This window comes from Bartonella taylorii 8TBB, assembly GCF_902825155.1.
Lineage (GTDB): Bacteria > Pseudomonadota > Alphaproteobacteria > Rhizobiales > Rhizobiaceae > Bartonella > Bartonella taylorii_A.
This window is the reverse complement of record NZ_CADEAG010000003.1, coordinates 115,344-173,014: the sequence shown is the minus strand read 5'-3', so window position 1 is coordinate 173,014 and position 57,671 is coordinate 115,344. Positions and strand designations below refer to the sequence as shown.

At 38.0% G+C, this 57,671-nt stretch carries 48 protein-coding genes and 3 pseudogenes (2 of these 51 cut by a window edge); 25 read left to right on the top strand and 26 right to left on the bottom strand.

All coding sequences use genetic code 11. The features are described from left to right. From J7R13_RS09835 to J7R13_RS03945, 5 genes and pseudogenes are all read left to right on the top strand, one after another. Positions 1-1,524, top strand: partial view of a glycine-rich domain-containing protein gene (locus tag J7R13_RS09835; protein WP_208437575.1) — the 3' portion only. Its footprint begins 201 nt before the window's first position; 1,524 of the gene's 1,725 nt are visible here — the last part of the coding sequence; the start codon falls outside the window, past its left edge; it ends in the stop codon at positions 1,522-1,524. Positions 1,525-1,537: 13 nt separating this feature from the next. Further along, a pseudogene (locus J7R13_RS03955) lies at positions 1,538-2,203 on the top strand (lysozyme). Continuing rightward, positions 2,200-2,427 (top strand): hypothetical protein, encoded by a 228-nt coding sequence (locus J7R13_RS03950; RefSeq protein WP_208437574.1) that lies wholly within the window; start codon positions 2,200-2,202, stop codon positions 2,425-2,427. Before J7R13_RS03955 ends, J7R13_RS03950 begins: the two are co-directional and overlap by 4 nt. Continuing rightward, the gene (locus J7R13_RS09570) at positions 2,360-2,578 is read left to right on the top strand and encodes a hypothetical protein (protein ID WP_246786277.1); all 219 of its coding nucleotides are present in this window, start codon (positions 2,360-2,362) and stop codon (positions 2,576-2,578) included. The genes J7R13_RS03950 and J7R13_RS09570 overlap by 68 nt, the downstream gene beginning before the upstream one ends. Beyond that, positions 2,559-2,777 (top strand): hypothetical protein, encoded by a 219-nt coding sequence (locus J7R13_RS03945; protein WP_208437573.1) that lies wholly within the window; start codon positions 2,559-2,561, stop codon positions 2,775-2,777. Before J7R13_RS09570 ends, J7R13_RS03945 begins: the two co-directional genes overlap by 20 nt. 60 nt (positions 2,778-2,837) lie before the next feature. Here the strand turns inward: J7R13_RS03945 and J7R13_RS03940 are convergent, their stop codons facing one another. Both J7R13_RS03940 and J7R13_RS03935 read right to left on the bottom strand, forming a co-directional pair. Beyond that, positions 2,838-3,119, bottom strand: a complete 282-nt coding sequence (locus tag J7R13_RS03940) for a type II toxin-antitoxin system YafQ family toxin (protein ID WP_208437572.1) — start codon at positions 3,117-3,119, stop codon at positions 2,838-2,840. A gap of 7 nt (positions 3,120-3,126) precedes the next feature. Next, positions 3,127-3,408, bottom strand: coding sequence for a type II toxin-antitoxin system RelB/DinJ family antitoxin (locus J7R13_RS03935; protein ID WP_208437571.1), 282 nt, complete (start codon positions 3,406-3,408; stop codon positions 3,127-3,129). Positions 3,409-3,596: 188 nt separating this feature from the next. Here J7R13_RS03935 and J7R13_RS03930 point away from each other — a divergent pair. Further along, positions 3,597-4,027, top strand: a pseudogene (locus J7R13_RS03930) (helix-turn-helix domain-containing protein). Positions 4,028-4,321: 294 nt separating this feature from the next. Here the strand turns inward: J7R13_RS03930 and J7R13_RS03925 are convergent. From J7R13_RS03925 to J7R13_RS03915, 3 genes are read right to left on the bottom strand one after another with little or no spacing between them, the layout of a single operon-like run. Beyond that, the gene (locus tag J7R13_RS03925) at positions 4,322-4,786 is read right to left on the bottom strand and encodes a toxin-activating lysine-acyltransferase (protein WP_208437570.1); all 465 of its coding nucleotides are present in this window, start codon (positions 4,784-4,786) and stop codon (positions 4,322-4,324) included. Further along, a complete protein-coding gene (locus J7R13_RS03920; protein WP_208437569.1) occupies positions 4,786-6,111 on the bottom strand; it encodes an HlyD family type I secretion periplasmic adaptor subunit in 1,326 nt (441 codons plus the stop codon). Before J7R13_RS03920 ends, J7R13_RS03925 begins: the two co-directional genes overlap by 1 nt. Further along, the gene (locus J7R13_RS03915; protein WP_208437568.1) at positions 6,101-7,768 is read right to left on the bottom strand and encodes a peptidase domain-containing ABC transporter; all 1,668 of its coding nucleotides are present in this window, start codon (positions 7,766-7,768) and stop codon (positions 6,101-6,103) included. The genes J7R13_RS03920 and J7R13_RS03915 overlap by 11 nt, the downstream gene beginning before the upstream one ends. A gap of 260 nt (positions 7,769-8,028) precedes the next feature. On the opposite strand from J7R13_RS03915, the gene J7R13_RS09565 reads away from it, so the two are divergent. Then, complete coding sequence (locus J7R13_RS09565; RefSeq protein ID WP_246786272.1) at positions 8,029-8,805, top strand: hypothetical protein; 777 nt, start codon at positions 8,029-8,031, stop codon at positions 8,803-8,805. Positions 8,806-10,002: 1,197 nt separating this feature from the next. On the opposite strand, the gene J7R13_RS03905 is transcribed toward J7R13_RS09565, so the two are convergent. Continuing rightward, complete coding sequence (locus J7R13_RS03905) at positions 10,003-10,173, bottom strand: hypothetical protein (RefSeq protein ID WP_208437567.1); 171 nt, start codon at positions 10,171-10,173, stop codon at positions 10,003-10,005. Between J7R13_RS03905 and J7R13_RS03900 the strand changes: the two genes are divergently transcribed. Continuing rightward, positions 10,157-10,507, top strand: coding sequence for a hypothetical protein (locus J7R13_RS03900; protein ID WP_208437566.1), 351 nt, complete (start codon positions 10,157-10,159; stop codon positions 10,505-10,507). The genes J7R13_RS03905 and J7R13_RS03900 overlap by 17 nt on opposite strands. Positions 10,508-11,403: 896 nt before the next feature. Here the strand turns inward: J7R13_RS03900 and J7R13_RS03895 are convergent. The 4 genes from J7R13_RS03895 to J7R13_RS03880 all read right to left on the bottom strand — a co-directional run bounded on the left by J7R13_RS03895 (position 11,404) and on the right by J7R13_RS03880 (position 16,100). Beyond that, entirely contained in the window at positions 11,404-12,189 is a 786-nt protein-coding gene (locus tag J7R13_RS03895; protein ID WP_208437565.1) for a DUF1499 domain-containing protein, read from the bottom strand. 617 nt (positions 12,190-12,806) lie between these two features. After that, positions 12,807-13,346 carry a DUF1254 domain-containing protein gene (locus J7R13_RS03890; RefSeq protein ID WP_208437564.1) on the bottom strand — a complete coding sequence of 180 codons (540 nt, stop codon included), beginning with the start codon at positions 13,344-13,346 and terminating at the stop codon, positions 12,807-12,809. Then, the gene (locus tag J7R13_RS03885; protein WP_208437600.1) at positions 13,339-13,935 is read right to left on the bottom strand and encodes a DUF1214 domain-containing protein; all 597 of its coding nucleotides are present in this window, start codon (positions 13,933-13,935) and stop codon (positions 13,339-13,341) included. Before J7R13_RS03885 ends, J7R13_RS03890 begins: the two co-directional genes overlap by 8 nt. A gap of 17 nt (positions 13,936-13,952) precedes the next feature. Continuing rightward, on the bottom strand, positions 13,953-16,100 hold the full coding sequence (locus J7R13_RS03880; protein WP_208437563.1) for a transglycosylase domain-containing protein: 2,148 nt from the start codon (positions 16,098-16,100) through the stop codon (positions 13,953-13,955). Between the two features lie 344 nt (positions 16,101-16,444). Between J7R13_RS03880 and J7R13_RS03875 the strand changes: the two genes are divergently transcribed. From J7R13_RS03875 to J7R13_RS03815, 13 genes are all read left to right on the top strand, one after another. Beyond that, entirely contained in the window at positions 16,445-16,681 is a 237-nt protein-coding gene (locus J7R13_RS03875) for a hypothetical protein (protein WP_208437562.1), read from the top strand. An 18-nt stretch (positions 16,682-16,699) separates the two neighbouring features. Further along, entirely contained in the window at positions 16,700-17,368 is a 669-nt protein-coding gene (locus tag J7R13_RS03870; protein WP_208437599.1) for a response regulator transcription factor, read from the top strand. Beyond that, positions 17,369-18,781: a sensor histidine kinase gene (locus J7R13_RS03865; RefSeq protein WP_208437561.1), complete on the top strand. Its 1,413-nt coding sequence runs from the start codon at positions 17,369-17,371 to the stop codon at positions 18,779-18,781. 113 nt (positions 18,782-18,894) lie between these two features. Continuing rightward, complete coding sequence (locus J7R13_RS03860) at positions 18,895-19,629, top strand: tetratricopeptide repeat protein (RefSeq protein WP_208437560.1); 735 nt, start codon at positions 18,895-18,897, stop codon at positions 19,627-19,629. A gap of 184 nt (positions 19,630-19,813) precedes the next feature. Next, the gene (ccmE, locus tag J7R13_RS03855; RefSeq protein ID WP_208437559.1) at positions 19,814-20,293 is read left to right on the top strand and encodes a cytochrome c maturation protein CcmE; all 480 of its coding nucleotides are present in this window, start codon (positions 19,814-19,816) and stop codon (positions 20,291-20,293) included. Between the two features lie 7 nt (positions 20,294-20,300). After that, on the top strand, positions 20,301-22,283 hold the full coding sequence (locus J7R13_RS03850; RefSeq protein ID WP_208437558.1) for a heme lyase CcmF/NrfE family subunit: 1,983 nt from the start codon (positions 20,301-20,303) through the stop codon (positions 22,281-22,283). Then, positions 22,280-22,672, top strand: coding sequence for a cytochrome c-type biogenesis protein (locus J7R13_RS03845; RefSeq protein WP_208437557.1), 393 nt, complete (start codon positions 22,280-22,282; stop codon positions 22,670-22,672). The genes J7R13_RS03850 and J7R13_RS03845 overlap by 4 nt, the downstream gene beginning before the upstream one ends. Positions 22,673-22,925: 253 nt before the next feature. After that, positions 22,926-24,437, top strand: coding sequence for a Do family serine endopeptidase (locus tag J7R13_RS03840; RefSeq protein WP_208437556.1), 1,512 nt, complete (start codon positions 22,926-22,928; stop codon positions 24,435-24,437). A 78-nt stretch (positions 24,438-24,515) separates the two neighbouring features. Continuing rightward, positions 24,516-25,202 carry a response regulator transcription factor gene (locus tag J7R13_RS03835; RefSeq protein WP_208437555.1) on the top strand — a complete coding sequence of 229 codons (687 nt, stop codon included), beginning with the start codon at positions 24,516-24,518 and terminating at the stop codon, positions 25,200-25,202. After that, the gene (locus J7R13_RS03830; RefSeq protein WP_208437554.1) at positions 25,199-26,581 is read left to right on the top strand and encodes a sensor histidine kinase; all 1,383 of its coding nucleotides are present in this window, start codon (positions 25,199-25,201) and stop codon (positions 26,579-26,581) included. The genes J7R13_RS03835 and J7R13_RS03830 overlap by 4 nt, the downstream gene beginning before the upstream one ends. A gap of 97 nt (positions 26,582-26,678) precedes the next feature. Continuing rightward, positions 26,679-29,603, top strand: a complete 2,925-nt coding sequence (locus J7R13_RS03825) for a bifunctional [glutamine synthetase] adenylyltransferase/[glutamine synthetase]-adenylyl-L-tyrosine phosphorylase (RefSeq protein WP_208437553.1) — start codon at positions 26,679-26,681, stop codon at positions 29,601-29,603. A gap of 238 nt (positions 29,604-29,841) precedes the next feature. Next, positions 29,842-30,672 carry an outer membrane protein gene (locus J7R13_RS03820; RefSeq protein WP_208437552.1) on the top strand — a complete coding sequence of 277 codons (831 nt, stop codon included), beginning with the start codon at positions 29,842-29,844 and terminating at the stop codon, positions 30,670-30,672. A 492-nt stretch (positions 30,673-31,164) separates the two neighbouring features. Next, on the top strand, positions 31,165-31,710 hold the full coding sequence (locus J7R13_RS03815; RefSeq protein ID WP_208437551.1) for a methylated-DNA--[protein]-cysteine S-methyltransferase: 546 nt from the start codon (positions 31,165-31,167) through the stop codon (positions 31,708-31,710). Here J7R13_RS03815 and J7R13_RS03810 read toward each other — a convergent pair. From J7R13_RS03810 to thiC, 9 genes are all read right to left on the bottom strand, one after another. After that, on the bottom strand, positions 31,697-34,018 hold the full coding sequence (locus J7R13_RS03810; protein WP_208437550.1) for an ATP-binding protein: 2,322 nt from the start codon (positions 34,016-34,018) through the stop codon (positions 31,697-31,699). The two genes, J7R13_RS03815 and J7R13_RS03810, sit on opposite strands and share 14 nt — an antisense overlap. A 287-nt stretch (positions 34,019-34,305) precedes the next feature. Further along, on the bottom strand, positions 34,306-36,933 hold the full coding sequence (gene pepN / locus J7R13_RS03805; protein WP_208437549.1) for an aminopeptidase N: 2,628 nt from the start codon (positions 36,931-36,933) through the stop codon (positions 34,306-34,308). A gap of 80 nt (positions 36,934-37,013) precedes the next feature. After that, a complete protein-coding gene (locus tag J7R13_RS03800; RefSeq protein WP_208437548.1) occupies positions 37,014-37,841 on the bottom strand; it encodes a uracil-DNA glycosylase in 828 nt (275 codons plus the stop codon). Between the two features lie 367 nt (positions 37,842-38,208). Next, positions 38,209-38,967, bottom strand: coding sequence for a hydroxymethylpyrimidine/phosphomethylpyrimidine kinase (locus J7R13_RS03795; RefSeq protein WP_208437547.1), 759 nt, complete (start codon positions 38,965-38,967; stop codon positions 38,209-38,211). Beyond that, the gene (locus J7R13_RS03790; protein ID WP_208437546.1) at positions 38,958-39,563 is read right to left on the bottom strand and encodes a thiamine phosphate synthase; all 606 of its coding nucleotides are present in this window, start codon (positions 39,561-39,563) and stop codon (positions 38,958-38,960) included. Before J7R13_RS03790 ends, J7R13_RS03795 begins: the two co-directional genes overlap by 10 nt. Continuing rightward, entirely contained in the window at positions 39,560-40,333 is a 774-nt protein-coding gene (locus tag J7R13_RS03785) for a thiazole synthase (protein WP_208437545.1), read from the bottom strand. Before J7R13_RS03785 ends, J7R13_RS03790 begins: the two co-directional genes overlap by 4 nt. Positions 40,334-40,337: 4 nt before the next feature. After that, a complete protein-coding gene (gene thiS / locus J7R13_RS03780) occupies positions 40,338-40,535 on the bottom strand; it encodes a sulfur carrier protein ThiS (RefSeq protein ID WP_004860371.1) in 198 nt (65 codons plus the stop codon). A 3-nt stretch (positions 40,536-40,538) separates the two neighbouring features. Then, positions 40,539-41,489 carry an FAD-dependent oxidoreductase gene (locus tag J7R13_RS03775; protein WP_208437544.1) on the bottom strand — a complete coding sequence of 317 codons (951 nt, stop codon included), beginning with the start codon at positions 41,487-41,489 and terminating at the stop codon, positions 40,539-40,541. Then, entirely contained in the window at positions 41,486-43,318 is a 1,833-nt protein-coding gene (gene thiC / locus J7R13_RS03770) for a phosphomethylpyrimidine synthase ThiC (RefSeq protein WP_208437543.1), read from the bottom strand. Before thiC ends, J7R13_RS03775 begins: the two co-directional genes overlap by 4 nt. A gap of 1,960 nt (positions 43,319-45,278) precedes the next feature. On the opposite strand from thiC, the pseudogene J7R13_RS03765 reads away from it, so the two are divergent. Next, positions 45,279-46,165 (top strand): annotated as a pseudogene (locus J7R13_RS03765) (phage tail protein); the annotation flags it as partial. Between the two features lie 127 nt (positions 46,166-46,292). On the opposite strand, the gene J7R13_RS03760 reads toward J7R13_RS03765, so the two are convergent. From J7R13_RS03760 to J7R13_RS03740, 5 genes are all read right to left on the bottom strand, one after another. Beyond that, entirely contained in the window at positions 46,293-47,087 is a 795-nt protein-coding gene (locus J7R13_RS03760; protein WP_208437542.1) for a heme ABC transporter ATP-binding protein, read from the bottom strand. Next, positions 47,084-48,181: a FecCD family ABC transporter permease gene (locus J7R13_RS03755; protein ID WP_208437541.1), complete on the bottom strand. Its 1,098-nt coding sequence runs from the start codon at positions 48,179-48,181 to the stop codon at positions 47,084-47,086. The genes J7R13_RS03760 and J7R13_RS03755 overlap by 4 nt, the downstream gene beginning before the upstream one ends. A 5-nt stretch (positions 48,182-48,186) precedes the next feature. Continuing rightward, entirely contained in the window at positions 48,187-49,089 is a 903-nt protein-coding gene (locus J7R13_RS03750; protein ID WP_208437540.1) for a heme/hemin ABC transporter substrate-binding protein, read from the bottom strand. Between the two features lie 16 nt (positions 49,090-49,105). Beyond that, positions 49,106-50,149, bottom strand: coding sequence for a hemin-degrading factor (locus J7R13_RS03745; RefSeq protein WP_208437539.1), 1,044 nt, complete (start codon positions 50,147-50,149; stop codon positions 49,106-49,108). A gap of 267 nt (positions 50,150-50,416) precedes the next feature. Further along, entirely contained in the window at positions 50,417-52,588 is a 2,172-nt protein-coding gene (locus J7R13_RS03740) for a TonB-dependent hemoglobin/transferrin/lactoferrin family receptor (RefSeq protein ID WP_208437538.1), read from the bottom strand. Between the two features lie 241 nt (positions 52,589-52,829). Here J7R13_RS03740 and J7R13_RS03735 point away from each other — a divergent pair, with 241 nt between their 5' ends. Then, a complete protein-coding gene (locus J7R13_RS03735; protein WP_208437537.1) occupies positions 52,830-53,612 on the top strand; it encodes a TonB family protein in 783 nt (260 codons plus the stop codon). 121 nt (positions 53,613-53,733) lie between these two features. Here J7R13_RS03735 and J7R13_RS03730 read toward each other — a convergent pair whose 3' ends face one another. Continuing rightward, entirely contained in the window at positions 53,734-55,839 is a 2,106-nt protein-coding gene (locus tag J7R13_RS03730) for a lytic transglycosylase domain-containing protein (protein WP_208437536.1), read from the bottom strand. Between the two features lie 249 nt (positions 55,840-56,088). Between J7R13_RS03730 and dapA the strand changes: the two genes are divergently transcribed. Together dapA and smpB are read left to right on the top strand one after the other, a co-directional pair. Next, positions 56,089-56,973, top strand: a complete 885-nt coding sequence (gene dapA / locus J7R13_RS03725; protein ID WP_208437535.1) for a 4-hydroxy-tetrahydrodipicolinate synthase — start codon at positions 56,089-56,091, stop codon at positions 56,971-56,973. A gap of 19 nt (positions 56,974-56,992) precedes the next feature. Further along, positions 56,993-57,469, top strand: coding sequence for an SsrA-binding protein SmpB (gene smpB / locus J7R13_RS03720; protein ID WP_208437534.1), 477 nt, complete (start codon positions 56,993-56,995; stop codon positions 57,467-57,469). A gap of 46 nt (positions 57,470-57,515) precedes the next feature. Here the strand turns inward: smpB and J7R13_RS03715 are convergent, their stop codons facing one another. Then, a protein-coding gene (locus J7R13_RS03715) for a uracil-DNA glycosylase (protein ID WP_208437533.1) crosses the window boundary here: on the bottom strand, positions 57,516-57,671 show its 3' end. Its footprint extends 513 nt past the window's final position; the window shows 156 of its 669 coding nt (coding positions 514-669); its start codon lies beyond the right edge, outside the window; its stop codon occupies positions 57,516-57,518.

Sequence of the window (57,671 nt, the reverse complement as noted above, 5' to 3'; positions counted from 1 at the left end):
GCTTACAAAGATAAGGTCACAATCCACGATATTGAAGCAAGTGGTGAAGCGCATGAGAATGCGATTTTATCAGGTGCTGGCTGGGTAAAAATATCGCCTTTAGGGATTGGCGATATGAAGGCTGCTATATATGATCCCGACAATGTGGGTTCAAATGCATTTTCTATGGAAAATATGCACGAGGGTCCTACCAAAAAGATTTTAACCACAGAAGAAAGATCAAAGCTACGATGGTTGAGTGCTACCCAACCAACAATAGAAAAGTGGCATAAGGGAAGTGAAGGTGTTTATTATCCCATATCTCCGGTAGATCTCAAAAATACCATTAGTTATTTTATAGGCTCAAAGTCTTTTGGTATGTCAAAATCAGTCTATGATCCAGATAAAATAGAAAAAGATGCCTTTGATATGGAGAATATGAAAGAGGGGAACACGCATCTTATTTTAACCCCTCAAGAGCGTGCACAGATTACAAAAATTAATAAAGTTGAAGACGATGTAGAACAAGGGATTCATGTTGCAAGTGAAGCAAAAAATGTTGCAGATGTTGCATTAAATACAGCGAAAGATGCAAAAACAACGGCTGATGTAGCACAAAAAACAGCAGATCAGGCACAAGCTGAGGCAAGTGTTGCACAAAAAAGTGCTACGGACGCAAAAACCATTGCTACTAAGGCACAAACAACAGCCGATAAAGCCCAAGATACAGCACGCAATGTGCAGAAAAAAGTTGATCTCATTCAACCTCTTGAAAAACAAGACTGGATTGATGGCACAAAAACAATAGATGCACTTATCTCACCAGCCGACCTCATGGCTTCAATTAAAGCAAATAGTAGCAATAGCAGCGGCGGTGGCAACAATGGTGGCGGGGTAAGCAAACCTGTTGAAATTCTGATGACGGAAAGTGGAGATATTCCACTGCCTGCTGGTATTACTTCTGACACCGATATCGAAGTATGGGCTTGGGGTGGTGGAGGTGGTGGCGTTAAGGATGGCGGCGGCGGCGGCGGTCAATGCGTGCATGTTAAAATGAAAGGTTCTGATTTAGATAAATTAAAAACAGCTTACATTGGTCGTGGTGGTCAAGGCAACGACAGTAACATTTTGTGCAATGGTGGTAGAACAATGATCAAAGGGCTTGTTACAGCAGAAGGAGGATATTCCGTCTCCATGGCTCTCGTTAACTTTGGAGGGAAAGGCGGTGATGGAGGAGGAAACAGGGAGGGCAGCAGTGGGGAGAGTTTTATTTTTTCTGGTGGGAATGGTGGAGGAAGTGGAAGTGACGGCAAGAGAGCTGGTACCGGTGGAAGTTCTTTTCTTGGCGGCGGCGGTGGAGGTGGTGGTCAATGCAAGGGTTCTATCATGGGGCAGGGTGGTGAGAGTTACAAAGGTGGTAACGGTGGTCGAGGTGGTAAAGAATGTGGTGGTGGTGGCGGCGGATATTTTGATGGGAAACACGGAGGCGACAAAATTGGCGGCGACGGCGGTGACGGAGCAGTACTCATAAAGGTATATTTATAAGGTGAATTGAACAATGGCACGGAAAATAAGTAAAGACTGTTTATACTGTTTAAAAAAGTGGGAAGGTTTGCGCTTGCAGGCTTATCAAGATGCTTCTGGCGTGTGGACCATTGGTTATGGTCATACGCAAAAATCTGGTAAACCAACAGTTGTTGAGGGTATGGTGATTACAGAAAAAAAAGCTGAAACCATGCTTTTAGCAGATTTGCAGCAATATGAGGGAGCGGTAGAAGAAGCGACTTGTGTGAATTTAAGCGATGAACAGTTTGGTGCTCTTGTTTCCTTTTGTTATAATGTGGGTATAACAGCTTTCTAAAACTCTACATTGCTTAAAAAACTTAATCAGGGTGATTATGAGGCTGTTCCCTTTGAATTGCAGAAATGGACCAAAGCGGGTGGAAAACGTTTGCAAGGTCTCGTACACCGGCGTGTCGCAGAGGCAGGGCTATGGGCTAAAGGGGCTTATGTTTCCTCCAATTATCAAACAGTAGAAACGAAACAACCAACAGGGTTTCTCAAAGCAGAAGCATTGGCACCGATTATTGGTTCTTTCTCAGGTCTTGGTGGGTTTTTAGCGGGCAATGGACCAATCCAATGGGCTTTGGCAACCATTATGGTTTTAGCGGCATGTACTGGCATTTTCTTTGTTGCTAAACGCTTTCAGGAGCACCGCCTATGATCTTATGGATGAAAAGAAACTTGATGGTAACAGGTGCGGCTTTAGCCGCTTTTTTTATTGCCTTAGCAAAAGCTTTTACTCTTGGGAAAAAAGCAGAGCAACAAAAGCAAACAGAAAAAGCTTTAAAAGCAGCCACAACACGGCTTGAGGTGGAAAGTGAAGTTAATCAAAAAAGTGATGCTGATGTGCGTGCTGCTCTCTCTGATTGGTTGCGCGACAAATAAATATAGCTCTTCTTGTGTTGGTTGGTTACCTATTTATTTAAGCCGACAAGATCTGAACACCATTAGCTCAAACTTAGCAAGAGAGATCTTGAAGCATAACAAGCAGGGTGAGTACTTGTGTGGGTGGCAACATGTCCAGAAAAAAAACTGAAAAACACATAGAGCTTTCGGATACAGAAAAAGAGATGCTTCAGGAAATGATCATCACCTACCAAAGCGTGAAAATGATGTCTCGCTTGATGAAGTGGGGTGCATTTTTTCTTTTTTTGTTGATCCTTGATTTTGCACGCCTCATGGATGCGCTAGACAATGTTTTCGCCCATTTAAAACAATGGTTCTCAAAGAACTGAACAACTGTCATAAAAGAAAAAATTTCGTAAAATTCCTTTCACTATGAATTGGAAATCCAATTATAAACGCAGTTCAGAATGGGAACCAAGTCGTAAAAGCTCTAGTGTTTTTGCATCTGGCTTTCGATAGATCAAAACTAAATCCGGTTTTATGTGACAATCACGACAATTGCGCCACTGACCTGTTAGTGCATGATCTCTCCAATGCGCCTTTAGCGGTTCATTCTCCGCTAACGCTTTGATCACAAGCAGCAAATCCTCCTCTAGTGCATTAGCATATCTGCCTTTGCTTTCACGTTTAAGGTCGCGGCGGAATGAATGCGTATAGACAATTTCTCTCATAACAAGCTTAGGTTTGCTTTTCAGATTTACGCACTTCAGTTCTATCTGCGCGTATCATGGTCCTTAAGCCGTCTAATGATGTACGTTCAACGCGTCCCATTTCGGCATCATCGATAGCTTGTAATGTTTCCGGATTTGGCTGGAATAGATCAAGCGGTAATGCTCTATCTCTAGCAATGCGGGTCATAAACATGCGCACTGCATCCGATACAGTCAATCCTGTGGACTTAATAACTGCACTTGCAATTTCTTGAACTTCATCAGGTATGCGGGCTTGAATTTTCCCCATTACTAAATCTCCTATTTAATTGTACTACAATGTACTACATTGCAAGCTTATGTCAAGAGATTTATCCGTCATGCCATACAACCTTGTGTATTAAGGAGGGAGGAAGTCAATTTTTAAAAGGAGCTAACCAAAACCTAAGAATTTCTGCTAGAATCACGTGAGAGCTTCTTTTTTAATAGGATTTTTAGATGCCAACACCATTTGGTAAAACCTTACGCAACTTCGCATTGATCATTCAGAACGCCTTTTAGATATGGCTAAAAAATTAGATATATCTGTAGCATTTTTATCTTCTGTCGAGATTGGCAAAAAGTCTGTTCCTGTAGGACTGGAGGAAAAGATAATTGAACTCTATGCTTTAGATCAAGAGGTAGCAGAAATTTTGAGAAGAGAGTCGGATGCTTGTCGCAAAAGTTTCAGTATAAAGCCTTCTGATACTTTCAGATGTGAAGCTGTTGGTATGTTTTCTAGACTGATAAACATTATTTCACAAGAAGATTTAGAACTATTAAAAAAATTATTAGAGAAAGCTGGCAAAAAGAATGCGCTTTGTAAAGGAAAGTGTGAAAATCCTATTCCCGAACCTAATTATATGGTCCCTAACTTTAAAAAAATATAAATAAAATCAATATCTTATTGCAATTAAATTTAGATTCGAATTCAGGTACCCCAGCCAATTCTAGTGAAATTAGTTAATTAAAGTTTAGCTTGAGTGTGGATTAACCCCTTTAACAATCTGTTGCTATTCATAGCAAGTCTGGTAAGCTGAAAAATACCCATTTGTAGCGGGTTATCTCTAAATATGGTAAGGTTCTCTTTTACTATAGCTATCGCTTAAAGAGCTCTTTTAAAAGATTCTTTTCTATAAGAGATCGGGCTTAAATGATTTATGCGCACTTGCTTTAGAAAAAAACTATTTGGCTGGATTTTGTGCGCTGTAACAACACCAGCGTGCAATTTTTCGTATTCCACCCTCTTTATTACGCCGGACAGCATAACAATAACGCTGATTAGGAAATATATTTCGTTGCATATCGCGTACAATATGAGCAGTATGGCCATAGGGTGCTACACAATCAATAAACCATACGTATTTTCCATTCTGCCAATTGGCATCGGGTAAAAATTCTCCCTTTTCAAGCATAGATTGATGATTTTTTTCATCTAAAAAAGCCCAAGTGATAAAGGCGCAAAATTCTCCACGTTCATTTTTATAGAGCTTGTATTGCCCAGTCTGTAAAGCTGGACCTAAATTTCGGTCTATATCCCAGATTCGCCAGCGGCGGTATAAGGGAGATGTAAGCATTAAAACAACCATAGCTCCTAATGCTGTAAGAGGATCTATGAGTGATGGTGAAGGATTTTCATTTACAGACATTATCTTTCCTTTAGGGACTGTTCTAAAACTTTGGTAATAGGTTCAAAGAAATAAGAAATGAGACGTCGTTTTGAGGTAATGACATCCGTTGTCACAGTCATACCAGGGATAAATTTAAGTTGTTTGTTATTCAAAGTGATGTGATCTTGGTCAATTTTGATTAAAACAGCGTAGACACCATTAATTTCTTTATTATAGCGCGCTGTCGCGCCTACATTAACGACTGTACCGTGGATAACACCGAAACGTTCAGGCGGAAAGGCAGAAAACTTGATGTAAGCACGTTGGCCCTTTTCTAAAAAACCAATATCTCGATTATCAAAAAACGCTTCAACAATGAGACCGCCTGTACCAGGGACAATACGCATGAGCGTTTTACCAGCTTCTACAAAGCCGCCCAAAGTATGGATACTTAAATCATCGATACGTCCATCAACAGGTGCATAAAGTGATAAGTGGTCAAGATGGTATTGAGTGCTATCAAGCTTTGCTTTTAATCTTTGAAGATTCAGTTCTGTTTCACGCGAGAGTTGGCGATAGCGGGCGATTTCATCGGAGATGAGACTTTGCCGTTGTTGGCGTAAGGTGTTTATTTCGGCGGCATTTTCTTCCAAACGTCTTTGATTGGTTAAAATTTCATGCTCGACATTTTTAAAGTCATGTAAACGCTCTAAATAAACGGCTTGGCTAATGACTTTTGTTTCCATCAGGCTTTTTGCAGCTTTTAATTTTCCTTGGCTTAATTGACGATCATCTTCTAACCTATCTAATTGCGCATGTTGTGTTGCACCGCTGCGCTCGACGCGGTCTGCTTGTGCTTTTAGCGCTCTTAATTTATCTTGGAGAGATTGAAGGGTAGCGCTAATGAGTTTTTCCCCTTCTATTTTTGCAGTCTTATTGCCAGAAGGAGGAACTGGCAGATAGGCAAGCCCTTTGGTCACAAAATCTTTATCCAAAGGATCACTTTCATGCAAAGCTGTTAAAATAGCTTTTGCAATTTGTGCTTGAAGAGTTTGTTGCGCGATATCGGCTTGAACCCGTGCGCGCTCATTGAGAGCTTCACGGGGATCTAATTGAATAAGGAGATCACCTTGATGAACAAATTGCCCTTCTTTTACAAGGATTTTCTCAATGCGTCCTGTATTTTGCGCTTGGACCAGCTGAACGTAAGCGGTGGGAATAACACTTCCTTGCCCCCGTGCAACAATCTCTGTTTTTGCGATAAAGCTGCCGATCACAATAAAGAGAAATAAGGTGACCAAAACAGCAACCACCATATGAAGCGTTGGTGACAAAGGGCGCAAATAGGGAGCTTTATCTGCCATTTTTTGCCTCCAAATCAGTAAAGTTTAAGACGGTTGCGTGCTGAGGAAAGAGATCACTTTTGTGGGTAATAACAAGAACGATACGTTCTTGTGAAAGTTTATATAAATGCTCAACAATTTGTGCACTGACAGTGTCATCCAATGCGGAAGTAGGTTCATCCAAAATAAGAAGGCTTGGGTTTATCAGAAAGAAACAAGCTAAAGCCAAGCGTTGGCGCTGACCACCTGATAAAAAACCACCTTGCTCTCCTACTTGAGTATTGAGTCCTAGAGGCAATTGAGCAATCAAATCATGGCAAGCACTAACATATAGTGCAGCATCGATTTCATCTTTAGTAGCATCTGGTTTGGCAAGAAGCATATTCTCAAGAATGGTTCCGGAAAAAAGGCAAGGATTTTGGGGGAAATATGCGATTGTTTCACGTACGCTACGGACATCAAAATTCTGTAAAGGTTGGGCGTTAATCAATATCTTTCCGCTTGTTGGGGGGTAGAGTCCACAAAGAAGCTTCGCCAAGGTTGTTTTTCCGCACCCTGAAGGACCAAGTAACATAATCGGTTGCCCAGGTTGTAAACAGACATCAAGATGATTGATAATGGACTTATCTCCATAAGAAAAACAGAGATCGTTGGCTTCAAGATGAGGAGGAGCGCTGAGTTGAAGAGGCGGCTTTTCTTCTTCCCATTCTGGAGGGGAGTTAAGAATATCGCCCAAACGAAGACGAGAGATTTTCAAATGCTGCCATTCTTCCCATAGGGATGCAAGGCTTAAGATAGGACCAGAAACATTGCCAGCGAGGAGATGAAAGGCAATAAGTTGCCCTAGCGTAATTTGGTTTTGAAGAACTGCCTGAGCACCAAAAAAGATAATAAAAATAGTGAAAAGATCACCAAAAATATGGCTCATAGCTCCATTGAGAAGATGCAATTTACTGGTTGTAAGGCTTTGATCTAAACTACGGGCTAGAGTTTCTTGCATGCGTATCGTATGAGCAGATTCTTTTACGTGTGCTTTTATGGCTTCAAGATTGGTAAAACTTTCAATGAGGCGCGATTTATGGACAGCTTGCAGAGTGAAAGCACGGCGTAATTGGCGGCGCAAGAAGGGACCGACTAGCGCTAAAGAACCCATTTGTAAAGGTAAAATGATAAGGACAATGAAGGTAAGTTTTGGACTAATGGAAAAGAGTGCAGCAATATAAATAATGGCAAAGAGAACATTTAGCACAGTTGTGGCGATGGTTCCTGTTAGAAACCCGCGAATCGTATCAACCTCTCCAATACGCGAAAACAGTTCCCCCACTTTCCAATGACGTAACACAGACAAGGAGAGGCTTAAAAGATGGGTGTAAATGCGCCGTCCAAATTCTAGCGTAAGCCGATTGGCTAAATAGGCACCTAAGTAGCCAGATAGAGTGCTAAGAGCTGTGCTAAACAGCATGATAGCAACCATCAAGACAACGATAGCATAGAGACTTTCAATACGCTGAAAAGGGAGAATACGGTCGATAATCGCTTGAAAAATAAAAGGATTCACCAAGCCCAGCAAACGCAAAACAACAGCAACGCAACTGAGTTCGATGACATAATAGATATATTTCTTTGTTGTTCTTGTAAACCAAGAGAACGATACTGGTTTTTCTTGTGAATGACTCATTTGAATTGATGATTTTGTTTAAGAGTAAGAGAAAGAGCAATGGATGTCGCATATTTAAACAGTATTGTAAATAATATTATTACTAAATAAAAAATACATTTTGCATGAATGTAATATAAACATAATGTATTTATTTTTTATACAGTGTTTTTATTATTATTTTTAAAATTATATTTGACATTTTTTAGACAGCATAATAATGACAGCTCCTACTGCATCATTATGATACAGTTATTTTTAATAATAAAAGGAGGATTTAAATGGGTAGTTCAAGCTCATCAAATGATTCAAGTAGTAACTCACATCCAAAAAGTTGGCTTTTTCCAGAAGATGATTATAGTACAGGCGCTTATGCCCAAGCAGCAGGTACAGGTGGCATTGTAGGAGCAATATTAGGAGGTGGTACTGGTGCAGCTGCTGGCTTACTCGGTGGAGCAGTAAGCGGCGGAATAGGAGGAGCTGGTGATTCAAGTAGTAACTCACATCCAAAAAGTTGGCTTTTTCCAGAAGAAGATGATTGTAGCGCAGGCGCTCATGCCCAAGCAGCAGGTGCAGGCGGCATCGTAGGAGAAGTAATAGGAGGTATTGTTGGTGCAGTCGGAGGTCTTTTCGCTGGACCGGGAGGTGCCGCGGCTGGCTTTGTCAATGGAGCAATATCAGGTGGACTAGCAGGAGCTGGTGACGCCGTGGCAGATAAATACAATGCATGCCATACGGCACCAAGTTGTGAAACAAGCGATTATGTTGAAGCAGCTGCCATACACGGAGGCATAGGAGCAGGAGTTGGTGCATTAATTGGTCCGGAAGGAGCACTAGTAGGCGGATTAGGAGGAGCTGCTAACGGTGCGCTAGATAAGTACAATGAATGCCATCCGAATCCAAGTTGTGAAGTAGGCGATTATGTCAAATCAGCAGCCATAAAGGGAAGCGCAGGAGCATTAATTGGTTTATTAGGTGGTCCGGAAACAGTAGTAGCAGGCGGATTAGGAGGAGCTGCTACCGGTTTTTTGGATAAGTACAAGCAATGTCATCCGTAAAGTGAAGAGACGCTGTTTCTAATTTATTAGAAAATAGCTAGTAAGATATTTCTGAGATCAGTAATACTGTAAACACACTTTAAAGTTATGGCTAAACTGATTTCAGGGATATTTTTGTTTATGACAATAGATGTTTTATTTTGGATTTTTTGTTATGTATACTTTTATTAGCTCCTTAGTAACAGCAATTGGATTTGGATTTTGCATGTTTTTTTACAATAGATTTAAAGGTGAGAACTGGAGTATAAAAAGAACAATATTATCAACAATTATGTTTTTTATATTATATTATGCTGGAATTTTATTAGTTAAATATATAGGAATTTTATAAAGATTGTTTATATATAAAATTATATTTAATTAAGTTAAGTTTATTATTTGAATTATAATCTATTGCTCTCTCTATTAAATCATTCATAAAGTAGATGAGATTTCAGTCTGGATTTTTTGATATGCATACTTTTACTAGCTCCTTATTGGCAACGTTTATATATGGATTTTTAATGTTTTTTTACAATAGATTTAAAGGTGAGAAATGGAGTATAAAAAGGACAATATTATCAACAATTATGTTTTTTATATTATATTATTCTGGAAATTTATTAGTTAAATATATGGGAATTTTATAACAATTATTTATATATGAAATTATATTTATTTTATGTTTTTATTTGCATTAAATTATAGATATATTGTTGACAGTTGAAAAAATAGTGTAAAGAAATCGCTTAAGAAATTTGGTTTGTTCTTTTTTACTTTTCGGTGTTTTGTTTTATTTATGTTGAGTTTAAATATATTAGATATTAGTATTTATATTTAAATTATGTTTTATTATTTTGGATTTTTTGTTATGCATACTTTTACTAGCGCTTTATTTGCAACATTTATATATGGACTTTGCATATTTTTTTACAAAATATTTAAAGGTGAGAAATGGAGTATAAAAAGGACAATATTATCAACAATGAGGTTTTTTATATTATTTTATGCTGCAAATTTATTAATTGAATATATGGGGATTTTAAAATAACATAAAATAAAGTTGTTATCAGTATTTTATTATTTATTATAATTTATATATTTTTACAAATTATAGTTTATTTTTTGCTAAATAGCATGCTCATCAAATGATTCAAGTAGTAACTCACATCCAAAAAGTTGGCTTTTTCCAGAAGAAGATGATTGTAGCGCAGGAGCTCATGCCCAAGCAGCAGGTGCAGGCGGCATCGTAGGAGAAGTAATAGGAGGTATTGTTGGTGCAGTCGGAGGTCTTTTTGCTGGACCGGGAGGTGCCGCGGCTGGCTTTGTCAATGGAGCAATATCAGGTGGACTAGCAGGAGCTGGTGACGCTGTGGCAGATAAATACAATGCATGCCATACGGCACCAAGTTGTGAAACAAGCGATTATGTCGAATCAGCTGCCATAAAGGGAGTCATAGGAGCAGGAGTTGGTGCATTATTTGGTCCGGAAGTAGCACTAGCAGGCGGATTAGGAGGAGCTGCTAACGGTTTGATAGATAAGTACAATGAATGCCATCCGAATCCAAGTTGTGAAGTAAGCGATTATGTTGAATCAGCAGCCATAAAGGGAGGTGCGGGAGCATTAATTGGTTTATTAAGTGGTCCGGAAGGAGTAGTCGCAGGCGGAGTAATGGGAGCTGCTACCGGTTTTTTGGATAAGTACAAGCAATGTCATCCGTAAAGTGGAGAGATGCTGTTTCTAATTTATTTAGAAAATAGCTATAAAGATATTTCTGAGATCAGTAATACTGTAAACACACTTTAAAGTTATGGCTAAACTGATTTCAGGGATATTTTTGTGTATGATAATAGATATTTTTGGATTTTTTTGTTATGAATACTTTTACTGGCTCCTTATTGGCAACGTTTATATATGGATTTTTAATGTTTTTTTACAAAAGATTTAAAGGTGAGAACTGGAGTATAAAAATGACAATATTAACAACAATGAGGTTTTTTATATTATATTATGCTGGAAATTTATTAGTTAAATATATGGGAATTTTATAAATATTATTTATATATGAAATTATATTTATTTTATGTTTTTATTTGCATTAAATTATAGATGTATTGTTGACAGTTGGAAAAATAGTGTAAAGAAATCGCTTAAGAAATTTGTTTTGTTCTTTTTTTACTTTTTGGTGTTTTGTTTTATTTATGTTGCATTTAAATATATTTAGATATTAGTTTTTTATTTTATTAATTATATATTTTGTTTACAAAATTGCAATTGTCATTGATTGTGACAATTATCGGTGAATTTGTGTGTATTGTACTGTTTTTTTGAAGATTTAATGTTTGCAGATTTTAAAAAATCTGTAAAACCTTATCATCGATAATAAGTGTGTTTTTATTGTTGATTTTTTCTCTAACTATATTACCTTGCATCATATTTTATGATAAATATGTCACGCGCTAAAAAGAAGCCATAAGTTACTTTTAGGGGGGGCAAAGAACTTATCAGTATGCTTAAGCTGTTGAGAGGCAGTAACTGATTTGTTCATTTTTGCGTGTTTCGAAATTTATTTTTGAAATAAGCTGATTTACTAATATAACTTACTATACTTCTAGCTTCTATTCATCATCTTGAGAAAGAGGGAGAGAAGCGATTTCTGTATCAAGTGCATCCATAAAATCGATAATAAAAGCAGCATTGGTACCCAAATCTCTCGGCATATACCGCGAAGCAGAACGCATATCAACAAAGGTTGTATCCCCTTCATTGGTTAAACGTATCATAACGTCCGAAATAAAGCCTAGGTAAAAAGTTTTTGCCATTGTTTCAATATAAAGCGCATCTTCTTCGCCTTTAAACTCTCGTTGAGCCACAACAGGCCAATCATAGGCTGCTAAAACATTGAGAACGGATTTACGAATACGATCAGGTGAACCATCATAACGACGCCCTGACATTTCCGGCCACGCAGATATTTGTAATGCTGCTTGTTCAGTTAAAACACTTTTAAGCGGCAGAGCATCATTGGGGCGTGTCGTGCGAAAAAAGGCTGGGGGATTGCGTGTATCCGTAGAAACATCATGAAGAGCTGGCAAAGTAAACCAAAATCCCCAAAATAACATTAGCGGTGTGGCCGTGATTAATGAGTAAATGATCCCTTTTAAAGCTTTCATTCCCCCCAGAGCACCATACTCCCATAAACTGTAAAGTGCTTTGAGTGCAAGAAAAAGAGAAACAGCAACACAGCAGGCAGAAATTACAATTAAAATGATGAAATCAACGACATTAATCACAGAAAAGCGCTGTAAAAGGATTGAAAATAACAAAATAAAGAACGCTAATCCGCCAAAACGAGGGGACCATACCGCTGCTCTTGAAGTTAACCGCACATATTTTTTTTGCATGAAGTTTTCTTTCCCTCAATTGTAAATCCTAAGCAAAGTTTTTCTCAGGTTTCATATCTTAAAAGCTTCTGGTCATACAACAAAAGTAAAGCACTTGTTTTTGAGGTCAAGGATGCGTGATGTTCATCAAGTTGCCAGCAATTATTTTAACGCATTCATTAAGGGCAATAATCATTCTTTCTATAGCTTATTATGGTATCGGTCCAATTTTATGAGAATAATTTGTCGTCACGTAACAATAAATTTAGAGGGCAAGCTGTAAGCTTTCTACAAGTTTGTTTGTACAGAGTTTTCAGTTATCTCTATTATGTTTTGGTTAAAGGCATGCTATCCCTATCGAATAAGATACGATTATTTGCAACAGAGGTCGTATTCTCTTCATATTTATAATCAATATACTGTCTTCTAGGTATTTGTGTGCAAGATTTACATTGCAATGGAAGGCGATTGTGGGGATCATGGAATGGTTTTTGGACCACAATAAAGAATTCAGTTGTTTAAAAGGTAGAATGAAAATTCCATTTTAATTCTGATATTCGATTAATTGAGATTAAAAATAACTATTTTGCGTATATTTTGTTTGCTCTTATAGAAAAAAGCATTTGTCTATTGTGCTTTTACCCATTGAATGTGTGACAGGTGGCAGATGAAAGGAAGGCTTCACTTCCTTTTTTTTCAAGTGCAGAAGGAGCAAAGGTACGTAAAACGGCAAAACCTTTATTTAAATTTTTGGCAACCAAAACTGAATTGACATTGTTTCTAGGCATTGATTGTTTAAGCTCTATAATTTGTATTGGTTTGCCAATGATAAGATCTAGCTTAGCATCAGGGGATGTCCGGTCATTAAGGCTGTAGAAAATCATTCCGTCGTATGTGTAGGCTGCTAGTGACCAAAATTGTATTGTCTTTAAAGCTTTTAAATGAACAGGACCATTTCCGAGATCAAATCTGCAGACTTTAAGAAGAAAGAGCGGATCAGCAGACTGTTGAATAGGATTACGAGCATCCAAGTCAACAAATTGATAAGGAGCTCCTGATTTTTCAAGTTCTGTCCATATATTATTTTGCGCCCAATAAGGTATTAGAAAGAGGACACAAATATGGACAATGATAGCGCCAATGATTGCAAGAAGTGCGGCGTGAATGAATCTAGTCACAGTTTTTTTGTCCTGATGGAATTTGTTCTACCAAGGGCATTGTAAGCTTTTGTAATGCCGTTGCGGAGATAATTGAGGTATCGTATAAAGTAAGAATAAGTCCAAATTCTTTTTGACTAACCGTTGCAAGCCAATTTCCAGTTTGTGGTGTTGGTGCAATGTTGATACGCAAAGAGCCATCACTTTCATAGGTAACATTGTTGGTATAGAGTGCGAAAGGTATTTCTTTAGATGAAGTGTACGGTTTGAGTGATCTGTCAGCTGTATAAAGTGTAAAGAGGCGGGTTTCAGGGATGTGGCCTTTGAGCAAATAATGGCAATGGGGGCGTAGCGGATGTCCGTGGTTGTCTTTCCAAAGTTGGAAAGCAAGCCCTTCTGTGTGTCCGAGTGAAATGTCACCTTGTTTGGCTGTGCGTGCACGGGTATAGGGATCAGTGTTGGTCGTTCCCACTTCTGGGTAGGCACTCCATTCGCCAATTGTAAAACGTCCAAAATTATTGAAGGAATTGAGCATATAATCGACGCTAAACGTTCCACATAAAATGGAAAAAGTAAAAATGGAAAAGAGCGTAACAATATTAACAAACATTGTAGAATATTTCGAATTCAATGCGTTAAAGCTCCAAGTGTTTCCAGTTTCAAAGAAATTGCAGATGGCTTTTTCAGATCTTTGTTAATCAGTCGCACAATATTCAATGTTGCAGGGGAGAGCGTATAAGATATTTTAGGTGCAAGCTCAGAAACATTGCGGGAATCGGGGAGCGGCTGATAAGGAAGAAGTGAATCTTTGACACCATAGAGTTGTTTGAGCATGATATTTTGGTGTGCATAGAGCATGATGCTATGCCATATCATGGCGGGAACACCACCACCAAAAGCGCGATTCATCGGTGAAAAATTATCATTGCCCATCCATACAGCCCCAGTATAATTACCAGTAAAGCCAACAAACCACGCATCGCGATAGGATTGTGATGTTCCAGTTTTTCCAGCAACAAGGGTCATGGGGAGAGCTGCACGTTTACCGGATCCTCGTGTTGTGACACCAACCATCATTTGGTTCATATAAGCTGCTGATTGTCCACTGAGGACTCGATGTGGTTTATTACCATTATGTTCGAAGTCCCACACTACATGTCCATCTGTTGTCTTGATTTGTGTGAAACCATGGTGATTTCCGGCTATGCCACCATTAGCAAAAACATTAAAACCAATTGCTTGATCCATTGGTGTCATATTGGATGTGCCTAGAACCATAGTTTTGTGTGATAAAATATGTGCATGAATTCCCATACTTTTGATCAGATCTATGATAGGTTGGGTATCGCGGTTAAGATATTGATAGGTAAGATAGACAGGCACTGTATTGATAGAAAAAGCTAAAGCGGTTGCTAAATCGATTTTACCAAGATAACGACCCGAGTTATTTTTGGGTGACCAACCTCCCCAATTTATGGGAGCATCTGAGACTATTGTAGAGGGAGACAAACCATGTTCCATTGCGGCTGCATAAACATAAGGTTTGAATGAAGAACCAGGTTGCCGACCGCCTTGTGTTGCTCTGTTAAATTGGCTTTTACTATAGTCAACTCCTCCAACAATTGCACAGATAGCTCCGTTATTATCAAGTATTACGGTGGCTGCTTGTGTTACGCGATATTGTTGACCATACTGGTGTAAATGATAGGCGATTGCTTCTTCTGCTGCTTTTTGAATATCCGGATCGAGAGTAGTTTGAACGATTAAAGTATGGCTTGGAAGTTGGTCATCCATTTTTTTGACTTCGTCGAATGCCCAATCAAGAAAATAATCAGGTTGAGTATTATTTATTTTTGTAAGTGCTCTGGCAGGATGACGATGGGCATTGATAATTTGGCTCTCAGTCATGAAACCGCTATTAACAAGATTAGCAAGTACTACATTAGCACGTGTTTGAGCAGCAAAAAGGTGGCTATGAGGAGCATATTTAGTTGGGGCCTTGAAGAGACCTGCTAACATAGCGGATTCGCTAAGAGATATATTGCGTATATTTTTTTCAAAATAAAATTTTGCTGCTGCTGCAATACCAAAATTGTTTCCTCCCATATATGCACGGTCAAGATAAAGTTGCAAAATCTGTTTTTTGCTGAAATTTGCTTCTAACCAAAGGGCAAGATAGGCTTCTTTGATTTTGCGTGTTATGGTTCTTTCATTTGTTAAGAATAAATTTTTAGCCAGTTGTTGTGTAAGGGTTGAGCCACCTTGCACTACACTTTTAGCCTGCATATTCTGTGAAATTGCTCGGGTGAGACCTTGCAAATCAATACCCCAGTGATCAAAAAAACGGCGGTCCTCTGTCGCAAGAACCGCTTTAATAACAGAATTGGGCATTTCTTCAACGGGGACGGATACAGCCGGTAAAGCACCACGGTGACCGATGGGATTTCCATAGCGATCTAGAAAAAGAATAGAAAAATTCTTAAGAGAATACCAATCTTTTTTAGTTAATTCGAAAATGGAAATACCAACAATGGTAAAAAGAGTAAAACCAATCAATCCTAATGTCAGTGTTTCATTGAGAATTTCTACTATAAAACGTTTCCATCCTCGGAGATGAAAATATTGTGAGATGATTTGTGTTTTATTCCGGAAGGAACTATGAGCAGAACGGATGCGATAAAGTGCTGTATCGAATAGTGCATCCAATTCAATAAGTGCAGGACTATGGAATGGCTTATTGTATTGTGTTTTCTTTTTTTTAAAAAAGTCAAACATTTAAAGAGAGCCTATAACAAAGTAATGCAACAAAAAATCTATAATGATTATATGGAGTAGCAGTAATTTTTTGCTATAGTGCAAACAGAAAAAGAGGTTACTTATTTTAGGATTAGGGTAACTTAGTTATCATATATTGCGTATTCAGTTTTAATATTTTTTAAAAATTCTCTCTTTTAATTATTTTATAATTGTTAAAAAGATTTTGGTTTGAAATTTTTAAATTTTGAGTACTATAACCTTATTATTTTGTTACATAGAAGGTGAATCATTAGTCTGGTGTAGTTTTTGAATAAAAAACATTGTTCATCCTCTATTCATCTAAAATAGATTATGAAATATCTATGATAAAAAAAATTTTCTTATTCATGACAATGGTAGTTTGTTTAGGAGCGAATTCTGTTTTGGCTGCTGGTTGTGCCGAAATAGGTAGGAGGGTTGCTACTCAAGAGAATGGAGTGTTGGTGCGCTCAAAACCGGTTGTTCAGAACGGAAAGGATATGTGTATGATTGTGTTTATTGTGCCAGCGCATGACGGTGAAAAGCTGCGCCGTGTTGAAGTTTTTGTTCCCGCTGATTAGTGTTTAGCAGATGGTGTGATGCGTATTTTAATTGTTGAAGATGACCGAAATCTTAACCACCAGTTAGCAGAAGCTGTGAAGAATGCAGGATATGTTTCAGATAGTGCTTTCGATGGTGAAGAGGCTTATTTTTTAGGGAGTACAGAATCTTATGATGCTGTGATACTTGATATTGGTTTACCACGTATAGATGGAATTCGTGTTGTTGAAAAGTGGCGTCAAGAAGGATACAGAATGCCTGTTTTAATGTTAACAGCGCGAGATCGTTGGTGTGATAAAGTGCTTGGGATTGATGCAGGTGCTGACGATTATGTTGTTAAGCCATTTCATTTGGAAGAAGTAATGGCGCGGTTGCGGGCGTTAATTCGTAGAGCTACTGGGCATGCGACAAGCACATTATGCTTTGGTCAGGTTTTATTAGACACCAAAACTTCTCGTGTTTTTGTTGATAGTCAGTTAATTAAATTAACATCCTATGAATTTAGACTTCTTTCATATCTCATGCATCATTGTGATAGGGTGGTTTCAAGGACAGAACTTATCGAACACCTTTATAATCAGGATTTTGATAAGGATTCGAATACGGTTGAAGTTTTTGTAGGTCGCTTACGTAAAAAGCTTGGAGTGGATTTGATTGAAACTATTCGAGGAATGGGCTATCGTATGAAAACACTAGGTGATCAATGAATGTTTTTAAAAAAGAATAACCGATTTAGGGAGTTATTTCTTTTCATTAGGAAGTCTCTCAGTTTACGCGTTATGATTTTATCAACATTATGGGTCGTTATTTCGCTTTCATCGATTTCTGCAGTCAGTATTTTATTTTATAGGCGCTCAAGTGAACAAAATTTAGAGCGTATCCTTTTTGCTCAGCTTTACAGTCTTATTGCTACGGTAACGGTTTCACCAGAGGGAAATTTAAGAGGAAGTGTTGGAATTGATGATATTCGTTATTCCGATCCAACAACCGGATGGTATTGGGAAGTTGTTGCAATATCACATAATCTGAAAGGAAGACTGACTTCCCCATCATTGGGAACAGGGGAAATATTTTCGCCAAGTGATGCTGATATACCTTTTGACAACAAATTCTTTCGCTCTTATCGGATAAAGGGGAACAGCGGTCAGAAGCTACAGGTTATTGAGAGTGATGTTGTTCTTGATAATCAAAATCACATTGCGCGTTTTCGCCTTGTTGGGAATATCGATGAAGCACATGCACAAGTGCGGGAATTTAAACGGACTTTGCAAATTTTTCTTTGGAGTTTTGGTATGGGGAGTGTTCTTATCAATATTGCTATTATTTTCTTTAGTTTTCAGCCATTGAAGTTTATTCGACGTGCATTGAATGATATTCGCGAAGGCAGGGTCCATTATGTAAATACGGATTTAGTAAGCGAAGTCATGCCGCTAGCACGAGAGATGAATGCTCTCATCAAGAATAATCAGCGTATTATTGAACGGTTTCGCACACAGGTTGGTAATCTTGCTCATTCATTGAAGACGCCTTTATCAGTAATTATGAATGAGATTGATAAAATGTATGGAGAACAAGCCATTTTATTGAGAGAGCAAACTAAAATAATGCAGGCTCAAATAAATCATTATCTCCAGCGTGCACGGATTGCAGCACAATGCGATAGTATCGTTTATCATACATCTGTTCGCAGAGTGGTAGAGCGTTTAGTGCGGGTTATGGAAAAGCTTACCCCTGAAAAAAAGTTTCAATTTGTTATGGAGGTTGATGATATTGTTTTTTCTGGTGAGAGAGAAGATTTAGAGGAAATCGTAGGGAATTTGATTGAAAATGCTGCTCAGTGGTCTAGCACAAAAGTTTTCATCTACTGCTGTTTAGAAAAAAATATTGAAGAAACAGAATACTTTAGCATTCTCGTAGAAGATGATGGATCTGGTTTAACAGAAGATAAAATTGATGAAGCGTTAAAAAGAGGGCGGCGATTTGATGAAAGCAAGCCTGGGACAGGTTTAGGGTTAGCGATTGTTTCAGATATGGTCAATGAATATGGTGGAAGTCTTTTTTTATCGCGTTCTAACTTGGGTGGGTTATGTGCAAAAGTTTTATTACCAAGCAGGAGGTAAATATTTTTTCTCTAGAGCATTTGTAAGCAGGCAGCAGTGCTTTTGTGAATAAGAGGGGAAGAAGAGGATAAATTGGTTATACTTTTTGATTTTCCTATTGGTACAAAAATGATATGCTATTACTAGTTTTGGCAATACTTTTTCTTATCTTTCTGGCGTGTATTCTTTTTCTTTCGCTACATAACTATGGAGCTGTGAAGAAGCAGAAAGTTCAAGCCAATGATAGTTGTAGAAGTTGCATGTATTCGGTTGTATCCGACAGGACTTACATGCATCATAAAAATAGATATACTCTTAAAGCGTTGAGTATTTTGTTTGTTCTTTTTATGACATGCAACATTTACGCTCTGACAGGTAATCCAGAAGTTAAAAGTTATTTTTTTAGCGAGTTAATGGATAAGAATCCAAAGACACTCAGCAAGCGTGAACAGCTCGTTCGTTTACAAGTACTTTTTTTTCGTGCACCTCATAATGGAAAGCTAGCAGATGCATTAGCAGTAGGATACCTCGAGGAAGGTCGTTTTCAGGATGCAGTGAACATTTATTTAGATGCGCTTCGCTTGAATGGAGAATCAGCTCCAAGACTTGTTGGTTATGGGTTGGCATTAGTTGGTTATGAGGGCGGAATGATTACGCAAGAAGCACAAAATGTTTTTCAAAAAGCAGCCGATTTAGCGCCAAATGATTTTTATCCTCGTTTATTACTAGCTGAAGCGCTTCATCAGGCTGGGAAGTCTTTGCAAGCAGTGCAGTTTTTACAAAATTTTCTTGATACAATGCCTAAGGATTTTACAGGGCGATCACGTATTGAAGCCATGATAGTTCAGTTACGTGATTCATCTAATTAGAATATTCAGGAAGTGATTATGGGCAGTTTAAGATTATAAAACCAGAGAGTATATTTGAGAGAAGTGAAGATATTGGATAAAAGTTGCGCCCGTAGGTAAGATGTGCCAAGCTCTTTTAAAAGATAAGCCATATGAATTAATGTTTATATAACGTGTTTATAAAAAGAGTTTTCGTAGAGTGCCTATGAACAATCAATCTTTAAAAAGTTTTCCTTCACTAAAAGCCATTTTAAAGCAGCGAAAAAGAAAGCGATTGCTGATAATTTTATTGTATTGCTTGATTATGGCAATTGCGACAAGCCTTCTCATATATGCAATGCGTAATACGGTAAGTTTTTTTCGAATGCCCTCTGAAATTACAAGAGAAGATATTTTAACGGGACGCCCTTTGCGCTTAGGAGGTTTTGTTGAAAAGGGAACTGTTGAATATTTTGGAGAGATGGGCATTGTTTTTTTTGTAACGGATAACACAGAACATGAAAAAGTGATTTTCAATGGTGTCTTACCGGATCTTTTTCGTGAAGGACAGGGTGTTATCGTAGAAGGATATTTTGATAAACAGGGTGTTTTTAAAGGTACGCGTATTTTGGCGAAACATGATGAGACTTATATGTCTAAAGAAACAGCTGATCGCTTGAATAAACATCACAGTGTGGAGAAATAATTCAATTGTGTTTGTTGAACTGGGTCATATTTTTTTATCTGCAGCATTTGCAGTGAGTTTATTAGGAGCTCTCTTGCCTGCTTTGGGTTTTTTGTGGAGAGAGCGTTCGTTAATGCAAACAGCTGTTCCCCTGACATATATTACTTTTACATTATTGTTCTTATCTTTTTTGATTATTATTCATGCTCATATTGTATCTGATTTTTCTGTTTTGAATGTTGTTGAGAATTCTCATTCAGAAAAACCAATGCTGTATAAAATTACCGGTGTTTGGGGAAATCACGAAGGATCTATGTTATTATGGGTTGTAAGCCTTGTTTTTTTTAGTACATTGATGGCGTTCTTTAGCCAACATTTGCCAGAACAGTTTAAGGCACTAATTTTAATATGCCAAAGTTGGATTACAAGCACTTTTCTTTTATTTATTCTTTTTATGTCTAACCCATTTTTACGTGTTCACCCACCAGCATTGCAGGGAAAAGATCTCAATCCTCTTTTACAAGATATCGCGTTAGCAATTCATCCACCTCTTCTTTATTTAGGCTATGTTGGTTTTTCACTTTGTTTTTCTTTTGCAGTAGCTGCATTGATTATAGGGCATGTCGATAGGCTTTGGGCGCGTTGGGTTCGTCCTTGGCTTCTACTTTCTTGGTGTTTTTTGACATTGGGTATTATGGTTGGGTCTTATTGGGCTTATTATGAGCTAGGATGGGGCGGTTATTGGTTTTGGGATCCAGTTGAAAACGTTTCGTTTATGCCCTGGCTTTCAGGAACGGCTTTTTTGCATTCTGCTCTTGTTCTTGAAAAGCGGGAGACATTAAAAAGTTGGACTTTATTTTTAGCTCTTCTTACTTTTTCCCTTTCTCTTATGGGAACTTTTCTTGTCCGTTCTGGTCTTTTAACGTCTGTTCATAGTTTTGCTGTTGATCCAGAACGTGGGCGAGCAATTCTTGCACTTTTATTCTTTTTTACGGGAGGGGCACTGCTTCTTTTTGCTTTGCGTGTTTCTGTTTTAAAAACAGGAAAATTCTTTCAGCCAATTTCGCGTGAAGGTTTTATTGTTTTAAATAATTTGTTACTTACAACAATTATAGCAACAGTATTGATTGGTACGCTCTATCCTTATTTTGTTGAGGCATTAACAGGGCAAAGAATTTCTGTTGGTGCAGCTTTTTTTAACCTCACCTGTGGGCCTTTAATGGTGTTATTGTTATTATTGGCTCCATTTGGATCAATGATGGCGTGGAAACGTGGTGATTTTCATGCAGTTTTTGAACGGTTATGGCTTGTTTTTGCATTAGTTTGCGCAGTTTGTTTTATAACATTTTATGCGAAATCTTTGCGTGATATTTTTGCTGCTCTAGGGATTGGACTTTCAGCTTTTGTTTTCTTAGGCAGTTTAGCTGATCTTTGGGGAAAGAGTGGACATCGCAAGCTATCTTTGTTGATACGGGTTAAGAGACTTATTGGATTACCATGGTCTGTTTTTGGTGCGGCAATGGCGCACATGGGGTTAGGCGTTACATTGTTTGGTATTATCTGTGTTGCGTCTTTTGGGCAAGAGCGTATTCTAACCATGCACATAGGAGATAAGGTGGCGATAGCAGGTAAAACCCTTCATTTTGATGAAGTGCGCAATGGCGCTGGTCCGAATTATTCTGCAATAGAGTTTAATTTTACAATATATGAAAATAAAAATGCTGTGCGCAATGTAACCGCATCCAAGCGATTTTATTCTAGTCAAAATATATCAACAACGGAAGTTGGTATTCAGCGTCATGGCTTATCCCAGTTATATATTGTACCGGGACGTATAGATGATCGAGGACTTGTTTTGCATATATGGTGGAAGCCTTACATAATGTGTGTTTGGTTAGGAGCATTAATGATGGCAATGGGTGGTTGTCTTTCACTTTTTTATTGGTTCCGCATTGGGACGAACAAACAGGGTGATTCTTGCTTGAAATTTTCTGGAAAGATGTTGAGATGAAAAATGTATTGCTTTGGATTTTGCTTTTTTTAATCGTTATTTTTCCTTTGCGGTTAGCGATAGCAGTGGAGCCGGATGAAATTTTAAACGATTCAGTTCTTGAATTGCGTGCAAGAGATATTTCATCACATTTGCGCTGTCCGGTTTGCCAAAATCAATCAATTGATGATTCAGATGATTCCCTAGCGCGTGATTTACGGATTTTGATTCGGGAGCGATTAAAAATGGGTTATACCAATCAGCAAGTCATTGACTTTCTTGTTGAGCGATATGGTGAGTTTATTCTTTTGAAACCGCCATTTAATAAAACAACTTGGTTTTTATGGTTGTCGCCTTTGATCATTATCATCATTGGTGCAAGTGTCATATTTATTCGAATAAGACGATAAAAGCAGGAAAAATAATTATTTTGAATACTGATAACGAAAAACAATTCGTAATATAGTCACGTTAAAAGAGGTGTTATGTGAAGAAAAATACAATTTTTTAAAATTGGTCATTCAGCTTTGTTGATAATTATGTGTTGTTGAGACCTTAAACCTTACAAAACTTTAACAATTTAGACAGAAAACGGTAAGGTGTACTATTTTATAAGAGATCGAAATTGGAATAAAAATATGATTAAATAGGAGCATATACCAAATGGTTAAAAAAACTTTCTTTAAAACATTAGCCGCAGTGAGTTTTTCTGCGATGTTAGAAAGTGCACTGTTTTTTAGTGGATGTGGATCGAGCTTATGGACGACAGCAGTTCATGCGAATTCTGTGTTTACTTCGTTAATGCAACAGCAGGGATTTGCAGATATTGTTTCTCAAGTGAAACCTGCGGTTGTTGCAGTGCAAGTGAAGAGCAATAAAAAGAAAGAAGAGTGGTTCTTTAACAATTTTTTTAGTGGCCCAGGTATTGACCAGTTACCAGATCAGCATCCTTTGAAAAGGTTTTTTAAAGAGTTTTACGATTTGGATAAGCCTAAAAAGAGGTTTCCATCGCGTTCACAGAGACTTCGCTCTATAGCTTTTGGATCAGGTTTTTTTATCTCGTCTGATGGTTATATTGTGACCAATAATCATGTGGTTTCTGAAGGTACAAGTTATTCTGTTGTTCTTGATGATGGTACAGAGTTGAATGCAAAACTTATTGGGACAGATCCGCGCACCGACCTTGCAGTACTGAAAGTAAATGACAAAAGAAAATTTTCGTATGTTGATTTTGGGGATGATTCAAAGCTTCGCATTGGTGATTGGGTTGTTGCTATCGGAAATCCATTTGGTCTTGGCGGAACTGTGACAGCAGGTATTGTTTCGGCACGTGGACGCGATATTGGCGCTGGTGTTTATGATGATTTTATTCAGATTGATGCTGCTGTTAATAGGGGAAACTCAGGTGGTCCAACTTTTGACTTGAATGGCAAGGTTGTTGGAGTTAATACAGCAATTTTTTCTCCTTCTGGAGGCAATGTTGGGATTGCTTTTGCGATTCCGGCAGCGACAGCAAAACAGGTTGTGCAACAACTTATCGAAAAAGGTTCAGTTCAGCGTGGTTGGCTTGGGGTTCAGATTCAGCCTGTAACAAAGGAGATTTCTGATTCAATAGGTTTGAAAGAGGCCAAAGGTGCTTTGGTTACTGATCCGTTAAAAGGGCCAGCAGCAAAAGCTGGTATCAAGGCCGGTGATGTCATTATCTCAGTGAATAGTGAAAAGATTGCTGATGCTCGTGGATTGGCGAAGCGTATTGCAAATATTAGACCGGGAGAAACAGTAACTTTGGGTGTTTTGAGATCTGGTAAGGAAAATAGTATCAAGGTTAAGCTTGATGCAATGCCTGAAGGTGAAGGTAAGAAAGAGGGTTCAAAATATTCAAATGAACGCAGTAATTCAGATGAAACGTTGGAAGATTATGGTTTGATTGTAGCGCCTTCTGATGATGGTTTAGGATTGGTCGTAACGGATGTTGATTCAGATTCAGATGCTGCGGATAAAGGAATACAACCTGGGGATGTAATTGTGACAGTGAATAATAAATCTGTTAAAAAGATCTCTGATATTACTGATACAATTAAAAATGCACAAAAGCTGGGACGATCCGCCATACTCTTACAAGTGCGAACAGATGGCCAAAATCGTTTTGTTCCTCTTCCGATTTTCAAAAAATAACACTTTGTTGATGTAGGACAGAAATTTCGTAGATTTCTGTTCTACAACGCAATTTGATAAAATATGGAGATGCGTTTTATGAAGATACTCGTTATCGAAGATGATCGTGAGACGGGGCGTTATCTCGAAAAAGCTTTTGGGGAAGCAGGGCATTCAGTTGATGTTGCGTATGATGGGGATACTGGATATGCTTTAGCTGAAACAGAGAATTATGATGTTATGGTGGTTGATCGGATGCTTTTACATCGTGATGGGCTTTCCATTATTTCTGAATTGCGTGCTAAAGGCAATGAAACACCAGTTCTCATTCTTTCAGCTTTAGGGCAAGTAAATGATCGTGTAACGGGTTTACGTGCAGGGGGTGATGATTATTTAACAAAGCCTTATGCTTTTTCCGAACTTCTTGCTCGTGTTGAGGTGTTGCAGCGGCGTAAAAATCCTAAAGAGGTAGAAACGGTTTATTGCGTGGGCAATCTTGAGCTTGATCGTTTAGCACATACAGTGAAACGGGGTGATAGAAATATCGTATTGCAACCACGAGAGTTTCGTTTACTTGAGTATTTGATGCGATATGCTGGGCAGGTTGTGACACGCACTATGCTTTTAGAAAATGTTTGGGATTATCATTTTGATCCGCAAACAAATGTCATTGATGTTCATATATCCCGTTTGAGAGCAAAAATTGAAAAAGATTTTGATGTCCCACTACTCCATACAGTGCGTGGAGCTGGATATATGTTGAAAGCGTCAAATAATAAAACATGAATCGTTTGATCAATATAATGCGCACAACTGCGCTAAGGCTTTCAGCACTTTATATTTTATTATTTGGGTTAGTTGCAACGGGACTCTCTATTTATATGACGGCATTTTCTGCTTCGTTGTTAACAGAGCAAACGGAACAGGCTTTAAATGAAGAATTAAAGTATATCGAAAATGCTTATCATTATGGTGGGCTTTCTTTATTAATGCGTACTATTGATTATCGTTCACGACAACCGGGAGCTTTTCTTTATCTGGTTACTGACCCTATGGGGCGCGTTTTAGCAGGTAATGTCGCGCGTATTGAGTTAGGTCTTTTGAATCATAGCGGATTTATTGCAAATTCTTTTTTGTATTCACGTTTTGGAGAACATGGCAAAACAAGTGAACATCGCGCTTTGGCAAAAGTTGTTGATTTGCCTAATGCTATGAAGATTCTTATAGGTCGGGATTTGGATGAACCAGAACGTTTTGCAGCGGTTATTCGTAAAGCAGTCATGATTGCTCTTGCAGCAATGGTTGGAGGTGCTTTACTCATATGGTTTTTTGTTGGTAGGCGAGCATTGCAAAGGATTGATCATGTTACAGCTGCATCAAAACGCTTGATGAATGGTGATTTCAGTGGCCGTTTGCCTGTTTCTGGGGTAGGTGATGAGTTTGATCGATTGTCTGCTAATCTTAATGTTATGTTAGACCGCATTGAAGAATTAAATATTGGTTTGCGTCAAGTATCGGATAATATTGCTCATGATCTTAAAACACCGCTGACACGTCTTAGAAATCGCGCTGAAGAAGCGCTTTCAGGGCAAAAGACAAAGCTTGAATATCGCCAAGTACTTGATGCTGTTATTGCTGAATCAGATCAACTTATTCGTACTTTTAATGCTATTTTGATGATTTCACGCATTGAAGCCAGCAATGCAATTGAGCATCTTGAGATTATGAATATGAAATTGATCCTTGAAGATGCTGTTGAACTTTATGAGCCTTTTGCTGAAGAGTCAGGTGTTTTGCTTCAGTTAGGGGATACATTTGATAAAGAGCTTAAGTTGAATCGTGAGCTTGTTGCACAATCGATTTTTAATCTTATAGATAATGCCATTAAATATGCTTCTAAGGATGGAAGAAAGGCGAGGGTTTGCTTATCGATGGAATATCGTGCTGAACATGTGTTGGTTGTTGTGAGTGATAACGGTCCAGGAATTGCAGCGGATAAACGTGAAAAAGTAACAGAACGCTTTATTCGCCTTGAAGAAAGTCGTACACAGCCGGGTTTTGGTATTGGTTTAAGTATAGCAAAAGCTGTTATGAAACTTCATGGAGGTGAGTTGTTACTCGAAGACGCAAATCCAGGGCTTAGGGCTGTTTTATTATTTCCTTAAAAAATGTTTTTGTTTCATTGTTTGAATACCTGTGACTATTTTTCCTTAAATTGTAATGCAATAGAAAAAAGATGAAATATTTTTCTAGAGAGTATAGATGAAAAATGCTTTTTTAAAAACACAACTTCTTTCTTTATGTTCGCTTGATGAGAGTGGTTTTCAATGGCTGAAAGACCTTGCAGAACAAGCGAGAAAAGAAAATTTAGAATCGCTTGTTTCCTTTATTTTCGACAGGGGAAAGCAGATTGAATTTATAAGCGCGGTTATGACCTTATCTCCTTTTTTGCGTGAGGTTTTGATCGCCAATCCATCATATCTTACCCCCTTATTGAATGTTGATATAGAAACAAGGTTGAGCGAAATTATAACTGATATTGCAGCGATTGATAAAAATGAATCTATACATGAAACTTCATTGATGGTTGCTTTAAGGAAAAAAAAACGCGAAGCACATGTTCTCATTGCTTTAGCTGATTTAAGTGGTGTTTTTACTTATGAAATTTCATGCGCTTGGATGACACGTTTGGGAGAAGCTGCATTAGGTGTTGCTCTACGTTTTCTTTTAAGAGAGGCGCACGATCATGGTAAGATAAATTTGTCGAACCGTGATGATCCAGAAAAAGATTGTGGTTTAATCATTTTAGGGATGGGAAAATTGGGGGCAGGAGAACTTAATTATTCTTCTGATATTGATCTTATTGTTTTCATTGATGAAATGTCACCTCATATTGGTAAACTCTCTGAGAGTATAGATGTATTCTCCAAAATGGTACGCCGATTGATCCGTATCATTCAAGAACGTACTGCGGAAGGATATGTTTTTCGTCTCGATTTTCGGCTTCGACCAGATCCAAGTTCAACCCCTTTGGCTTTACCAGTAAGAACTGCGTTGCGTTATTACGAGGGGCGAGGACAAAATTGGGAGCGGGCTGCTATGATTAAAGCACGTCCAGTCGCTGGCGATAAAAGGGCAGGATTTAACTTTCTCAAAGAGCTTTTTCCTTATGTGTGGCGGAAATATTTAGATTATGCTGCTATTGCTGATATCCATTCGATCAAGCGTCAAATCCATGCGTATAAAAATTATGGTCAAATTGCTGCTTATGGCCATAATGTAAAATTGGGGCGTGGGGGTATTCGTGAGATTGAGTTTTTTGTCCAGACACAACAGCTTATCGCGGGTGGTCGCTTTCCTCAATTACGTGGACGTCAGACAGTTGCAATGTTAACAGAACTTCACAGGCTTGGTTGGATTAGTGATAAAACGAGAGATAGTCTTGTGAAAAGTTATGTTTTTTTGCGAAATGTAGAACACCGTATTCAGATGCTTGCAGATGAACAAACGCATCTTCTCCCAAATGATGTTTCTCAATTCACAAGTGTTGCATATTTGATGGGCTATCAAGAGAAGAGCAGCTTTATCCGTGATTTATTAAAAACGCTTCGGGTTGTTGAAAAGCATTATGCGGCGTTGTTTGAGAACGAGCAAGAACTTGGTTTAGAAATTGGCAATTTAGTTTTTACGGGGGAAGAGGATGATCCGGAGACATTAATAACGTTAAATCGTCTAGGTTTTGAAAGAGCGAGTGATATTTGTCGTATTATGCGTACACTCCATTGTGGGCGTTATAAAGCTACTCAATCTGCTGAAGCGCGTGAAAGATTAACGGAATTAACCCCAGCGCTTTTAAAAGCTTTTGGTGCTACAAAACGGGCTGATGAAGCAATGTTGTGTTTTGATAGTTTTCTACAGGGTTTGCCCTCAGGAATTCAGCTTTTTAGTCTTTTGCAGTCGAATCCTTCTCTTTTGGAGATGTTAGTGCTTATCATGGGAGCTGCTCCACGTCTTGCGGAAATTATTACACGTAAACCACATGTTTTTGACGGAATGTTAGATCCAACCATTTTTTCAGAATTGCCGACAAAAACGTATCTAGAAAAACGGCTTGAATGTTTTCTTGAAGGTGTTCTTTCTTATGAAGAAATTCTTGACCACTTAAGGATTTTTGCTGATGAACAACGTTTTTTGATTGGTATTAGAATTTTAAATGGTGCCATTACAGGAGAGAGAGCAGGTTTTGCGTTTACCGCGCTTGCTGATCTTATGATCGCAAAAACGTTTTCTGCGGTTCGAAAGGAATTTTCGCGCCTTCATGGTAATGTTAAAGGAGGGCGTGTTGGCATATTGGGGATGGGTAAGCTTGGAAGTTGTGAATTAACTGCTGGTTCAGATGTGGACCTTATTTTACTTTATGAACATGATGAGGATGCGGAAATATCTGATGGAGAAAAGCCTCTCTATATCCCTCAATATTATACCCGTTTGACACAGCGCTTGGTCGCAGCTTTATCTACTCTCACAAGCCAAGGAGTTCTTTATGCTGTTGATTTAAGATTGCGTCCGTTAGGCAATAAGGGGCCTGTTGCTGTTTCTTTTCAATTTTTTAAGAAATATTATCGCAGGGAAGCATGGATATGGGAACATCTTGCTTTGACTCGGGCACGAGGTATTGCGGGGGATCATGATTTTTTACAAAAGTTAGAAAATGAAGTTTGTGAAATTATTTCTTTTTCTCGTAATAAGAAAGATGTAGCAAAGGCAGTATGTGAAATGCGTACTTTGATTGAAAAAGAAAAACCGCCAGAGAATCGATGGGATTTGAAAACAATGCCTGGTGGTATCATGGATCTGGAGTTTATTGCCCAATTTGCCCTTATTACGCATGTGATTGCATTTCAAATTGGAGCGACCACAGCAGATACTTTGTCTCTGTTACCAAACAGTTTTCTTAATAATTCGTTTATTTCTGATTTGCGTTATGCCTATGGTCTCTATACGAATTTAAGCCAAATTATGCGACTTTGCTTGAATGCTTCTCTCGATCCCAATGATATGCCACTCGGATTAAGCGACCTTTTGTTAAATAGTGTTGGAGAACCTGATTTACTTCGTGTTGAAAAGTTAATTGAGGAAACTGGACAATCGGTATGCTCAGTTTTTACACATATAATGAAATATTAAATTTATTTTCAATAGGTTATAGAATAAACCTGTGGTATATTTTATTAAATATAAAAAATGCTAATCACTAATCACTAATCACTAATCACTAATCACTAATCACTAATCACATATTTTCATATTTTTGAATAGGAATTTTATTTTTTATGTAACTGTATCATTCCTGCTACAGATTTTTTTAAAAAAATATGAAAATATTTAACTGTTATGTGTCACATTAGCTTTTAGGGGAGCAATTATGGCTACAAAATATTTAATCACAACATCTCTTTTTTCTTTAACTTTAGTTTCTGCAGTACAAGCGGCGGATGTTACTATACCAGAACAGCCGGTGCCTGTTGTTGCATCTCCTGCTTTTTCTTGGACAGGATTTTATTTGGGAGGCCAAATTGGTAGTTTTTCCGGTAAAACTGCTTTAAGTTATTTAAAAGATAAAGATATAGGGAAATGGACTCCAGTTGACAAGGGGCTTTTGCCTAAACTTTCCGGTTTCATAGGTGGTATTTATGCTGGTTCCAATATTGATATCGATAATGGTTTTATTATAGGTGTTGATACGGATATGATTTGGTCTGATAAAAAGGATACGAAAGATATCGAACCACCGAACGAAAAGAAAAGCAGAGTAACATCAGAAGATTCAGAGGAGACGACGAGTAGGTCAATCTCTCAAGAGGATCCAGCGGTAGTAGTTACGGAAAGTGTGCAACATACTTTAAAGCAAAAATGGTCTGGTGCTACGCGGGTGCGAGTTGGTTTTGCGATTGATCGTGTGATGCCTTATATTTCTGGAGGGATTGCTTATACGCAGCTTCAAAATACTTTTAAGCTAAAGGTAGCTGATACAGCAGGTAGAGCAATTGATTTTTCTGATTTTTTGCATGATGAAAAAAAGACAATGGTTGGCTATACCTTTGGAGGTGGCGTTGATTTTGCAATGGCTGATAATGTCATTGTACGTGCAGAATATCGTTATTCAGATTTTGGTAAAAAGAAATTTGCACATGAAAAAATTGAAATGGGTTACAAGACGAATGATTTTCGCGTTGGTGTAGCGTACAAATTCTAATTTGTTTGCAAGATAAACTATTAAAGAGTCCCATTTTGGAATGGGGCTTTTATTTTTCAGATATGTACTGGAAAGGATCTTTAAAAGAGTGATATCATCTTATTTGAAGTACCTCTAGGGGTGGTTCTTTCTATTTTTTAATGCCCTCTCGTAGAGTGTGTAAGCTGTTATTTTCCTACTAAAAAACAAAAAATTTTTGAGCTTTAGGTAAAAATATCTACTGGATTTGTTTTAGTATGCTAGATTAATATACTTTAAGATGATCAACATTTTATTTCTTATAGTCATTAGGATTTAGGTATAAAGGATGGTCCAGCTTCTTATTGTTTTATTCATTATGCTATTCTATAAAATGGTTACAGCGTGATTTTAAGTCGATGACTAAGAAGATAAATTTCAGAATGATTTTATCTTACCTTGTAAAGAGTATGATGAGATTTTTTTGAGTTCATTCATGATGTTCAAATCTGTTAAAAATATAACAAAGTCAAAATGCTGAACATTCCCCAAAAGAAAATATTTTTTCTGCAAAACGTTTCAATAGGAGGGCTTTTGGTGGCCAAATCTCATAAAGGGATTTGTGATATAATGTTGGGAGATACTACAGAACAATTATTACAAGAATTCACGGTATGCTTTGATGATGCACAACAAGTGGATGATGACAACATATTTAAGAAAGAAGTTGCACATATTGTCACAATGATAGAAAATCCTGAGTTGGTAAAACGACATGACTTTCCCTTAGATATAAAAGGCACGATCTTTCAGCAGAAAGTATGGGCAGCATTATGTGAAGTGCCATGTGGTGAAACAATTTCATATGAGGCGTTAGCGAAACGTATTAGTATGCCAAATGCTTTTCGTGCGGTTGCTAATGCATGTGCACGTAATAAATTGGCATTAATCATTCCTTGCCATCGTGTGGTACGCAAGAATGGTTTTATCTCTGGATATCGTTGGGGTTTTAGGTGGAAACAGGTTTTGCTACAACGGGAACAAGGGAGAGAAATTAAAAACGAATTTAACTCTGTTTGATAGGCATTGTAATGGTTACAGTTGTACCTTTCATTTCTTTAGAGATAATTTCAAGTTTTCCTTTGTGTAGTTCTAGCAAGGAGCGTGAAATGGCTAACCCAAGACCTGAGCCAGCATGGGTTTTAGTGAGTTGATTTTCAACTTGTTCAAAAGGTTGTCCGAGTTTTTTGATGGCTGCTTGAGGAATGCCAACTCCTGTATCTTTAATTTTACAAACAAGGTTATTTTTTTTCTTGAAAGCGCAAACATTAATACTACCACCAGAAGGTGTAAATTTAACAGCATTAGAGATGAGATTAAGGAAAATCTGCTTCATGGCACGGATATCAACTTCTGCATGGAGTTCTGGAGCAATATTTGTTGTAACAGAAATATTTTTTTCTTGAGCCTGTGGTGTAAGTGTGCGCGCTGCTTCACTGATAATGGGTTCAAGATCGGTATTTTTACAATCAAGGGTAAATTTTCCAGCTTCGATTTTGGACATATCAAGGATATCATTGATAAGCGTTAGAAGATGGGCTCCTGAATTGTAAATATCATGCATATATTCTTTGTAGCGTTGCGAACCAAGAGGACCAAAGGTCGATTGCAACATGATATCTGAAAAGCCGAGAATGGCATTAAGTGGGGTGCGCAATTCATGGGACATATTGGCTAAAAATTCTGATTTAGCTTTGTTAGCACTTTCCGCGCGCTCCTTTTCTGCTTTGAGACTTTTATTAAGTTTTTCAACTTCTGTGGCACGTTGTTGAGCATTTCCTCGAGCACGTTTGAGTTCTTGAATGAAAGAAAAGAGACGTCTTTCACTGTCTTCAAATTTTTCTTGTTGTTGTTTAAGTTCAGAAATATCTGTACCAATGCAAACAAGTCCTCCATCTTGGGTACGTCGTTCATTAATTTTGAGCCAACATCCATCTGCAGTTTGGCGAATACTGGTTAAGTTACCAGAACCATCATCTTTGAGGGGATATTCACTGATTGCAGGGCGGGATATTGCTTCAACGGTTGCACGCTGGATTCCTGATTGTAGAACCTGTTTAGGAATAGCTGCATATTCGCAAAACTTGCTGTTTGACATAACTAAACGCCCTTCTGAATCCCATAAAACAAAAGATTCTGAAATATTTTCAATCGCATCACGGATACGAAGGTCCGCTTGCGCTGTTTCTTCTGCGAGTTGACGCTGTTCACTAATATCGAAGGCAATACCAACCAAATGGGGTTCTTCTTCATCTGTAACTTCAGCACGAATGCGCATCCATACATAATGACCATCGGCATGACGCATGGGGACATTAATATCGATATGCTTTTTTTTACCACTCATTAACTCCTGAGCAAGATCAAAAAAATTAGCATCGTTTGGGTTAATAATAGCGGTAATTTGAGAAATTGAGAGCAGTGCGTCTTGAGGGACATAGCCAAGCATTTCGTACATTGCTTGTGACCAGTAAACACGTCCGCTTGCCATATTCCAATCCCACAGTCCACAGCGTCCACGCATCATTGCCATATCAATACGGTTTTGAATTTTTTCTGAAATCAAATCCGTATTGCGTGCTCGTAAAATTTGATTGTAATAAGCATAGAGGAGAGTTAAAATAACGCTGGTAGTTCCTATAAAAAGGACTATATTTAACGAGAAAAATTTGCGCCATTCCATGTAGGTATTTTGTATTTTTTCGCTTATGAAGACACCATATTGTCCATTTGCTGTTTGGTGAAATGAAGCGAGAGCTGGTTCATCTCTCCCTATTGTGATTTGCATTGTACCGGCGTGTTGTCCAAGAGACTGTAAAGCAATGCTCTCAGGGGTCAAATCTTGTAAGGGTTTTCCTAAAATAATCTCTGAACTTGATGAAGCTAAGATATTGCCTTTTTGATCTACTATGGCGATAACAGTGTTAGTATTGATAAGACCTTGATTGCGAAAATTGGTAAGGATATTTTGCAAATGATGATGAGAAAGAACAGAAGCTTTTTTTTGCTGAGTGGCGGCAAGTAAGTCACGGTCAATGATATTACTAACATGAGAAGCTAAGAGAGTGATGGTAGAACGTGTACTTTTATCAATCGTATGGCGCCAATCATAGATTGATGTGAAGCGAATTGCTGCGAGCACCACGAGAAATATACTAATAATAAATGGAAGTGAACGCCGCAGCCAAGGCTCAATAAAGAGAAGTTTTTGATAGGTTGAACTAGAAAACAGATTGATATACACCGTTCGCACCTTGTGATTTTGTGCGCTCGGTTTTGCAGCGGCGTGCATTTCTGATGGCGCATTATATGCGTCCAATTTAGCCATTTTAAGTTCCTCTAATTATGGAATAATATGACTGAAAAACTGCTTCGGTATCCATAATCAAACTCCATGGCTGCAATGAATCAAAACAGGAGTCTTCTGTCCAGTCTTTTTTTTAGAAAAAGTAATTTTACTTCTTATAAGCAGGGAGTATGGAAACTAAAAGAAAAGCTAACATTATCCATAAACAGGCTTAAATTACCTGTTTATGGTGCTATTGTTATTGAAGAACTACTTTAGGTGATTTTATCAATAAGATTATAATGTATTGATTATAAATATTTTTTATTTTAAGCGAGGATGCGCGTGATGATATCTGCTACATCGCTTGACAATTGAGGAGCTACTGCAATTGTTTTTAATGCAGCTTCAAGTTTTTGTTGCCGAATAGGCTCTAATTGTCGCCAAGAACGCATTATTGTGAGTAATTGCGAAGCAAGCTGTGGATTTTTTTTGTCAATTTCCAAAATAATTTGGCAAAGAAAGTGATAAGCTGCACCATCAACTCTATTAAAACCCGTTAGGTTATTAGAAGCAAAGACACCAATTAGGGCTCGTACACGATTGGGATTATCTTGTGAAAAGAGCGGATGCTGCATGAGTTTTTGTATATGGGCAAGTGTTGATGCTCCCGCAACCATTGCTTGAATGGAAAACCATTTATCCATAACCAAAGGATCATGCCGATATCGGTTTTCAAAATCATTTAAAGCATTTTGTGCTTGCTCACTTTTGTTAAAATGCCGCACTAAAATGGTTATACTGGCCATGCGGTCAGTCATATTATCAGCTGTTACATATTGCGTGACAGCACGATTTGGTTGGGCTTCAGCAATGGAAAGATAATCTAGGATAATATTCCGTAATGCTCGTTTTCCAGCTTGCGTAGTGTTTGGTGAATAGGGCTCATGAGTTTCCATTTGCATATAAACTTTTGTGAAGAGCTCTTGATGTGTATGCGCGAGTGAAGCTAAAAACTGATTACGCACAGAGTGGATACGATCTGGATCAACATTTTTACCGATTTTATGGGCAAGTTCAATTTCGCTAGGTAAATTTAAACAAAATGCGCGAAACTCTGGATCAAGACTTTCATCTTTAAGGATGCTTTCAATCAATTTTAGCAAAGAAGAAGGCATACTCTCTTTTGCTTGTGTTTTATCGTGAATAGCTTGAATGAGAGCTTGCATCATTAAATGATTAAACGACTGCCAACGGTTGAGTTGATTGCTATCATTTTGTGCAAGAAATATAAGCTCGTTTTCATTAAACGGAGTTTGTAAATTGATAGGTGCAGAGAAGTCTCTAAGCAGAGATAAAACAGGTTTTTCACTCAGTCCCTTTAATGTGAACGTTTGGCTTTCTTTAGACAGAAGCATAACATCTGATTGAATATCCGCATCAGTCTCATAGGTAAGAGATTCTCCATTTTGTCCTAAGAGACCAAAAACGATAGGGATAAGCATAGGTTTTTTTGTTTTTTGTTGCGGTGTTGCCGGAATATGTTGTTTTGCATGAATTGTTAAAATACCATTGTTATAATGGTGGTCGATTTCCACATGAGGCGTTCCTGCTTGTTCATACCACAGCATGAATTGTGAAAAGTCTCTACCAGAGACTTCAGCAAAACAGGTGACAAAATCTTCAATTGTGCAAGCTTGCCCATCATGACGTTGAAAATAGAGATCCATTCCTTTACGAAAAAGAGTAGGACCTAAAATAGTATGCATCATGCGAACAACTTCAGCGCCTTTCTCATAAACGGTTGTGGTGTAAAAGTTGTTGATTTCACTATATTGACGAGGCCGTACAGGATGAGCAAGTGGACCAGAATCTTCAGTAAATTGCATAGCTTTTAATGTTTTTATATTTTCAATTCTCTGTAGACTACGTACATTTTGATCTGAGGAAAATTCTTGGTCTCGGTAAACTGTTAGTCCTTCTTTTAAACAAAGTTGAAACCAATCACGGCAAGTAATACGATTACCGGTCCAATTATGGAAATATTCATGAGCAATGATACGTTCGACATTTCTATAATCATGATCGGTTGCTGTTTCAGGATCTGCAAGAACATATTTATCATTAAAGATGTTAAGCCCTTTGTTTTCCATTGCACCCATGTTAAAGTCCGAAACAGCAACAATATTGAAAACATCAAGGTCATATTCGCGTCCAAAACATTGCTCATCCCAACGCATGGAGCGTTTGAGGGCATCCATTGCATAGGTTGCACGTTTGGTTTTTCCTTTTTCCACATAGATACCAAGTTTGACACGTCGACCAGATACAGTAGTAAAATGGTCTTCTAACTTATCAAGATCACCGCCAACTAAAGCAAAGAGATAGGATGGTTTGGGATATGGATCTTCCCAAAGAGCAAAATGACGATTATTTTCAAGAGTTCCTGTTTCCACGAGATTACCATTGGAAAGTAAGATAGGGATTGTTTGAGAATCCGCTTCGATTTTGACCGTATAGGTAGAAAGAATATCTGGGCGGTCGTAAAAATAAGTAATACGACGAAAACCTTCTGCTTCGCATTGTGTGCAATAAACACCATTTGAAAGATAAAGTCCCATGAGTTGGCGGTTGCTTTCAGGGTTTAGTTCCGTGACCAATTGCAATGTAAAAGGAGTTGCTGGTGGAGTTGTAATTTCTAAACGTGAAGGCGTGCTTTTATAAGCGTTTGCAGACAATGCTTCACCATTAATAGCAACAGAAATGAGTGTAAGATCATCACCAGAAAGCACAAGAGGCGTCCTTTCTTTCGTATTTTGACGCGCTTCAATCAATAATATTGCCGTAACAAGGGTTTTTGTTGGTTTCAAACAGAAGTGAAGTTGTGTTTTGGGGATAGCATAAGGGGTTGGTTGGTAGTCTTCCAGACGATAAATGGGGACTGTTGATTGTTGCATAATTTTTTCCTGATTGTATTTTAAAAGTTACGGAATTGAAAAAGTGTTTATGTTTTAAGATAAGGGGTAAGATTAAGGAGTTATAAAAAGCTATCTAAGCGCTTTTTTACTTCTAAGAAGTCTATCCATGTAAGCTTTTTTTGACTGGGCGTTCGGAGAAGATAAGCAGGGTGAAAGGTTGGCATAACAGGTATTTTTATGTTGTCTTCACCTTCATAGGTGAGCCATTTCCCCCGAGACCGGATAATTCCATTTTGAGCCCCTGTAAGGAACTGTGTAGCAACTCCTCCTAGTGCTATAAGAATACGAGGTTTAGCTAAATGAATTTGTCGTTCAATGAAAGGGCGGCATAATGCGACTTCTCTTGGTGTCGGTGTACGATTTCCTGGTGGGCGCCAAGGAATAGTATTGGCTATGTAAACATTGTTTCTTGTCAAGCCAATTGATGCGAGGATTTTGTTCAATAATCTTCCGGCTTTTCCTACAAATGGAATCCCTTGTATATCTTCCTCTCGCCCTGGTGCTTCTCCTATGAGCATAAGCGGGCTTCCCGCTGTTCCATCTGAAAAACAGGTATTTTTTGCTGTCAATTTTAATGAACAGCCATTAAACGCGAGGAGAGCAGATTTTAATTCATCAAGTGTATTCACACTTTTTACACTCTCTATAGCTGAAGGCTCACCTTGTATAATGTTAGGGGTAGGCAGTGGACGATTGGGTGACTTTATGGTTGGTGATATCTGTTGATTATGAGAAATGTTTACTGTTTGTATTGATTTTTTCTCTAAGGAGGCAGATTGATTAAAGCGATCAATAGGTGAATCTGTTAGAACAGCATCCACACCACTTTCTTTATAAAAGTTTAAGAGTTCTTCATATGAGATTGAGCACGTTGTTTGATTTAACATTTTACTTTTTCTGGTGATCTATCTCCTAGGAATAGAGCAGATAACATTATCCTTCAAGCTTTATAATGTGTTTTTTAGTAATTTATATGTGAACAACGATGAGCCTTTTTATCTTAACAAAAAACATTGAGAAGTATTCGCAGTTATATGCATTTTTCAATACGTTACCTTATCGGTTAAGATGATATACCGGAGCATTCTACAATAAAAAATTTTTCATCAAATGCAAGTTGTATAATATGACAATTATATTATAGATTTATAATATTATATTTATACATATGCATTCATTTTGAGAAAAAATAAACATATAAACTGAAAAATAGAGCCAGAATAGTTAATCAGATTATGACATAATATTGAGATTCTAATAACCTTTTCGGTTGTGATTTAACAGTAATGTGTGAATATATGCTTTTGCATTTTTTATGGCTTGAGGCATAGATTCATTTAATGCCAAATTGGCTGCAATAGCGCTTGAAAGGATGCAACCTGTTCCACGCATTGTTCCCGTTAAGCGGGGAGTAGAAATATTTATGATTTCAGTTTTATCAATGAAGCTATCCGTTGCAAGGGGACCGTTTGCATGACCACCTTTTATCAAGATAGAGCGTGGACCAAATGACAGCAGTTTTCTTGCTTGCTGTATTGCTTGCTTATGATGAGATGCCAATGGATTTTGGCTGAGAAGAGCGAGTTCTTCTCTATTGGGTGTTAAAAGATCAACGTGAGGGAGAAGTTTATTGATCATAATTTCGGTGATTTTTTCTGTTATTAGTTTTCCTCCTGATGAGGCGACAAGTACAGGATCAAGAATAACTGGAATATGAGGATAATCTTTGAGTACATTACAGATTGCTGTTATAATTGCTTTGGTCCCTGTCATACCGATTTTTATTGCGCTTATTGGATTGGCTCCTAAGGCACTGCGCATTTGCGCGGCGATGAGTTTTTCATGCATTGGAACAATTTCAGCAACGTGGTTATCATCTTGTACGTTAACGCAGGTGATAGCTAAATTTGCTTTTATTTGAAAATGTGCAGCTGTTTCTATATCACGGACAATACCAGCGCCTCCTGTTGGATCAGTTCCCGCAACAATAAGAATAGAAGGCTTCAACGCCATACCTTTGTTACCTGTAACCACTGTTGGACACGCTGTTCGGGTTTTTTATGGAGAATAATGTCGGTTACAACAGCAGCACTATTGGCTCCTGCTTTTAAAACACCAATAGCGCGTTCTGGTGTTAAGCCACCAATGCCCACTAAAGGTAAAGCACCAATCCGTTTTCTCCATTGTTTGATTTTTTCTAGTCCTTGCGGCATCCATTTCATTTCTTTTAAGATTGTTGGATAAATAGGACCAAGCGCAACATAGTCAGAATTAACAGAAAGGGCTATATCTAATTCTTGTTCATTATGTGTGCTAAGACCAAACCTTATACCATTTTTACGAATTGCAGGAAGATCGGCACTGCTTAAGTCTTCTTGCCCAAGATGAATAAAATTGCATTTTTCATCAATTGCTATTTCCCAATGATCATTAATGATTAATTGTATTCCCAATTTATCGCATATATTTTTTGCACGCTTAATATGTTGACGGATTATTTTTAAATTTTTATTTTTCATACGCAATTGTACGAGTTTGACTCCAAGAGGAATCAAACGTTCAACCCAATCAGCATTATCGACAATAAGGTAGAATGGGTCCAGTTTCATGAAAAGACTGCTTTTCCAATAACTGGCGTTGAAGGGACAGCTATATTACGCGCTTCGAGAAGTCCTGCTTTGTATCCCATACGCCCTGCCTGAACAGCTTTAGAAAACGCTTCAGCCATTAAGACAGGATCAGCTGATTTGGCAACTGCGGTGTTAAGAAGCACTGCATCATAACCAAGTTCCATAGCAACGGCAGCATGTGATGGGCGTCCAATGCCGGCATCAATAACAAGAGTGACATCAGGAAGGTAAGCGCGAATAGAACGCAATCCATCGGTATTATGAGGGCCTTTGGCAGATCCAATAGGAGCACACCAAGGCATTATGACTTGGCATCCAACGTCTAAGAGCTTTTCAGCAACAATGAGATCATCCGTTGTATAGGCAAAAATTTTGAAACCTTCACTGTTTAAAATTTGTGCTGCTTCGATCAAGGAAAAAACATTTGGTTGTAAAGTATCAGGATTTCCAATAATTTCGAGTTTAATCCAAGACGTTTTAAAGAGATCTCGTGCAAGTTTTGCCGTTGTAACAGCTTCTTTAACAGTGTAACAACCAGCAGTATTGGGAAGCACTGTTATATCCAATTCTGTAAGAAATTGCCAAAATTGTCCACCTTGTTTTCCGCCTGCGGTTTCTCGACGCAACGCAACTGTTACAATTTCTGTATTAGATGTATGAATAGCATCACGAAGGACTGCTGGTGAAGGATATTGAGCCGTACCTAACATAAGACGAGAAGAGAATTTACGTCCATAAAGATTCAGCATAGTTTTAGCCTCCTTGCATTGGGCTTAAAATTTCAATTTTATCTCCTTCATGCAAGACAAATTGGCTTCGTGCATTTACAGGAATAACTTCTGAATTAACAGCGGTTGCGAGCCAATTTCCTTCATAACCCAATTCTTTAAGCAAGAGATTGAGAGTGATAACTTCTGTTTGGATTCTTTCACCATTAACAAATATTTGCATACCTTACTCCAATGTCAATTTCATTGCTTGCTTTGCCATTTCTGGAGATAAAAGAAAACCATGTCTATAAAATCCATTAATAAAAATATGATTACCATGTTTGTGCACGGAAGGAAAGTTATCAGGATAGCATGGTCGTATGCCAACCCCAGATTCAATAATTTCTGCTTCGGCAAAAGCGGGATGCAAAGTATAAGCCGCATTGAGCAATTCCATCATTGATCTCACCGATATGGCGCCATCAAAATCACTCTCAATCATTGTTGCACCAATCATAAAAATATTATCTTGACGAGGGACAACATAGAGTGGAAATCGTGGATGGAGGAGACGAATTGGACGAGAAATTTTAATATCTGTGCTACGTACGAGAAGCATTTCACCGCGTACACCTCGTATATTTTTATCTTTTCCTAAACGTGCTATTCCAGTTGCATCAATGACAATATCAAAATTTGTTTCAGATGTTTCTACATCGACAAAAGATGCTCCGCTTTTTATAAGGTTTTCTTTTAAAGCAATAAGTGCTTTGCGTGGATCAAGATGTGCTTCATTTTCATAAAAGAGTGCACAATTAAAACGTTCCGCAAGATCCGGTTCAAGATGAGCGATCTCTGCAGTATTTATCATTTTGTGATTATGTGTACGCACTGCAAATCGTTCAAGTTCTACCTTATCCCGTGTCGGCGCAACAACTAAAGTACCTTTTCGTATAACAAAATTGGGAAGTGTTTTGAGCCACCATTGTATGGCAAGTATGCCGAGATCTTCAACAATCTGTTCCGCATTTTCTCTTTCACAGTAAGGTGCGAGCATTCCTCCAGCATACCAACTAGCACTTCCTATAGGTGAATGAGGGGGAGCCGATAGAGTAACAGAAACACCCTTTTGCTGTAACATACAGGCAACGGTTAATCCCCCTACTCCTGCACCTTTGATAAGAATATTCTTCAACTGTTGACACTCTTTTTTTGAACAGAAATAGCATCTACATAAAGGTCACCATTTTTTTGATATTTCTCGGCCATAGCAATCATGCCTTCTCCTTTTGTTTTTATTGTTGCTGCTGCTTCACGAATATCATGAGAAATACGCATAGAACAGAATTTTGGTCCACACATGGAACAAAAATGCACCAATTTATGAGCTTCTTTAGGCATTGTTTCATCATGAAAGGCACAGGCTGTTTCTGGATCAAGAGAAAGATTGAATTGATCATGCCATCTAAAGTCAAATCGTGCGCGTGAAAGGGCATTATCGCGCAATTGCGCTCTGGGTAAACCTTTGGCAAGATCAGCAGCATGGGCAGCAATTTTATAAGTGATTACGCCAGTTTTTACGTCATTTTTATCGGGGAGTCCTAAGTGTTCTTTGGGCGTTACATAACACAACATGGCGGTTCCAAACCATCCAATCATAGCAGCACCAATTGCGGATGTAATATGGTCATAACCAGGTGCAATGTCAGTGGTGAGAGGTCCCAACGTATAAAAAGGCGCTTCATGACAGAGATCTGATTGTTGCTCCATATTTTCTTTAATTTTGTGCATTGGGACATGCCCAGGTCCTTCAATCATAACCTGTACATCTTTTCCCCAAGCAATTTTTGTTAATTTCCCCAAAGTTTTAAGCTCTGCAAATTGGGCCTCATCATTGGCATCGGCAATAGAGCCAGGGCGCAATCCATCCCCCAAGGAAAGGGAGATGTCATAGGTGCGTGCAATATCACAAATTTCATCAAAATGTTCATAGAGAAAACTTTCTTTGTGATGATGCAGACACCATTTTGCCATAATAGAACCACCTCGGGAGACGATACCTGTTACGCGATCAATGGTGAGAGGGATAAAAGGTAATCTTAATCCCGCATGAATGGTAAAATAATCAACACCTTGTTCAGCTTGTTCAATAAGAGTGTCTCGGAAAATATCCCATGTTAAATTTTCAGCAATACCTTGTACTTTTTCGAGTGCTTGATAAAGAGGAACAGTTCCGATGGGAACTGGTGAATTTCGAATAATCCACTCACGAATATTGTGAATATTCCGCCCTGTTGAGAGATCCATAACTGTATCTGCTCCCCAACGAATAGCCCAAACCATTTTGTCGACTTCTTCTGCCATAGATGAAGTAACTGCTGAATTGCCAATATTGGCATTAATTTTAACACGAAAATTGCGTCCAATAATCATTGGTTCACATTCTGGATGGTTGATATTTTGGGGGATAATAGCACGTCCGCAGGCAATTTCATTACGAACAAACTCGGCAGTATAAATTTCCGGTATTGATCTATCAAATGACGCATCTGGTTGCGTTGTCTGCTGTTCTTTTATCGCTAGTCCTTCATTTTCTCGTATAGCCACGTATTCCATTTCAGCGGTAATAATACCTGCGCGTGCATAAGCCATCTGTGTAATTGCTTTGTCTTTTTTTGCTCGCAAAACAGGCTGTTTTTGTTCAAAGGTTGGTATAGGGGTTTGACTATAAGCTAATCCATTATCTTCGGGTTTGATTGGTCGTGCAGCATAAGGCTCAGTATCAGCACGCTTAGAGAGCCAAGCTGAGCTAATTGCTGGCAAGCCTTTTGTAATATCAATGATCATATTTTTGTCAGTGTAAGGACCAGAAGTATCATAGATGTGTAAAGGTTTTTCGCCGCTGTCTGTTAATGAAATTTCACGCAATGGTACACGCACATCAGAGAAGAGGAGGCTCTGTTGATAAATTTTGCGTGAGGCGGGGAAGGGGGTGCAACTGATTGATGGAATATTTTTCTGCATATAAACTTTTTCCTTATAAACACATAGTTAAAAAAACAGGTTGCAATGTTAATGGAGAAACATTCGAATTATCAATCACGTGTGCTTGCATTAAGAGGTGTATATAATATTGCTTTGATACCAAGATACGCCAGATAAAGATCAAGAAACTTTATTGAAAAAAATTAATGCAACATTCTTCATAGTATCTGCATTGTCCCCCACTTAAAAATTTTTTATTTGCAAGGATATGGTTGGCTTAAATGCTTTTATTGTCAATCGCAAAGATATATCTTTAACGATTTTTATATGTTTTTTAGAAATGCAAGCAGGTGTTATGAAGTAGCCAGCGATAATATTAAAATTTTTTATGAAAAAGGGTAAGAGAAAAATTTATTATTAAAAAGAGGGGATTTATGCTTAGCACTTATATTAATTTTTATTCTTCTACTTTTGTGTAGCTCTTAGGTTGTTCCAGTAATCATTCTTTAGAAATCATCATTTTTGTGTAAAAGGATGTCATACTGTTTTCTGTTTAGCGAAAAGCGCTTTGAGTTGTGGTATTTTTGCTACTGAAATCATAGCACGTCTTATGACGCATTTTCTTAATCTGTGTGCTATTTTTTATTATATGCTCGGTTGCAAATTTTTAAAATATGTCATCAAAGCTATGTTGGGTAAAAATTTTACCGCTTTTATCACAGATGACCATTTTATCTCCAATAGGAACAGTGTAAAATCTTACAGCTATCTTAGTAAAATAGCATAACATTTGTTTGGAATTTATTGTTTTATTTTTAAATAGATAGTATTTTCTGTATGTTTTTTGAAGAAGTCGTGCTTAAGGTTGTTGAGAATGCTGGTAATAAAAAAGCAATGATGGTTTTACCTTAGTTATAAGCATGGCAGGGGGATATTGGGTATATTTCTTTGTACTCTGTTAATTTCAGAAATCATTTCTCAAGAGTTTTGGGGAGATAATTAAACGCACGATTGAAAATTATATATAATTTTTGAAAGGACGATTGTCAGGTTGAGGGATTATAGATGAGATCTTAAGGTGATTGCATAGTTTTTCAATTTTCAGATTATGATTACAACAATATCGCAAATTCGATGATGGGAAATATTTTTCTGTGTTAGTTTGATGAGGCAGAATTAGATTATTAAAACTCTTTAGCGAACCTTTGCTCTGATCTTACCATGAAGAGGAAGAATGCCTATAGTTGCAAGGTACTATTCAGAAGGATTTATTGTTCGTGCAAAAAAATCTATCATAATAAAATACATGAGTAGGTAATCGTGCTAAGTGTGGGAAGCAATAGACGGTTGCAGCAGGTTGATTATCAAAAATTGCTAATACGCATTTTAAAGAGGGTGGAGAGCGCAAGTTTACATTTCTCAATTCTCGTGGAAAAATCAAGCGTATCCTTCAGATTTGATGAAGATATATGGTGTATCTTTTAGTATATCGGGGGAGTATATTATTCTCAGATTAAGTTGAAGCATGGGGAATTTACTCTATAAACAGTATCATCTATAGGGTACTAGAATATGAATAGGCGCGGTGCTCAAATGGGGGCTGGCATTTATCTGGCAAAACTTTTCAGGAACAAGTTTAATGAAATAGGATATGTTTCAAGAGGTATCTGCGTGCAAATAAAAATATGATGGGTAGTGTAAAGAAGCTAGAGAAAACTTCTAAGATTTGTTTGATACAGAGAACTGCCAAAATCTAAATAGGGATAAAGCAAAAGAAACTGTGAAATTTTTGCAACTACAGAACAAAAGGTTGCATTTATTTTTTCAAAGCACATAGATGAGGTATAAGCACATGAATGGTATAAAATATTGCTGTTGAGACAATCTGAAGGTATTGAAAGTGCTAGAATTGTAGTAGTTCTCATTACAACTTCAAATATGTCAGCAGTTTCCCCTATGTATCTGAAAAGGTATCATATTTAGTGATGGTTATATGAAATCCACCAATGATAGTGCACGGGCGATAATGCAGCGTGTGCGTGAATATCTTGCAGGTAGTAGTGGCTCTATTGATTCAAGTTTTATGGTGAATGCAGAAGATAAAACAACATTAATTACGTTGAAGACAGTTTCACTTATAGAGAAATATAAAAATGATATTATCATATGTTTTAAATTTCGAGGTATGAACATTGGCACGACAACAATAACGGTTAATAGTATAGGAGAGAAGCTCATCTATAAAGCCAGTAATGCAGGTATTATACCATTAGAAGGTGGAGAACTAAAAACAGATGGTATTTATGAAATGGTGTAGAAGGTTTTTCAATAGAAGATCGTAATGGTTGATGTCTCTTAAATCCCATACCCTCTGCGACCACCAAAGATAGAAACTTTTCCATGCGAATTTATTGCAAGCTTTGCTATGTAAGAAGTGCCAAATGGTTGGTTTTTATGTGATGGAGCTACTTATGAGTGTAAAGATTATCCACAATTATTCAGAGTAATAGGTGATACATGGAGCGAAGACAATGACAAAACCTTTAAAGTCCTTAGCTTTAGAGGAATATTTTTACGCGGGTTTGATGATGATCGTGATTTAGATCAGAATAGACAGTTTGCATATGAGCAAAAAGGTAGCATTAAATCGTACACGCATATTTGCACCATGAAAGAGGCTGGTGAATATAGACACAATTTTTAGTATTATGGAGTTGGATGGAATGCTAATGACATTGGTAGAAGGTCTCCCTTTTATCACTATGAAGTTATTATAGGGACAACACAACATGCTGGTGCACATACGCATAAGGTGACCGTTTTTTCGATGGGCAATACAGAAAAGCAACCTATGAATCAACAGTTGTGTATGTCATAAGATCATGAGGTTTTAGAATCATCAATAATCTATCCGCTATTTATGGTATTATTAACGCGGAGAAAATCCGCGTCTTTTTATGCATATTAGTGCTTTGATTTAAGCAAACAGATTTTTGGAAAATGCCGCACTATTTCATAGGCGGGATGCTGTTTGAGGTAGTATAAACGGAACATCTGCTTTAGGCAATTCAGAAACGATTAAAGCACAGTGATAAACATCACGTAGATTTTGTGTTGTCAAGACGGTAGAAGCACTGCCTTGGCAATAAATTGCTCCTTGCTTTAGCAATATTATTTTATCTGCATAATGTGCGGCAAGATTGAGATCATGGAGAACAGCAAGAACACTACCACCACAATGGGCAAAATTTTTGGCAATATCCATAACAACCAGCTGATGTTGAAGATCAAGGCTAGCAATAGGTTCATCTAATATCATCCAACGAGAAACTCCATGATAAACCGGCTCCCATATTTGGCAAAGGACACGAGCAAGCTGCACTCTGGCTTGCTCTCCGCCTGACAATTGGTGATAATACCGATCCCCATAATCAGCAAGACCGACGCGTTCTAAAGATTTTTGAATAAGATTTTGCAATTCGATTTTGGAAATGGTGAATTGGTATACAGAGAGACCAAGTGCGACCACTTCATGGACTAAGAATGGAAATGTTAGCGTTGTTGCTTGCGGCAGTACTGCGCGCATCTTTGCCATTTTACAGTTTTTTGTCTGGCTAACATCATAACCATTTAGAGTCATTTTTCCACTGTAAGGAAGTTCTCCACTGAGTGCTTTGATGAAAGTACTTTTCCCAGATCCATTAGGACCAATAATGACAGTGAGAGCGTTACTTTTAACTTGAAGGTTAATATTGCTAAGAATCTGTTTCTTTCCGCGTTGAACGCCAATATTGGTTGCCTCAATCATGAAAAATTTGTTCCTCTTTTGCGTATGAGGATCCACAGAAAAAAAGGTGCACCAAAAAGTGCTGTAACGATTCCAATTGGCAATTCTGCGGGGGCAACAATTAAACGTGCAAAGGTGTCAGCAAAAACAAGCAATGCTGCCCCCAAAAGAGCAGAACAGGGAATAAGATAACAGTGATCGGGACCAATCAGCTGACGCAAAATATGTGGAACAACAATACCAATAAAACCAATGCCACCACTAACAGCAACTGCACTACCACACATAAGGGCAACAAGAAAAATAGCAATATTTTTAATCCGTTGAATATGAAAGCCAATATGGCCAGCAACGGTTTCTCCAAGAGCAAGAGCATTAAGTGCTCGTGATAAAAAAGGAGAAAAAAGAAGACCGATGCAGATAAAAGGGAGAGTAAGCCAAACTTTCAACCATGTGGCACCCGCAAGAGAGCCAAGATTCCAAAAAGTAATATCACGGAGTTGTTGGTCATTTGCGATAAAAATGAGTGTTCCTACAACAGCACTGCTTAAAGCACCAAGAGCAATGCCTGCAAGAAGCATTGTTGCAACAGAAGTAAAACTATGGTGTGTTGCTATTACATAAAGAGTAATTGTTGAGAGAAGACCACCCAAAAAGGCACCTATGATAACTTTATAAGGCTCTAGAAAAGGTGCTAATGAAGCAGGAAAAGCAATACCGATAACAATTGCTAAAACAGCGCCAAGACCTGCCCCCGCTGATACGCCTACAATTCCAGGATCTGCAAGAGGGTTACGAAAAAGTCCCTGCATGAGAACACCAGAGACAGCTAAAGATGATCCAACCAATAATCCCAATATAATACGAGGAAGCCTAATGTCGATAAGTATAAGATAATCGCGTGTTTTACTACTTACTGAAAAATCTTTCGTAAGCATTACGTGAAAGAAATCAAAGAAAGAAACATTTGAAGCACCATTCAAAAGTCCACCAAAAATACTGAAGATAAGGAATATGATAAGACTTACTAATACAATCTTTTTCAAATTTGCACGGTTTATTTTTTTATTCTTTTTTGTTTCAGGTTCATATACTATAGATGTATTATCTCCCATGTTTATTAGCTTTTACCATTTTGGTTTGCACCATAAAATATATTAATAAGTTCTCTCGATGCATTTGCAGTGCGTGGACCAAATCCTAAAAGATACATGGCATCCATCTGTTTAATGGCATGATTTTTTGCTGCATTTGTTGCTTGAACTGCTGGTATAGCCAAAAATTTTTCAAGATTAGTAGATTTGCCATCATGGTTTACAAGTAAAATAACATCAGGATTTGATTTCAATAACGCTTCACCATTTAGGAGTTTATATCCTTTATAATCAGTGATGGCATTGATACCACCTGAAAGCTTGATCATACCATCGGCAGCTGTGTCTGTCCCAGATGCCATAACACGCCCATTTTGTACAGATAGGATAAAAAGAACGCGCTTTGGTTTTGTTATTTTTGCCAAAAGTACATCATTGTCTACAAAATCACGGCTTACTTTTTTAATTAATATAGCTGCCTGCGCTTCACGATGAATGGCCCTGCCAACAACACGAATCTTCTCTATTACACTTTCACGAGAGTAGTTTTCAGGCACGATGACTATAGGAATGGAAGCTTTTTTCAGGATATCAATTGTTGAAGCGGGGCCACTTCCTTCAATAAGCAATATACCTTCCGGAGCAAGTGATAAAACACCTTCAGGTGAAAGAGCACGCATATATCCAAGAACAGGAAGTTTGAGTGCTTCTTGTGGATAAACACTTGTACTATCACGAGCGATAAGCTGATCTTGAGCGCCTAATCCATAAATAATCTCTGTAAGAGAACCACCAATAGAGACGATCCGTGCATTCTCAGAAAAGCGAGTAGTAAGTTCAGCGATCGCTATCCTAGAAAAGGTAGAAAAAAAAAGCAATATAAAAACAAAAAGAATGCTTAGTAATCTACGCAAAAAAAGTGTAACCATATCCCACTTCACCTTTCTAAGCGACTACAGCTTTTTGACAGAGAGGAAGACCACTCAATAAAGAGCGCCAATCCTCACGTTCTTTTTGACCTTCCTTTCGCACACCAAAGAATTGAATAATCATTTCACCATTTTTATCGAAAGCCTCAAGTGAACTGACATAACCATCGCTGGTAGGTTTGCGAACACACCATACATTCTCAATACCGGCAAGGAGTAAATGCATATCAAAATTGTGATCAAGAATATTAATCCACGGTCCCATTTGCTTAATATTTTTTACTTTTCCACTGAAAATTTGGATACATCCTCTATTACCAATAAAGCACATAATAGGCACTTCTTGCTCTGCAACTTGGTGGAGCATCATTTCAACAGCTTCTACTTTTAATTCATCGGCGAATTCATTCCCAGCATATTTCACAGCATCACACCGATTAATTTTAAATTCAGAAATAATTCTATGAAGTTGGTGTACATCAGTCATATTTCGCCAACGGTTCCGGAACTGCTCAACATCCAGCTCTGTCGTATCATGTTGGATTGGAAAAGGAGTAGGAAGGATATCAAGAACAGATGATTGGTCTTCATGAAGCAACTTTTCAACAAGTTTATCCCATTCTTCCATATTTGTAGTTTCTTTAGAGTAGAGTTTAAAAATAGCAACACCATATTGATCAAAAAATTGTAAACTTTTTGCAGGTTTTCCAAGAATAATTACATCATATTCAAAACCAAATTTCCATTGTTTTGCAAAAATACGCAAATCAATTTCACCAAGCGTGATAGGGGTATGTTGGTTTTGAACAATTTTTTCAAAACATCCTGTTATTTCATGAACGGCATATTTATTACGCGTCAATGCCATAACTTTTCCAAGCCGAGGAGCAGCCTCTAGGAGAGTAGCAACATCGGTTTGTAGTCTTTTTGCTTTTCCTATTGTACAATAAGCAGCAACAAGTTCTGCTTCGGATATACCAATAGAGATTGCAAAATCACGATTCCGTACCCCTTTTTTTTCTTCACGCAAGCGAATAATCATCTCGGCTGTATATGACATGGACTTTCCTTATATTATTTCAGAGGGTTAATTTTTAAAATTGTACAATTCGAAAACAATGGATTGAACGATTCTCGAAGAATAGTTCAATCCATCATAAATAAGCTCCCTATATCAACAGCAGAAAAACCAAAAATCAATAAGCCAGAAACAATCAAAGCATTTCTTTTAAGTCTCTGTAATTTACAGAACAATGAGGACAGAAACACAATAACGCACTCTTTTGTCGATACAACTTTCTATTGGTCTAATAGCTAACAGAAGCAACTAAAATTTTTGCACGAACGATACTTTAAAGTTACGGCCAGGCTGGCTGTAATAATCCTTTGGTAATATATTTCTGCCAGAAGGAAGATCTGATATATTCCAATATTTTTCATTAAAAAGATTATAAACACCAGCTCTTATAGTTGGTCCCTTTTCACCAAATGGTTTCCACCAACCTAACATATCAACAGTGTTATATCCCGGAATTTTTTGGTTGTAAGATCCTTCAGCAACTTTATCACGTTTGTTCGCCAAAGTAAGTACAATATCTGTTCCCCAAATGGCTTTTGCATATCCCAATCCAATAACTGCTTTCAAAGGCGAAATTGAGTTAAGATATTCATTTTTGTCAAGATCTTTTCCTTGTGAATAAGCAAGGGAAAAATCGCTACGGAACCCACTACGAAGAGCCAAATGTACTTTCGCTACAGCGCCTAAAATACGTACGCGCGAACGATTTATATAATGCTGACGTGCAAACATGAATTCTTCTGACGGACCTTTATCCATGGTATCTATGAAGTTCTTATACTGATTAGCAAAGATACTTAATGAACCACCAAAATTTGCATTTTCATACCGTACGCCAACATCATATCCATTGCTTGTTTCTGACTTAAGATCAGGGTTTCCTTTCACGTAATAAAGGGGAGGTTTGATGTAGGAAAGGTAGAATTCTGAAACACGTGGTGCGCGAAAAGCTTGTGCCCATTGAGCATAAAATGTTACTTGATCACGAACATCCCACTCCATGCGTAATTTAGGAGAAAAACGTGAACCACTTCTTTCAGGAGGGTACTTGTCAGAAATGAGGGCTTTTTCATAGGGCGAGGTTTTTTGGGGGATATATTTATACCAATCATAACGACCCCCCGGTGTTATACGGAAACGATTATTAGCTAAACCAATCTCATCTTCGAAAACTACGCCAAAACTATAACTATTCGTATCCGGTGAATCAGATCGATTAGCGGGTAGAAAAGCACACGCACCTGCATTTTTCTTTAAATGGCAACTATCTTTACCGAATATATAATGGTGAAATTTAGAGAATAAAACATTCGTAGCAAGCCTTAATGTATGACTTCCAAAACCAACATTCATGGTTTTGAGAGCGTGAGCATTTAGACCATAATTGGTATCACGCACTAAATTATCTCTTAAATAATCTCCTTCTGGTGCTTCAATACGAAATCCATGCATAATATGATTATTCGACTGTCGTTGCCAATAGATCTGCCCACCAAACGCATCAAATAGTGTATCTCCATTGCCATTATAGTTATAAGAAAGGGACAAACGCTCACGATGCTTATAATCCTGATCATAAGCGGAACCTAGAGCGTACTTTGCAGATGCATTCAACGAATGTGTATTTCTGCTATAGCCAAAACGTTCTGCTGTAAAATTAAGCCGATGGTTGTCATTAAAATATTGATGAATCTTAAACAACAAATTATTTCTGTCAAAGTCGGCCGGATTTTTACGTGTACGTTCTCTATAACCACCTACAGTCCCCATATTTTTGCGTTCATGACCCTCCACGTAAGATCCTTGGAAAAGCAAGAATGTTTTATAATTACGTACAGCAAAAGCTTGACTTACGCGCCAACTGTTATCAACAGAATGATAACCACTTTTTATAAGGCTACCCCAGTTCTTTCCTTCAGAAACAAGGTCCTCAGGATTAAGGGTGCGCAAAGCAATAATTCCTCCCAGCGCGCCAGTTCCATAAATGCTAGAATCTGACCCCTGAATAATGTCAAACGTAGAAAGTGCATCAAAATCAAACGTTGTGTTTCCACTGTTTCCTCGTATTATATCTGAAGTCCATGGAAGAGTAATGCCATCCATTGTTGTGAGAACACGCTGCGCATCCAAACCACGAAGCATAAAACTGTCATTACTTGTGTTGTAAGTTATAGACGGGTCAAGACGACTAACATCATGAACATCACTTACTTGTTTTTCACTAATATCCTTAGCAGTTTTACGATTTGTCAGAACGGTCACTGAACCTGAAGCATCTTTTTTTCCTTTAATAACAATCGGCTTAAGTTCAGTTACAGCGTCTTTATCGCCGTTTTGTGCAAAAACAAATGAAGGAACACAAATCGACAACGCACTTAAAATTACACAACTCTTATGGATATTTTCTCGTCTTATTCGCATAACACATCATAACCTTTTAAAAAACCCCTCTCTAGCTTGAAATTTTACACATACAAAAAACTTGACATACAAATCACAAACAGCCCACCAAGCAAAAGCGATTTTGGATTGGGCACAAAACCACAAGGGGACCATATTAAACATGATAAAATCAGTCAAGAAAAAAGTTGCAATTTAAAAATAGCTTGTTTTAATGAAAGTTAACACCAATATTAAATTTAGAATAGCGGCGGAAAAAACTATGATTTTTGCAAATATGAGGCGATTATTAACTCTTTGGATTACGGGGTTTATTTGCGCTTTCTCTTTGCATATAGCATTGGGAGCAAAACTTTATTTCTATAGTACTGGTGTAAGTAATCGCACGCTCTCACCTACGATTACGCTAACTTTTGTACAAGAGCCTCTCTATTCGGATGCCGATACAGATTTGCCGGATATTGATGCAGATTTATCGAATGTTGACACAGAGCTAGAAGAGTTGCAGTCTGATCTTTCAAAGCGGGAGTCAGAGATATTAGAAGCAGTGAATGAGGCTCAACTGGAAGAGCCTCCGCATATTGTGGAAAAAGATGATTTAGCGGTTCTCAACTCTTTGGAAAAACAACTACCCCAAAAAGTGGAGCATAAAGCGCTTGTCAAAAAAACAATACCAATGCCAAAGGCTATGATAAAGCAGCCGACTGTAAAATCGGTGCGTTCGTCTATTACCTCCCAAAGTGGCGATGCAGCAGTACGTGATGATGCGTTGTTAGTAGAGTGGTTAGCAAAGGTACAAGCGCAATTAGAAATGCAGAAAAATTATGTTATAAGACAGCGTATTAGTCGTGCAAAAGGAACAGTGAAATTAGAATTTAGGGTGCATGAGCAGGGGAGTATTTTTTCCAGCCGTATTGTCGTTTCTGCTGGTAATCTGGAACTTGATCGGTTAGCTATGGCGGCACTTCAACGTGTGGGCTCTTTCCCTCCCCCCCCGCCATCAAAAGTGAACAAAATTATCAGAGTGTCCTTGATATTTAGCTAATTTTCACGGTGTTTCTGGTGAATTTTCACATACTTTATATCTGTAACTGCTACGATGTTATGGTTTACAGGTTAAAAAACGAGAATGAATAACTTTGAGATGGATCGAGATTGTATTACTTTCATTGGCCGGAAAGAAGAGCAGCTTTTATGTTTGTTTTTCCGGTCAATCTTGCTTTGTAAACTCCATAATTCTCCATGACACGCATCACATAATTACGTGTTTCTGTATAGGGAATTCGTTCAACCCAGTCGATGACTTTATCAAGAGATTGGCTACGAGGATCGCCGTAGCGTTTTATCCATTCATCGACACGACGAGAGCCTGCATTATAACTAATAAGAGTCAATATATAAGATCCATTAAAACGTTCCAATTGTTCTCTGAGAAAATAGGTCCCTAATGTAGCATTATAACTGGCATCATTACTTAGTTTTTTGGGTGACCACATGATCGAATATTTTTTGGCAAGTGTTTTTGCTGTCAATGGCATTAATTGGAGTATGCCTTGTGCGCCTGCTTTTGATAGGGCTGTCGGATTAAATTCACTTTCTTGTCGCGCAACAGCATAAACAAGTGCTTGTTCTACGGTAGCAACATGAACAGAGGTTGGTATAGCTCCTATAGGATGGGAAAGGGCACCAACATTTTTACCTTGAAAAACAGCAGTTTTTCCGATTTTAAGGCTGGTATAATAGTCACCATTTTTTTCTGCCATCACAGCTAAAAGAGCTAATTCGCCAGGGCTTTCTATTTTTTTACCGAGTTCTCTATAAAAATATTTAGCGAGATTAGCATAGCCAGCTGCTTCAAGACGTTGAATTGCTTTAATGGTTTCTCGTGCACTAAAACGTTGCCGTTCAGAAGCCGTTGGCTTAGGAAAAGAAATTTCGAGATTTTTTTGGTTAAGCCGTGCAGCTGCTAATTGACCATAATACGTTGCACCAAAATGGGCTGCGCGATGAAAATAATTTTGGGCATTTTTATGTTCACCCAGAGTTTCTGCGGTTCGTCCCATCCAATAGTATCCACGGGATACAGAAAGAGGTGAAGAAGATAATTGAGGAATACGTGAAAAATGGTGCATTGCCAATTGAGGATCATGAAGAAACCGGAGTGCATACCATCCTGCGTGAAATTCAGCATCGACTGCTAGTAAAGATTTCATACCATTAGATGTGGCAACGAGTTGATAAGCAGTTTTAGGTTTGTTTAAATCGAGCATTTCTCGAGAAAGGGCGCGTTGCTCTTTCCATAATGCGTGAGGATTCATAAGTTTTAATGCATCTTTTGATGTTCTCATCATGAGTGTTGCAGCTGCACTATATTGTCCAGTTCGCCGAAGATATCGAATTCGGGCAAATTGTAAAAGAGGGTCCTTTTGCCATGATCGCTCAACAGCTTGTAATTTTTGCATGGCTCTAGGATCATTTTTTTCAACGGCCAGAAAAGCATTAAAAAGAGATTGAGCATGGGCTAATTTTGCAACGCGCTCAGCTGAATCGAAGTGATGTGCATAAAGCATAAATTGCATGCGTTTCAGATGATCGATAGGTTTTAATACAGCGTGTGCACTTTTAAGAATAAGCTCTTCTTCTTTTACATTGAGTTTTGTTTTATGCCACCACGGTGCAATGATTTGTCGAGCCCGGGTGTTTTGTCCAGTTGCAATAAGTGCTTTAGCGAAGTGAGCCATACCTTGTGCTGTGAGAGGGGGGTGATGTGCAAACTTTTGGAGGATTACATGTATGGAATTGGTTTCATTGATAAAAGCACGTTCAGCATTACGTTGCATAATATCTATGCCTGGCCACCCTTTTAGTTCATTGATTGCATTGAATGTTTCAGAGCTTGGTATATTTGCTTGGCTTGATATACCGATTGCCCATGTCAAAATATGGCGGTCAAGACTATTCTTTACCATTGAATTACGAAGACTGATTGTTTTTGCAATATTGTTGTTTGAAAGTGCATCTAGCCCAGCTTTAAGTTGTTTAAGTGTAGAGTTATTAATGGATGGAGGAGGAGTGTGGGGTGCCGTGTGAAGCTGTCTAAGAGGTTTTTGAGCTTCTTTTTTTATGGCAAAGGAGGTAGGGCGAACCAAAGGGATTGGTACTGTCCCATGCAAAAGGGGCGATTGTGCCCACGCATTTGAAAATAAAATTGTTGTTGCCAGTATAAGTGCAGTAAGGGTTTGTACAAAAAAGGGGACAGGAAATGCACGCATAGAGAAAAAAACCTTGAAACCTTTCTTTTGGAAACACCCAAGAATTTTTAAAACAGAAGCGTGAAAAACGGGTTAATGTAGGCTGATGATTTAAAGAAATGTACGGAATTGAAGGAGAGACATGTTAAATCTTTTGAGAGCTATTGTGAAATACATCTTGCTTCAATGATAGAGCAAGATTATGCTTTATCATTGGTAATTTATAGAGGCTATTAAAAAAAATAAAGAGAACATTACAGGGAGTTTATCATGCTCAAGGGAGCTGTGACTGCGCTTATCACACCATTTGATGATGAGGACGCTATTGATGAGAAAGCATTTTGCAATTTTATTGAGTGGCAGATTGCACAAGGTATTAACGGTGTAAGTCCTGTTGGGACGACGGGTGAATCACCAACTTTAAGTCATGAAGAACATAAGAGAGTTATAGAATTGTGTGTTGAGCAGGTTGCTAAGCGTGTTCCTGTTGTTGCTGGAGCAGGATCAAATAGCACAAGTGAAGCTGTAGAGCTTGCGCAACATGCACAAAAGGCAGGTGCAGATGCAGTCTTGGTTGTCACTCCCTATTATAACAAACCCAATCAGTCCGGTTTATACTCGCATTTTTCTGCTATTGCGAAAGCTATTTCTATACCTATTATAATTTATAATATTCCCGGTCGTTCTATTATCGATATGGCTGTGGAAACGATGAGAGACCTTTGTCGCGATTTTAAAAACATCGTTGGTGTTAAGGATGCGACGAGCAAAATTGAGCGTGTCAGTGAACAACGTGAAAAGTGTGGAAAAGATTTTGTACAGCTTTCTGGTGATGATTGCACAGCACTAGGTTTTAATGCACATGGAGGTGTAGGATGTATTTCGGTTTCATCCAATGTTGCCCCAAAACTCTGTGCAGAACTGCATGCTGCTTGTTTACGTGGTGATTATAAAAAAGCCCTAGAATTAAATGATCGTTTGATGCCTCTCAATCGTGCAGTATTTATTGAACCAAGCCCTGCAGGTATTAAATATGCTGCTGCAAAATTAGGGATTTGTGGGAGTGCTGTTCGTTCACCGATTGTCCCATTAGCGGATACCACAAAGAAGATTATTGATGCTGCTCTGTGCCATGCAGGTCTGCTTAAAAAATAAAATGATATAGTAGTGAGCCATGAACAAAAAAAAGAACGCGCCAGTACGAAAAATAATTGCTGACAATCGTAAAGCACGTTTTAATTATGAAATTCTCGATAATCTTGAAGCTGGTGTCGTGCTTCAGGGAGCTGAAGTGAAATCTTTGCGTTCCAATCAGGCAAATATTGCTGAGAGTTATGCCAGCTTTGAAAATGGGGAATTATGGTTAGTCAATAGTTATATTCCTGAATATACCCAAGCTAATCGTTTTAATCATGAGCCACGTCGTTTACGTAAGTTATTAATTTCAAGACGTGAAATGGCACGTTTTTTTAATGCGACTTCTCGTGAAGGGATGACGCTTGTTCCTCTCAAACTTTATTTTAATGAGAAAGGGCGTGCTAAGTTGGAAATTGCTCTAGCACGTGGAAAAAAGCTTCATGATAAGCGCGAAACAGAAAAGAAACGTGATTGGGGGCGTGAAAAAGCAAGGCTTTTAAAAAGATATGGATAACAGGATCGGTTTGTATATTCTTTGTTATAGTAATGCTGGGAAAATTTCAGCATTGATCAATATATGTTTTTGCTGCTTCGAAAATCTGATGGAACATAGAGTCTGTTAAGCGGCCAGTGTTGGTATTATAGCGCGAACAATGATAGCTAGAAAAGATGCGTAATCTGCCAATGTTGTTTACTTCTCCATGTCCGAAAGGGTG

What these genes read in the sequence shown, in the direction of transcription:
- J7R13_RS03950 (WP_208437574.1), top strand. Translation starts at nt 2,200, where the DNA reads ATGATCTTATGGATGAAAAGAAACTTGATGGTAACAGGTGCGGCTTTA.
- J7R13_RS03945 (WP_208437573.1), top strand. Translation starts at nt 2,559, where the DNA reads ATGTCCAGAAAAAAAACTGAAAAACACATAGAGCTTTCGGATACAGAA.
- J7R13_RS03940 (WP_208437572.1), bottom strand. Translation starts at nt 3,119, where the DNA reads ATGAGAGAAATTGTCTATACGCATTCATTCCGCCGCGACCTTAAACGT.
- J7R13_RS03935 (WP_208437571.1), bottom strand. Translation starts at nt 3,408, where the DNA reads ATGGGGAAAATTCAAGCCCGCATACCTGATGAAGTTCAAGAAATTGCA.
- J7R13_RS03925 (WP_208437570.1), bottom strand. Translation starts at nt 4,786, where the DNA reads ATGTCTGTAAATGAAAATCCTTCACCATCACTCATAGATCCTCTTACA.
- J7R13_RS03920 (WP_208437569.1), bottom strand. Translation starts at nt 6,111, where the DNA reads ATGGCAGATAAAGCTCCCTATTTGCGCCCTTTGTCACCAACGCTTCAT.
- J7R13_RS03915 (WP_208437568.1), bottom strand. Translation starts at nt 7,768, where the DNA reads ATGAGTCATTCACAAGAAAAACCAGTATCGTTCTCTTGGTTTACAAGA.
- J7R13_RS09565 (WP_246786272.1), top strand. Translation starts at nt 8,029, where the DNA reads ATGGGTAGTTCAAGCTCATCAAATGATTCAAGTAGTAACTCACATCCA.
- J7R13_RS03895 (WP_208437565.1), bottom strand. Translation starts at nt 12,189, where the DNA reads ATGCAAAAAAAATATGTGCGGTTAACTTCAAGAGCAGCGGTATGGTCC.
- J7R13_RS03885 (WP_208437600.1), bottom strand. Translation starts at nt 13,935, where the DNA reads ATGTTTGTTAATATTGTTACGCTCTTTTCCATTTTTACTTTTTCCATT.
- J7R13_RS03880 (WP_208437563.1), bottom strand. Translation starts at nt 16,100, where the DNA reads ATGTTTGACTTTTTTAAAAAAAAGAAAACACAATACAATAAGCCATTC.
- J7R13_RS03875 (WP_208437562.1), top strand. Translation starts at nt 16,445, where the DNA reads ATGATAAAAAAAATTTTCTTATTCATGACAATGGTAGTTTGTTTAGGA.
- J7R13_RS03870 (WP_208437599.1), top strand. Translation starts at nt 16,700, where the DNA reads ATGCGTATTTTAATTGTTGAAGATGACCGAAATCTTAACCACCAGTTA.
- J7R13_RS03865 (WP_208437561.1), top strand. Translation starts at nt 17,369, where the DNA reads ATGTTTTTAAAAAAGAATAACCGATTTAGGGAGTTATTTCTTTTCATT.
- J7R13_RS03860 (WP_208437560.1), top strand. Translation starts at nt 18,895, where the DNA reads ATGCTATTACTAGTTTTGGCAATACTTTTTCTTATCTTTCTGGCGTGT.
- ccmE (WP_208437559.1), top strand. Translation starts at nt 19,814, where the DNA reads ATGAACAATCAATCTTTAAAAAGTTTTCCTTCACTAAAAGCCATTTTA.
- J7R13_RS03845 (WP_208437557.1), top strand. Translation starts at nt 22,280, where the DNA reads ATGAAAAATGTATTGCTTTGGATTTTGCTTTTTTTAATCGTTATTTTT.
- J7R13_RS03840 (WP_208437556.1), top strand. Translation starts at nt 22,926, where the DNA reads ATGGTTAAAAAAACTTTCTTTAAAACATTAGCCGCAGTGAGTTTTTCT.
- J7R13_RS03835 (WP_208437555.1), top strand. Translation starts at nt 24,516, where the DNA reads ATGAAGATACTCGTTATCGAAGATGATCGTGAGACGGGGCGTTATCTC.
- J7R13_RS03830 (WP_208437554.1), top strand. Translation starts at nt 25,199, where the DNA reads ATGAATCGTTTGATCAATATAATGCGCACAACTGCGCTAAGGCTTTCA.
- J7R13_RS03825 (WP_208437553.1), top strand. Translation starts at nt 26,679, where the DNA reads ATGAAAAATGCTTTTTTAAAAACACAACTTCTTTCTTTATGTTCGCTT.
- J7R13_RS03820 (WP_208437552.1), top strand. Translation starts at nt 29,842, where the DNA reads ATGGCTACAAAATATTTAATCACAACATCTCTTTTTTCTTTAACTTTA.
- J7R13_RS03815 (WP_208437551.1), top strand. Translation starts at nt 31,165, where the DNA reads ATGCTGAACATTCCCCAAAAGAAAATATTTTTTCTGCAAAACGTTTCA.
- J7R13_RS03810 (WP_208437550.1), bottom strand. Translation starts at nt 34,018, where the DNA reads ATGGCTAAATTGGACGCATATAATGCGCCATCAGAAATGCACGCCGCT.
- pepN (WP_208437549.1), bottom strand. Translation starts at nt 36,933, where the DNA reads ATGCAACAATCAACAGTCCCCATTTATCGTCTGGAAGACTACCAACCA.
- J7R13_RS03800 (WP_208437548.1), bottom strand. Translation starts at nt 37,841, where the DNA reads ATGTTAAATCAAACAACGTGCTCAATCTCATATGAAGAACTCTTAAAC.
- J7R13_RS03795 (WP_208437547.1), bottom strand. Translation starts at nt 38,967, where the DNA reads ATGGCGTTGAAGCCTTCTATTCTTATTGTTGCGGGAACTGATCCAACA.
- J7R13_RS03790 (WP_208437546.1), bottom strand. Translation starts at nt 39,563, where the DNA reads ATGAAACTGGACCCATTCTACCTTATTGTCGATAATGCTGATTGGGTT.
- J7R13_RS03785 (WP_208437545.1), bottom strand. Translation starts at nt 40,333, where the DNA reads ATGCTGAATCTTTATGGACGTAAATTCTCTTCTCGTCTTATGTTAGGT.
- thiS (WP_004860371.1), bottom strand. Translation starts at nt 40,535, where the DNA reads ATGCAAATATTTGTTAATGGTGAAAGAATCCAAACAGAAGTTATCACT.
- thiC (WP_208437543.1), bottom strand. Translation starts at nt 43,318, where the DNA reads ATGCAGAAAAATATTCCATCAATCAGTTGCACCCCCTTCCCCGCCTCA.
- J7R13_RS03760 (WP_208437542.1), bottom strand. Translation starts at nt 47,087, where the DNA reads ATGATTGAGGCAACCAATATTGGCGTTCAACGCGGAAAGAAACAGATT.
- J7R13_RS03755 (WP_208437541.1), bottom strand. Translation starts at nt 48,181, where the DNA reads ATGGGAGATAATACATCTATAGTATATGAACCTGAAACAAAAAAGAAT.
- J7R13_RS03750 (WP_208437540.1), bottom strand. Translation starts at nt 49,089, where the DNA reads ATGGTTACACTTTTTTTGCGTAGATTACTAAGCATTCTTTTTGTTTTT.
- J7R13_RS03745 (WP_208437539.1), bottom strand. Translation starts at nt 50,149, where the DNA reads ATGTCATATACAGCCGAGATGATTATTCGCTTGCGTGAAGAAAAAAAA.
- J7R13_RS03740 (WP_208437538.1), bottom strand. Translation starts at nt 52,588, where the DNA reads ATGCGAATAAGACGAGAAAATATCCATAAGAGTTGTGTAATTTTAAGT.
- J7R13_RS03735 (WP_208437537.1), top strand. Translation starts at nt 52,830, where the DNA reads ATGATTTTTGCAAATATGAGGCGATTATTAACTCTTTGGATTACGGGG.
- J7R13_RS03730 (WP_208437536.1), bottom strand. Translation starts at nt 55,839, where the DNA reads ATGCGTGCATTTCCTGTCCCCTTTTTTGTACAAACCCTTACTGCACTT.
- dapA (WP_208437535.1), top strand. Translation starts at nt 56,089, where the DNA reads ATGCTCAAGGGAGCTGTGACTGCGCTTATCACACCATTTGATGATGAG.
- smpB (WP_208437534.1), top strand. Translation starts at nt 56,993, where the DNA reads ATGAACAAAAAAAAGAACGCGCCAGTACGAAAAATAATTGCTGACAAT.